This is a genomic window from Jiella flava (assembly GCF_017349315.1).
Classification (GTDB): domain Bacteria; phylum Pseudomonadota; class Alphaproteobacteria; order Rhizobiales; family Rhizobiaceae; genus Jiella; species Jiella flava.
Genome location: NZ_JAFMPP010000003.1, coordinates 286,585 through 333,958 on the forward strand (window position 1 = coordinate 286,585; position 47,374 = coordinate 333,958).

Sequence of the window (47,374 nt, forward strand, 5' to 3'; positions counted from 1 at the left end):
AGGGCCGCGTCGCGGTAAACGGTCAGGTGCTGGAGACGCCGGCGCTCGATGTCGGGCCGAAGGATCGCATCACCGTCGACGGCGAGCCGCTGCCGGCGATCGAGCGCACCCGTCTGTGGCTGTTTCACAAGCCGGCCGGTCTCGTCACCACAAACCGGGATCCGGAAGGCCGGCAGACCGTCTTCCAAAAGCTTCCCACCGACATGCCGCGGGTGCTGACCATCGGCCGCCTCGACATCAACACCGAAGGCCTGCTGCTCCTGACCAACGACGGCGGGCTGGCGCGGGTGCTGGAATTGCCTGCGACGGGCTGGCTGCGCCGCTATCGGGTGCGGGCCCACGGTGCGATCGATCAGGCCAAGCTCGACGAACTGCGCGAGGGCATTGCCATCGACGGCGTCTTCTACGGCGCGATCGAGGCGAGCCTCGACCGGGTGCAGGGCGCCAATGTCTGGCTGACCCTCGGGTTGCGCGAGGGCAAGAACCGCGAGGTCAAGCGCGTGCTCGGCCATCTCGGCCTCGACGTGAACCGGCTGATCCGCCTGTCCTACGGCCCGTTCCAGTTGGCCGACCTGGCTGAGGGCGCGGTGCGCGAGATTCACGGCAAGACGCTGCGCGATCAGCTGGGGCCGCGGCTGATCGAAGAGGCGGGCGCCGATTTCGACGCGCCGATCGTCAATCCGTTCTCCAACAAGCCGGTGAAGGCGGAGAGCGCGCCGAAGGACGCCGGCGCCAGGAAGAGCCGTGCCGAGACCGCGCCGAACAAGAAGCGTCAGCGCGAGGAGCGGCGCGCGGATGCTCTTAACCGGCTCGAGACGCGCAGCGACCGTCAGCCGCGGGAGAGCCGGATCGATCGTCCCGGCAAATCAGGCGAGGCTGCGCCGTCGCGCTGGCGTGGCCGGGCGCGCGACGCGGGCGAGGGCTTGCGCGCCAAGCCAGACGGCGAACGCAAGGGTGGCGGCCGTGATGCCAAGCGCTTCGGCGGCGAAGGTGGCGATCGGCCGCGCTTTGGTGAAAGGGGGGACGACAGAGGGGGCGATAAGAAGGGCGGCGACAGGCGCTTCGGCGAAAACAAGCGTGACTTTGCCGGTGACGAGCGGCCACAGCGCCCGGCCCAAAGCGGCCCGCGCCGGCTTTCGAATGTCTGGATCGCGCCCGGCGGGCGTCCGCTCGGGCCGAAGAAGAGCGAGGAGCTGGCCAAGGCCGATCAGCCGGAAAAGCCGCGCGCGCTCGATCCGACCAAGCGAATGGGCCAGAAGCGCAAGGGCGGGGCTTCCGGTCCCAAGCGGCCGAAGAAAGGCTGATCGATGCGGATCGTCGCCGGCGAGTTTCGCGGCCGCAAGCTGGCGGAGCCGAAGAGCGATCGCATTCGTCCGACCACCGACCGCAATCGCGAGACGCTGTTCAACATTCTCGCCCATCGCCGGGAATTCGATCTCGTCGATGCCCGGATCCTCGATCTGTTTTCCGGCACCGGCGCGCTTGGCTTCGAAGCCTTGTCACGCGGCGCCCGCTTCTGCCTGTTCGTCGAAGAAGATGTCGAGGCGCGGGGGCTCATCCGCTCCAACATGGAAGCCTTCGGGCTGAACGGGCGGGCCAAAATCTTCCGCCGCGACGCGACCAAGCTCGGCGTGCCGGGCACGATGGAGCCCTTCGACATGGTCTTTGCCGACCCGCCCTATGCCAAGGGGCTGGGCGAGCGGGCGCTGGCTTCGGCATGCGAGGGTGGCTGGTTGAAGCCGAATGCCGTCGCGGTTCTCGAAGAAGCCACGGATGCGCCCTTCGCCCTGCCGGACGGCTTCGACCTCATCGAAGAGCGCCCCATGGGTGCGACGATCCTGCGCTTTTGCAGCGTAAAACGCCCATAAACTCGCCATGCTCACGCATCAGGGTGGACGGCGAAGCACCCGCATGCTTGATCCACACGAAAGCGTCACTGGTTCGCGAGCGGCGGGATGCGCATTATCGCGGGTGATTTGCCGGAACGACGAGGATATCTGACCGTCATGATGCAATTGATGCGGGCCCTGGCGGCCACCGCCCTTGCGGGGGCTTTTGCCTTTGCTCCGGTCGTCGGGGCCAATGCCGAAAGCCCATCCGCCAAGGCGAATGGTTCGACCGGCAAGGCGTCGACAGCCGCGCCGTCCGATCCCAGCGCCGAGGCCACCAAGGGGGCGGCATCCGCTGAAGGACGCATCAGCGAGTTCACCTTGTCCAACGGCCTGCAGGTCGTGGTTCTGCCGGATCATCGCGCGCCGGTCGTCACCCAGATGGTCTATTATCATGTGGGTGCGGCCGACGAGCCCTGGGGCACGAGCGGCATTGCCCATTTTCTCGAACATCTGATGTTCAAGGGCACCAAGAATCATCCCGAAGGCGAGTTTTCGCGGGCTGTCGCCGATATCGGTGGCCAGGAAAACGCCTTCACCACCGATGACTACACCGGCTATTATCAGCAGGTGCCGGCCTCGGCGCTGAAGATGGTGATGGGCTTTGAGGCCGACCGCATGGCCAATCTCGTCCTCACCGACGCGGTGGTGAAACCCGAGCGCGACGTCATCCTCGAAGAACGGCGCATGCGTATCGACAACGATCCCGGCGCTCAGTTGCAGGAAGCGGTGCAGGCGGCGCTGTTTCAGAACAGCCCCTACGGGATTCCGGTGATCGGCTGGCGCGGCGAGATGGAAAAGCTCTCGCGCGCCGATGCGATCGCCTTTTACGACAAATATTACACCCCTAACAACGCGACGCTGCTGGTCGCCGGCGATGTCACCGTCGATCAGGTGAAAACGCTCGCCATAGAGACCTACGGCAAGATCAAGCGCCGATCCGATCCGGGGCCGCGCACCCGTCCGATGGAGCCCGAGCCGCTGGCGGCCCGAACGGTGACGCTGACCGATCCGAAGGTGACGCAGCCGTCGATGCAGCGGGTCTGGCTGGTGCCATCTGATACCACGGCGAAGCCTGGCGAGGCCGAGGCCCTCGACGTTCTCGCCGATATTCTCGGGGGTGGCACCACCAGCCGGCTCTATCGTTCGCTGGTCGTCGATAAGGGCATCGCCGCCGGTGCCGGGGCATATTATGACGGCACGGCGCTGCAGGCGACGCGTTTCCTCGTCTATGGCATGCCGCGCGGCAAGGCGACGCTCGCCGAGGTCGAACAGGCGATCGATGCGGAGATCGAGAAGATCAAGGCCGAGGGCATCACCAAAGAGGAACTCGAGCGCGCAAAGAACCGCGTGCGCAAGGACGTCATCTATCTGCGCGACAGCCAGACGGCGATGGCTCAGCGGGTGGCGGCGGCGCTGTCGACCGGCCGCACCTTGAAGGATGTCGAAACCTGGCCCGATCGCATCGAGGCGGTTACTGTCGCCGACGTCGACGCGGTGGCGAAGAAATATCTGCAGCCCGAGCGCTCGGTGACCGGCTATCTGAAGCCCAAGCCGGTGGCCGCAGCCGATGCGGTCAAGACTGAAAGCGCCGGGCAAAAGCCCACCGACACCCGCTCCTGAGCCGTTTGCGACACGTTGAGAGTTTTATGATCGTCCCTGCCATGAAAGCTGGCCTCAAAAGCCTCCTCACCGCCGCCTCCTTCGGCCTTCTTGCCTTCAGCGCCGCTCCGGCGGCCGCGGTCGACATCCAGGAGGTGACGAGCCCGGGAGGGATCAAGGCCTATCTGGTCGAGGATCATTCCAACCCGCTGATCGCCGTCAACTTCGCCTTCAAGGGCGGGGGCTCGACCCAGGATCCGAAGGGCAAGGAGGGACTGGCCAATCTGATGTCCGGGCTGCTCGACGAGGGCGCGGGCGATATCAAGAGCGCCGAATTCCAGTCGAAGCTCGATGACCTCGGCGTGTCGATGAGCTTCGATGCCGGCTATGACAATTTTACCGGCTCGTTCCGCACCATCACTGATTTCGAGGATCAGGCCTTCGGTCTCTTGCATCTGGCGCTGACCAATCCCCGCTTCGACACCGAGCCGGTCAACCGGATCCGCGGCCAGATCGTCACCGGCCTCCTCGCCGATCGCAACGATCCGGGCGAGGTGGCCTCCAAGGCGTTTCGCGAGACGGTGTTTGCCGGCCATCCCTATGCGCGCCCGACCGAAGGCACGCCCGAGACCCTGGCGACGATCACTGCCGACGACCTCAAGACCTTTCGCCGTGACGTGTTCGCCAAGGACGATCTCGTCATCGGCGTCGTCGGCGACATCACCCCGGACAGATTGAAGACGCGGCTCGACCAGATTTTTGGCGATCTGGCGGCCAAGGCCAAGCTGACGCCGGTGCCGCTCGCCAAGCCGGTGATGGGCAAGGACGTGCAGGTCGACCTCGCGGTGCCGCAGACCAACATCCGGGTCGCGATGCCGGGCGTCTTGCGGCCCGATAAGGATTTCTTCGCTGCCTATCTGATGAACCATATTCTCGGCGGCGGCTCCTTCACCTCCTGGCTCTATGATGAAATTCGCGAGAAGCGGGGTTTGGCCTATGGCGCCTCGTCCTATCTGGCCACCTATGACCATGCCGGCATCATCGCGATCGCCACGGCGACCCGGGCCGATGCCGCGCCGCAGACCGTGGATATCATCCGCAAGCAGCTGACCCGGATGGCCAAAGACGGGCCGACGACGGCGGAACTCGCCAAGGCCAAGGCCTATGTGAAGGGCTCCTACGCCGTGCGCAATCTGGACTCCTCGCTGGCCGTCGCCTCCACCCTGGTCGGCATCCAGCTCGACGATCTCGGCAAGGACTATATCGACAAGCGCCAGGCGCTGATCGACGCGGTCAGCCTCGACGACGTCAAGGCGGTGGCGAAGAGGCTCCTCAGTGTCCAGCCGACGGTGGTCACGGTCGGCCCGGCGGCTTCGTAACGGCGGCGTGGCGATGCGGCTCGGAATCGCGCTTGGCGGTGGCGGCGCACGGGGGCTCGCCCACATCCACGTCCTTGAGGCGCTGGATGAGCTCGGCATCCGGCCGGTGCGGATCATCGGTTCGTCGATCGGTGCAATCATCGGCGCCGGCTACGCAGCGGGCATGCCGGCGCGGGACATCCGCGCCTATATGCTCGATTGCTTCACCAGCCCGCGCATCGTCATCGGTCGGCTGTGGCAGACGCGGCCGGTGTCGTTGCAGGAGTTTTTGAACGACGGCGGGTTTCGCGTCGGTCAGCTCAATGCCCGGCGGGTGATCATGGCCTTCATGCCGCCGGATGTGCCGCTGACCTTCGAGGAGCTGCAGATTCCGCTCGGCGTGATGGCGACGGATTTCTTCGCCCGCTCCGAATGCGAGATCGAGACCGGCGATCTGCGCAGCGCCATCGCGGCTTCGGCGGCGATCCCGGCGGTGTTTCGGCCGGTGCGGCGGGACGGGCGGGTGCTGGTCGATGGCGGCATCTATAATCCGCTCCCCTTCGACCGGCTGAAGAGCGTCGCCGACTTCACCATCGCCGTCGACGTCAATGGCGGGCCGGAGGGCGACGGCAGCCGGTTGCCGACGCCGGTTCAGGCGATGATCGGGGCCTCGCAGCTCACCATGCAGTCGATCATCGACACGAAGCTGAAGATGGCCCCGCCGGATCTTCTGTTCCGTCCGCCGGTGTCGCTCTACGGGGTGCTCGACTTTTTGCGCTCGAGCGAGATCCTCAGCGCCACCGAGGGCCTGAAAGACGAGGCCAAACGGGCGATCACCCACCATCTCGAAGCCCATCACAAGACGGGTCACGAGGTCTTGGAGCGGCTTGCAACGGCGGCAGCCGCGTCGGACTGACCTGTCCGATCCTGGAGGCGCTCAGCTGGCCAGTGGGTCTTCGCGAGGCCCTGCGGCGCGCACGGCCAGAGCAAGTCCGACGAGAAAGAACACGATCAAGCTTGCCATGCCGATGCGCGAGGCGGCAACGGGGTCGAAGCGTTGCGCGGCAAAAGCTGTCGCCGCGCTGACGGCCGCCGGCGCCAGAAACGAGGTGGCCCGGCCAATGAAGGCATAAAAGCCGAAATAGCGGCCGGCCTCGGCGGCGCTGACGGATTTCGCCATCCACGAGCGCGAGGAGGCCTGGATCGGGCCGAAGGCCACGCCGATCAACAGGCCGAAGACGATGTAGCTCTTTTCCGCCCCGCTCTCGAACAGGCCGGTGCCATCGGCCGGCGGCGCGAAGGTCAACAGGCCGAACAAGGTGGAGTCGGGGCTGGTCGAGACGATGCCGATCGTCGCTAGACACAGGCAGCCGATTGCCATGATCACCACGGCCTTGGAGCCGAGACGGGCGTCGAGCATGCCGGCGAGGAAGCAGCCGGGAATGGCGACGACGTTGAGGATGATCCCGAACAGCCCGCTTTCGGTGATCGACCAGCCGAACATGCCCGCCGCGAAGGCGCCGCCGAGGACCAGCAGGGCGTTGACCCCGTCCTGATAGATCATCCGTGCGATCAGAAAGTGAAACAGCGCCCGGCGCTGGCGGATCTCGCGAAAGGTTGCCGCCAGATCGCCGAGCCCTTGCCGCATCGCGGCGACGACAGATTCGCCGCGCGGCCGGTCGGGGGTGACGACGAACATCGGCAGGATGAACACGACGTACCACAGGGCGGCGAGCGGCGCGGTCGCTCGCGAGCCTTCGCCGAGCGCCGGATCGAGACCGAAGGCTGGCGTCAGGCCGAGCAGCGTAAGGCCGGTCTCTTTCGATCCGGCCAGACAGGCGAGGGCGGCGATCAGAAAGACGATGCCGCCGGCATAGCCAAGGCCCCAGGCAACGTTGGAGACCCGGCCGATCTCGTCGTTCTTCAACAGCCGCGGCATCATCGCGTCGTTGAAGACGATGGAAAACTCCGCCGCGACGGTGGCGAGAACAATGAGCAGCGCCGCCAAAAGAAGCGACGAGCGCGGAGCGGCGAACCACAACAGACACAAGGCGCTGATTTTGACCACCGCGAAGGCGGCGATCCAGGGCTTGCGCGGCCCCGCCCGGTCGGCGACGGTGCCGAGAAAGGGCGAGCCGAGGGCGACGAAAATACCGGCGAGCGTCGCGGCCAGGGCCCACCATTTTTGCCCCGTCGCCGGATCGGGCGCGAGCTGCGAGACGAAATAGGGGCCGAAGACGAAGGTGATCACCACCGTGAAAAACGGCTGGGCGGCAAAATCGAAGGCCATCCACCCCCAGACGCCCGGACGCCTCAGCGCCGGGCGCGGGTCCGCCGTCAGACGATCCGATGTCACGTTTGGGCGATCCCCTTCGTCCGGCGCAGCGATCGGGTCTGCTGCATTGATTGCTGGGTCAGAGGTAAAGGCGTCGCCGCTGATCGGTCAAGCGATGTCCAGCTTCGTCACACGGCTGACGTTGACGTTTCGCTCGGCACGCCAAGCATCGTATGATGCCTGCATCCGAAGCCACACCTCGGCGCCGTCGCCGAAGACGGCGCCACGTTTCGCCGCGACTTGAGGTGTGACGGGTTTGGCTTCGTTGAGAAGATCGTAAAGATGCTGCCGTGAAATCCGGACTCAATCGATCGAAAAGTCGTGCCCATATTCTGTTTCAAGATATGAGTCACTTGGACATCTGTCAGCATTTTGTTGACAGATGTCCAAGCGATCTCGGCCCTCAAAGCTTTCGGCGCTGCGAGCGCTAAGCGCCGGTCAGACCTGCCCGGCGAGATCCGATAAAAGGCCGGCGGCGACTGTGAGCCGCGAGACCGACGTCTCGCCGCTGCCGGCGAGCGAGACGAGCTGATTGCGGACCCGGTCAAGGGTGCCGTGGCGGGCCTCGGCCCAGGCGTCGACCGCTTCGCCGCTCGTCAGCACCGCCGCCGTCAGCTGGCGCCGCGCCTTGGCGATCTGGCTTTCGGCGCGCTGCAGGGCCAGCGTCTCGAAATAATCGTTGGCATCGTAGCGGAACAGGGCGCCTTCCAGCCGGCCGATCTCGAAGAGGTGGGTGACGTCGAAATAGGCCGCGACCGTTTCCTCCAGCGACTGGCCGGTTTCGCGCGAGACGGCTGCGATGTCCGGGATGAGCGCGAACAATGGCAGCCGGGCGATGTCCTTTGCGAGTTCATCCGGCACGCCTTGCCGTGCCCAGTCGGCGGCCCGTTGCTCGGCGTCGTCGCGCGCGGCCGCGGAGGCAAGGTCCGTCAGCTTGCCGCCGAGTTGGCCGAGGGCGTCGCGGCTTTCGATGACGACACTGGTCAGTCCCGACTGGAAGCTCTCATTGAGGACGTACCAGAGCGTCAGCCGATGCAGGAACCGGCCGAGCTCGCGGTAGAGACCGTTCTGGACCGTGCCCGCGAGCGTCGTGTCGAGGGCGTCGATCCGCTCGTAGAGGGCGCGGATGTCGAAGCCGTCCTTGGCCGCGACGAAAGCCTGGACGACGGCGGAGGGCGATGCGCCGGTGGATTCCTCCATGGTGGTGACGAAGGTCGGTCCGGTGCGGTTGACCATCTCGTTGGCCAGCACCGTCGCGATGATCTCGCGGGCCAGGCGATGGCCCTTGATGTCGCGGGAAAAATCCCGCCGCATCGGCATTGGGAAGTAATCGTGCAGCCGGTCTTCGAGATAGGGATCGTCCGGCAGATCGCCGGCGACGAGGTCGTCGAACAGCGTGATCTTGGCGTAAGCGAGAATGACTCCGATTTCCGGCCGCGTCAGACCCTGGCCGGTGCTGCGCAGATCGGCGATGGCACCGTCGGAAGGCAGCGTCTCGACGCTTCGGTCGAGATGGCCGGCGCCTTCGAGGACGCTCATGAAGCGCGACTGAAGCGCCAGTGCCGCCACGCCCTCGCGCTGTTCGAGCGAGATCGCCAGGGTCTGTTCGTAATTGTTGGCCAGCACGAGCTCGGCCACTTCACGGGTCATCGCGGCCAAAAGGGCGTTGCGAACCTTGCGATTCAGGCGCCCGTCGCTCATCGCCGCCTTCAGCGCGATCTTGATGTTGACCTCGACGTCGGAGGTGTTGACGCCGGCGGAGTTGTCGATCGCATCGGAATTGATCCGCCCGCCTTTCCGGGCAAATTCGATCCGGCCCCGTTGGGTGACGCCGAGATTGGCGCCTTCGCCGATCACCTTGGCTCTGACCTCGGCGGCCGTCACGCGCACCGCGTCGTTCGCGCGGTCGCCGACATCGACATTGGTCTCGCTGGTGGCGCGCACATAGGTGCCGATGCCGCCGAACCAGAGCAGATCGACCGGCGCCTTGAGGATCGCGGCGATGATCTCCGACGGCGTGCCCTCGTTGCGATCGTAGCCGATCGCCGCCATCGCTTCGTCGGACAGATGAATCAGCTTCTCCTTGCGGGAGAACACGCCGCCCCCATGAGAAATCTTGGCCGTGTCGTAGTCCTGCCAGGACGAGCGGGGGAGCTCGAAGAGGCGCTTGCGCTCTTCGAAGGAGGCCGCGGCATCGGGATCGGGATCGATGAAGATGTCGCGGTGATCGAAGGCGGCGACCAGGCGCGTCTTTTGCGACAACAGCATGCCGTTGCCGAAAACGTCGCCCGACATATCGCCGCAGCCGACTGCGGTGAACGGTTCGGACTGGATGTCCCAGGCACCGCTTTCCTCCCGCTCGACCTCGCGGAAATGGCGCTTGACCGCCTCCCAGGCACCGCGGGCGGTGATGCCCATGGCCTTGTGATCGTAGCCGGCCGAGCCGCCTGATGCGAAGGCGTCGTCGAGCCAGAAGTCTTCCGATCGGGCAATCGCGTTGGCGGTATCGGAGAAGGTCGCGGTGCCCTTGTCGGCGGCGACGACGAAATAGGGATCGTCACCGTCATGGCGGCGAACTTTATCGGGCGGCAACACGGCCTCGCCGACGATGTTGTCGGTCACCGAAAGGAGCGAGGCGACGAAGACGACATAGGCGGCGCGCCCCGCCTTGAACCAGGCGTCGCGCTGGGCCGCGTCCGGCAGGCGCTTGGGATAAAAGCCGCCCTTGGCGCCGACCGGCACGATCACCGCGTTCTTCACCTGTTGCGCCTTGACCAGGCCGAGCACCTCGGTGCGGTAGTCCTGGGCCCGATCCGACCAGCGCAGACCGCCACGCGCCACCTGGCCGAAGCGCAGATGGACGCCCTCGACCCGGGCGTCGAAGACGAAGATCTCGCGATAGGGGACGGGGGCCGGCAGCCCTTCGACCGAAGCGGAGTCGAGTTTAAAGGCCAGCGCCGGCGCGACCTTGCCGGGTTCGGAAGCGGCGTCGGCCGACATCCCGTCGACGGCGAAGTAATTGGTCCGCAGCGTCGCCAAAATCACGTTCAGGAAGCGCCGCAAGATGCGGTCGTCGTCGATTGAATCCACCGCGTCGAGCGCCGTGGTGATTGCGTCGTGGATCGCTGCCGCACCGCGCGCCATAGCTCGCTTGGCCTGACGGTTTTCCGGTTCGCTCTCGCGGTTTGCCGCCTCGCCCGTGGCGTGTCCTCCCTCGGCGGGATCGAGCGAGGTTTCGAACAGGCGCCACAGGGCGGTGGTGATCGCCGGCTGCCGGACGAGAGCGTCCGACAGATAGTCCGGCGAATAGCCAAGCCCCGCCTGGCGCAGATAGCGCGCATAGGCGCGCAGCACGTTCGCCTTGCGGAAGTTGAGGCCGGCCTCGAGGACCAGGGCGTTGAACCCGTCATTTTCGATCCGGCCATGCCAGACCGCGCCGAAAGCCGCTTGCAGCGCTTCGCCGCCATCGTCGAGGCCGATCGCACCGCCACGCCGGCGCACCAGATCCATATCGTGCAGATGGACGCTCTCGCCGCTCGGCAGCGCGATCCGGAAGGTGCGCTCGGAGACGACGCCGAAGCCCATGTTCTCCAGGATCGGCACCCGGGTCGACAGCGCGACGGCTTTGCCGAGGTGATAGATCTTCAGCCGCACGATCTCGTCGGTGTCGCCGTCGCGGCGATAAAAGTCGGTGACGAGCGGCTCGTCGTCGGAGAGCTTCTGGACCACCGCGACGTCGTGCACCGCTTCGGCCGGCGAAATGCTGTCGCGGTAGCTGCCCGGCAGGCCGCTGGCAAAACGCTGATGATGGGCCGGCGCGCCGGCATGGCCGAGGGCGGCGATGAACTCGTCTTCCCAGTTCTTCGCCATTTCGGCGATGCGCGCTTCCAATCGCTCGACGTCGACCTCGGGCGTCGGATCGCCGGCTCGGCCGATGATGATGTGAACACGGGCGAGCAGGCCTTCCGGGAAGGCCGGATAATAGGCCGAGACGTGGCCGTCATAAGCGTCGGCGAGCAGATGGCCGATCCGTTCGCGCAGGCGCGAATCGTAGCGATCGCGCGGCACATAGACGATGATCGAGGCGAAGCGGTCGAACTTGTCGACCCGTGGCAGCACCCGCACGCGCGGCCGCTCGCCAAGTTCGACGACGATCGCCGCATAGCGCTCGAGCCGCTCCACATCGATCTGGAAGACCTCGTCGCGGGGATAGGATTCCAGCGCATTGAGCAGCGCCTTGCCGGAATGGGATTGCGGGTGAAAGCCGGAATGGGCGATCACCGTCTGCGCCTTCAGCCGCACATAGGGGATGGTCAGGATCGAGCGGGTATAGGCGGTGGAGGTGAAAAGGCCGATGATCCGCAATTCGCCGGTCAGTTGGCCTTCGGTGTCGTAGAGCTTGACGCCGATGTAATCCATATAGGCCCGGCGATGGACCCGTGAGCGGGCATTCGCCTTGGTGACGATCAAGGGGCTCGCGGCTTTCAGAAAGGCTCGGATCTCCGGTGTCGTGATCATTGGGCGGCCGGGGCGGCCGAGAATGCGCACATCGGGATCGGAAAGAATGCCGAGAGCGTCGCTCTGGCGCCGCTGCAAGACCTCGCCGCCGCTCTCGCCATTATAGTCGTATTCGCAGGTGCCGAGGAAGATGAAGTTGTCGTCGCGCAGCCATTCCAAAAGCCGCGCGGCCTCGCTGACCCGGTTCTTCTGTTCGTCATCGGTGAGGGTTTGCCCCCGTCGGTCGAGATCGTCGACCGCTTGGCTCACCCTTTCGCGCATCGCCTGAAAATCGCGGTTGGCGTGCCCGACCTGGGCGAGGATCGTTTCCAGCGCTTTGGAGAGATCGGACCCCGGCTCAGCGCCGGTCATCGGATCGACCGCGAATTGGATGAGGCTGGTGCGCGTGGTGCCGGCCGGCGTCTCCTCGCCCGGGCGCGAGGCGGAGAAGTCGACGATCGTCCCGCTCTCGTCGCGTGTCACGTCGAGGATCGGGTGGGAGATGTAGTGGATTTCGTTCGCGCGGTCGGCGATCTCGGCGGTCAGCGAACCGAACAGAAAGGCCATGTCGTCGCTGACGATGGTGACGAGATCCTGCAATTCGCCGCGATGGCGAAACTCGTCCGGACGGTCGATCCAGACCAGCGCTTTGCCGCGCCGGTGTGTCGCCAGCGCTTCGGCGCCGGTCCTCGCCGCCGCGGCGAGCGCCACTGTTTCGAAGGTCGCAAGATCCTCTCCGGGGGGGCGGGCGAAAAGCAGGGGGGCGAGTTTCGCGCCGGCGCTGCATTCGCCAAGCGCCGCGGTGACGGCTTCTACGACTTTGGCTTTTTGCCCATTCACGTCTTCGATCATCGCGGTCCCTCCTCGCACGCCCCAGCTTATGGCATCAATCATAGTGGAGAGGGCCGGAACTGCGAGGCGTTCGGCTGGTCACGGGAGGTTGCAAATGACTCGCGATCGCGACGAATCGGTGACGGCACTTGATCTCGGCCTTGTCGACCCACGGTGGGAACGCACCACGGCTGATTTCGACACGGGCGTGGCTTGGCGAGGGGCGGGCGGATTGAAGCGCCGCTGAGGCGCGGCATTCGTCGGGGGAACGCTCATGGCGTAAGGGCGGGCGGCAGCGATCATTGGCCGACGTCCACCCTCGGCGGCTCCTTTGCGCCCGGGGTTGCGGTGAAGGACTGCATCGGCTTGGCGTTCGGATAAAAAACGTCAGCGTACCAGCGGCCGGGGATGCGCTCCAACTCGGTATTGTAATCGCGGACTGCATCAATGTAGTCGCTCCTGGCCACGGAGATGCGATTTTCGCTGCCTTCCAGCTCGCTTTCAAGGCTGAGAAAATGATGGCTCGACTTTAACACCGGATAGGCCTCGACGGTGGCGAGCAGCCGCGACAGCGAGCCTGAAAGCTGATCTTGCGCCGCCTGAAACTTTTGAACCGCGACCTGATCGGTCAACTGGTCGGCGCTGATTTTGAGCTGCGTCGCCTTCGCCCGTGCCTCGACCACCGCCGTGAGGACGTCCGTTTCCTGGCTGGCGTAGCCTTTGACGGTCTCTACGAGGTCGGGAATCAGATCATTGCGGCGCTGATATTGATTTTCAATTTGGGTCCAGGCCGCTTTGGCGTCCTTTTCCTTCATCGGAATGGCATTGGAGCCGGCGATGACGAGAATGGCGCTGGCAAGGAGCACGAGAATGGCACTTGCAATCAGTCCGAACGGCAACGAGCGGCGATGGTGAGACTCAGACATGGACATTTCTTTCGGCGGCTCAATTTCGATTGGCATGTCGACCTATGCTTCGATTGTTCGAAGGCCAGATGACGGGTGCAGCTGTTGCCCTTCGCGTTCATTTCGGACAGAACGAATCGCATGAGCAGTCAACCGCCCGAAGACGAACGGCAGCGTGAGGCGAGGGCTATCCTCGAACGTATCCGGCGTGAAACGGAGCCGCAGATCGGTGCGCACACCGAGGCGATCGTGACGCGGACCCGCGACCACTTCATGGGCCGAGACGCCGACGCGGAGGATCGATTCGAGGTGATCGGCACCCGCATCGGCCGAATCGCCAGCGTGCTTGCCTTCGTCATTCTCGCCGTGCTTCTTGCCAGCCAACTCCTCTCGGGCTGAACCAGCATGATCGACCAGACCTCGCGGACCGGCGACCGACCAGCGGTGATTGCGATTTCCAGCCATGTCGTGCGGGGCTCCGTGGGCAATCGCGCGGCGGCCTTTGCACTTGAGTCCCTCGGCTTTCCGGTATGGTCGGTGCCGACCGTGACATTGCCTTGGCATCCCGGGCATGGCGCGGCGACGCGCATCGTGCCGCCGCCGGAATGCTTCGACGCGATGATGGCGGATTTGGCCGGGGCGCGCTGGCTCGGCGAGGTCGGCGCGGTGCTGACCGGCTATTTCGGCGCCGCCGGTCAGGTCGAGGCGGCGGCGCGGCTGATCGAGGCGGTTCGGGCGGAGAATCCCAGCGCTCTCATCTTATGCGATCCGGCAACCGGCGACAGCGGCCGCCTCTATCAACCGGCGGCGATTCTCGATGCCATCCGCGATCGGCTGATACCACTCGCCGACATCGCGACGCCCAATCGCTTCGAGCTGGAATTTTTGAGCGGTCTCGAGCTGTCGAGCAACGACGACCTGATCGAAGCGGCGATCGCGCTCGGGCCGCATATGGTGGTGGTGACCTCGGCCTTTCCGATGCTGAAGGGCGGCACCGGCAACCTGCTTGTCGACGATCGCCAGACGATTCTCGCCGAGCATCGGTTGATTGAAGACGCTCCGAAGGGCGTCGGCGATCTGACCGCCGCGGTGTTCCTGGCGCGGCTGTTGTCCGGCGTGTCGCAGGAAAAGGCGCTGCAGTCGACGACGGCGACGGTGTTCGAGCTGTTGGCCCGCACCACCAAACGCGGTGCCGACGAACTGACGCTCGAAACCGATCTCGACAGCCTGAAGCATCCGATGGCGATGGTGCAAATGCGCCGGCTCGGGCGGTCCTTGCCCAAACGCCCGGCCTGAGCGCCCTACAGCATCGTCCCGAAAAGCGGAATCGATTTTCGGCAAAGCACGATGCGTCGATTCAAAGGGTTCTAACTCATGGAAGCGACGCGTCAGCGTTCGGCCGAGGATGAGTCCTGCTTTGCGGACGGCGCCGGATCGGTTTTGCGATCGCGGATGAACAAGGGCAGGATGGCCAGGAGGAGCAGCAGGCGGAAGATGTGGTGGGTGGCGACATAGGCCGGGTCGTAGCCGAGCGACAGGGCCATCGCGCTCATTCCCTCGACGCCGCCTGGCGCGAACGACACCCAGACCTGGCCGAAGGGAAGGTCGAGGCCGCGGGCGACGGCATAGCTGACGAGGCCCGACAGCACGACCGCGACGGTGGTGACGGCGAGGCCGGCAACGAACAGCGCCCGCATCTGCGCGCCGGTGATGGCGGAAAAACGCGCGCCGATCACCGCGCCGGCAAGCGAAAATCCGATGAAGGTCAGGGCCGTCGAAGGGCGCCCTTCCAGCCATCCGACGCCATGTCCGAGACCGCTGAGGATGACGCCGGCAAGCAGGAAGGCCGCCGGGATCCGCAGCTTGTCCATCAGCAGGCCGGCGATCGTGGCGATTGCGATCAGGACGAGGCTTTGCGGCAGATCGAGGGTGTGTCGAGCAATGCCGGCAAGCCCACCATTGGGGCTGCCTTCAACCAGCGCGACCAGCGGCGGCAAGGCGATGGTGATGATCAGCAGCCTGAGGCTCTGGATCACCATGACGAAGGGCGTATCGATGGTCCTTCCCGGCCGATCGGCCGCGAGCGACAGGCTGTAGGACAGCGCGCCCGGCGAGGTCGCGAGCACCGCCGTCCCTCTGGTCGTGCCGAAGAATCGCCGCAGCACCGAGGACGAGACGAGCATCACCGCGAGCATCGTCGCCGTCAGAGCCAGAAGGCTGGCCGGAAAGCGCAGCACGTCCGAGAGGAAATGCGTGGTGACGCCGGCGCCGAGCGTCACTCCGATCGTGGTGAAGCCGAGATTGCGCAGCAGAGGCGGCACTTTCGGGCCGAGCCCCAGCGCGGCGAGCGCCGTGACCGCGACGGTCGAGCCGACGAGCGGCCCTGCCGGCACGCCGATCGCCTGAAACGCCGCCGCGCCGATCAGAGCACTGGAAAGGGCCAGAAGAACCGGCCGTAGGCCTTGGTTCATGCAGGCGCCTTCGGCGATTCCGTTTACGCCTGGCGCCGCCGCCGGCGGCCGACGATGATCGGCACGACGACGACGAGGAGGGCCAAGATGTACAGAGCGATGCTGTTGGTCGAATTGACGAGGATCGTCCAGTCGCCGGCCGAAATCGACAGAGCGCGGCGCAGATTGTCCTCGAACAGCCCGCCGAGCACGAAGCCGAGGATCACCGGCGCGAGCGAGAACTGCAGCTTGCGCAGGAACCAGCCGAAGACGCCGAGCGCCGTGATCATGTAGAGATCGTGCGGGTTGGAGACCACCGAATAGACGCCGATGAAGGCGAGGACGGCGATCAGCGGCGTCAGGAACTGCTGCGGGATCGTCAGCATCCGCGCAAAAAGGCCCACCAACGGCAGGTTGATGACCAGCAGCGCGACATTGCCGATATACATCGAGGCGATCAGGCCCCAGGCGATTTCCGGACGCTGCGAGAACATCAGCGGGCCGGGCGTGACGTTGAAGAGCAGCAGGGCGCCGAGCAGGATCGCCGTGGTGCCCGAGCCCGGGATGCCAAGTGTCAGCATCGGCACCATGGCGCCGCCGGCCGAGGCGTTGTTCGCCGCCTCCGGCGCCGCCAGCCCGCGCATGTCGCCATGGCCGAACTTGGAGGAATCGCGGGCCGCGCGCTTTTCGGTGCCATAGGCGACGGCCGAGGCGACCGAGGCGCCGGTGCCCGGCAAAATGCCGATGAAGAAGCCAATGATCGAGCCGCGCAGGATCGTCCATTTGACGAAGGCGAGATCCTTCCAGGTGACGAAGGTCTTGTCGATCTTCAGCGTCTTCAACGTGCCGGCGGCCTGCTGTTCGACGAGATGGATCAACTCGGCCATGCCAAACAGGCCGATGACGACGACCAGGAAGTCGATGCCGGCGAGGATGTCAGGAATTCCGAAGGTGAAGCGGGCGACGCCGGTGTTGGCGTCGATGCCGACCGAGGCGAGCATCAGCCCGATCACCGCGCCGAGCAGCGTCTTCACCGGGTTCGCGCCGACCAGCGATGCCAGCGAGGCGAAGGCGAAGACCATCAGCGCGACATAGTCGGACGGTGAGAAGGAGATCGCGTAGGAGGCGAGCGCCGGGCCGAAGAAGCTCATCAAAATGACGGAGAAGGTCCCGCCGATGAAGGAGGCGACGGCCGACAGCGACAGCGCTTTGCCGGCTTCGCCGTTCTTAGCCATCGGGTTGCCGTCGAGGGTGGTCATCACCGCGCCGGCGTCGCCGGGAACGTTGAGCAGGATCGACGAAATCCGGCCGCCATATTCGGCGCCGTAATAGATCCCGGCGAGGAGAATGATCGCCGATTCCGGTTTGAAGCCGAGGCCATAGGCGATCGGCAGCAGGATCGCGACGCCATTGATCGGGCCGATGCCCGGCAGCGCGCCGATCAGCGTGCCGGCAAAGCAGCCGGCGAGGACGAGAAACAGGTTGAACGGGTCGAGGGCAACGGCAAAGCCCGAGGCCAATCCGGAAAAGACGGCATCCATGATCTACGTCACCTCAAAAACGTGAGAACGCCCGCAGGCAGGTTGAGGTCGAGCAGTTCGGTGCAGACGAAATAGCCGACGACCCCGATGCCGAGACTGAAGGCCAGCGCCGGCAGGAGCTTTGCGCCGAGCATCATCGATAGCGCCATGCAGAAGGCGACGGTGGCGATGATGAAGCCCAGCGGCTGGAACAGATAGCCGTAGCCGAGCAGCATCGCGACGAGGGCGGCAAGGCGCCCCCAGGTTCGCAGCGGCAGGCCGAAGGACGCAACGTCAGGCTTGGCGAGGACGTAGAGAACGCACGGGATCCCCACGACGCCGAGCAGGCGCGGCCAGCTTTCAGGGCCCAGCGGATCATATTGGAAAGGGGCGTGGATCACCGTGAAGGCGATGACGGTATAGCCGATCACCACCAGGAGAAGCACGCCGGCAAAAAGCCGGTCGGCCATGGACTGCTCCAATCTTCGCCAAGAACAAGCGGCCGCGCCCTTCGCGGCCCGAGGATGCACCGCGCATGCGAACCAACGCAGGCAGCGCGCGCCCTCAATCTCAGTGTTTGCCATGCCGTCGGTCGAATCTCGGCGAGAAGCGCGTCGATCGATCGCCGGGTTTTTACAGCTCGAAGGCCCGCCATTCGAGCGGAATGCGATGAACCGGAATCGCCATTTTGCTCCCAGCCTTTGTTTTGCCGCATGATGGTGCCGAAACGTCATGCAACGTTTCGGCACCATGCTCTAGCGAGCCTTCAGGGCTGCGGTGCATCCCGTGAGGCAATGCTCCGCAGCCCGATTGTCAGTCCGGAAGGACTATTGGATCAGGCCGGCGTCCTTGGCGATGCCGGTCATCCGCTCGACGCGCTTCTTCATGTCGGCGTCCATCTCCTTGCCGGAGAGGTCCATCGGCAGGAGCCCCTTGTCCTTGACGAGCTTGGCCCAGGCGTCCGTGGCGTAGGCCGCTTTGAAGGCCTCGACCCACTTGTTGTAGGCTTCGTCCGAGACGTTCTTGCCCATGTAGTAGCCGCGCACGATCGGCCATTCGGCATCGTAACCGAGTTCCTTGGCGGTCGGCACCTCGGCGAAGGGCGCCGGCAGGCGCTTGTCGCTCAACACCGCCAAAATGCGCATTTCGCCGGTGCCCAGATGCGAGACCATTTCGCCGATATCGCCGAAATAGACCTTGATCGAGCCGCCGAGCAGCCCGGCGATCGCGTCGCCGCCGCCATCGAAGGCGACATAGCGCATCTTGCGAGGGTCGACATTCTTCGACTTCAACAGGATCGCGGCCTTCATCCAGTCCTGCGAGCCGACCGAGCCGCCGGCGCCAACGACCACAGAGCCGGGATCCTTCTCGACCACGGCCATCAGGTCGTCGAGAGTCTTGTAGGGGCTGTCGGCCTTAACGATGACGGCGCCGTAATCGGTGCCGGCCGTCGCCAGGAAGCGAACGTCCTTGGCGCCCCACTGGCCGTATTTGCCGATCGCCATATTGAGCAGCGAGCCGGAGGAAAATGCGACGATCGCGTTCGGATCGTCGGTGCGGGTCGTGTTGAACAGGTTGATCGCGACGGCGCCGATGCCGCCGGGCATGAAGGTCACTTCCATCGGCGTCTTGAGCTGCTTCTCCAGACCCTGCTGCGCGATGCGGCAGGTCAGATCGAAGCCGCCGCCGGGTTTGGCCGGCGCGACGCATTCGGGTCGGCTGATGTCCTGGGCGAGTGCCGGAACGGCAATGACGCTGGCCAGAAGCAGAACGGATGCGATGTTGAGCAATTTCATAGTGGGTCCTCCCATCGGGCTTGTACCGGTGAGAGAGGCCGGCCGACCTGTCGGACGGTGAGTCCTTGACACTGCTGCCGATACCGTTTCCGGTGCAACTCCTCCAGAAGCCATTGCACTGGTTCCTCTCTCCCAAGCTTGGGCTTTAGAGGGTTTTGCTGACCGCCGCTTGACGCGAAACTGACGGGACGCTGACACTGCCGATGTGGCGCTTTGTATTGCAACGCGGCACATTTGGTCGCTTCTCAAACCCTCGGCGGACCGCTAAGCCTGATCAATCATGCGAATTTTGCTTGTCGAAGACAGCGGTGACCTCTCCGAAGCCATTCTCGAACGGTTTCGCGGTGAGGGCCATGCGATCGACCTCGAGACCGATGGGGCCGAGGCGGAGGCGTTGTTACGGCACGCGAGCTTCGACGTCGTCATCCTCGACATCAACCTGCCTTCGATGAACGGCTATGAGGTGCTGCGGGCGATGCGGGCGCGGGGCGACCGCACGCCGGTGCTGGTGCTGACGGCGCGCTCTGAAATCGACGACCGGATCGTTGGTCTCGATGTCGGGGCTGACGACTACATGATCAAGCCGTTCGATTTTCGTGAGCTTTCGGCACGCTGCCGGGCGCTGGTTCGCAGGCGTACGGGCGAGGCCAGCAACGTCTTCGTCCACGGCGCTTTCGAGTTCGATCGCGGGGCGCGGCGAGCCTTGCTCGGCGGCGTCGATCTGGAACTGCGCCAGCGCGAGCTGCAAGTGTTGGAGCTGTTTCTCGGCCAGCTCGGCCGTGTCCTCACCAAGGACGAGGTCGTCGATCGGATCTACACGTTCGACGAGGCGCCAAGCCTCAACGCCATCGAGCAGACGATGACGCGGTTGCGCAAGAAGCTCGAGGGTTCGCCTGTGCAGATCCGGACGATTCGCGGGCTCGGCTATATCGCCAGCATCAACGATGCGTCATGACGGCGACGGATCACGCGCCGCAAATTCGGCCATACTCCCTGCGCCGGCGGCTGATGATCGCCTCGATGGCGGTGTTTGCGAGCCTGATCGCAATTTTGTCGGTGGGCCTGTGGACCTATGCCGGCAGCGCCGCAGACCAGACCTATGACCTGTTGTTGCGCGGCGCGGCGATCGCGATCCTCGAACGCGTCACGGTGACGCCCGAAGGAATCGATATCGACCTGCCGCCATCGGCCCTCGAAATCCTAACGCTCGATCAGGACGACCGGGTTTTTTACCGGATCGTCGACGAGCACGGCACGACGCTGACCGGGACGCCGGATCTGCCAACGGACGGCCTTTTCACCCGGCCGCTGCCGCGACAGGAGCCGGTGTTCTTCGACAGCGTCTACAGCGGCGAGAGGGTTCGCTTCGTTGTCAATGGTCGCACACTCCTGAGCGCCGACAAGCCACAATGGATCGGTGTGCAGATCGGCCAGACCCGCATCGCCCGCAACGCCATGCAATGGGATCTGATCCTCAAAGGTCTGATTCCACTGGGCGCTCTGGCGCTCACGGGCGTGCTCTTGGCGCGCGCCGGCATCGGCTTGGCCATGCGCCCGCTCTCCGGCATCGAGCGCGACATTCGCAGCCGCCAGCCCAATGATCTGCAGCCGCTCAGCACCGCGCCGCCGCGCGAAATCGAGAGTCTGATCACCGCCATCAACGGTTTCATGCGGCGGCTCGACATTTCGCGCGGTCAGGCCGAATCCTTCATTGCCGACGTCGCCCATCAGATGCGCACGTCGCTGGCGACGCTCTATGGCCATCTCGAACGCGCGGACAACAGTGGCAAGGATGGCGCGCTTGCGGTCGTCAAAGCGCGCGATCAGGCCCAGCGCACCGTCCGGTTGACCAACCAGCTCCTCAGCCACGCGATGGTGATCCATCGCGCCGACAAGCAGATGTTCCAGCCGGTCGATCTGGCGGCGTTGGTCTGCCGGCTTTTGGAGGAGATTATCCGCGACGACAAAGCCGGCGCCATCGAATTTGCCGTGGAGCTGCCGCAGGAGGGCGGCGTGCCGACGGTCGACGGCGATCCGATCGCGCTGCGCGAGGCGCTGCGCAATCTGGTCGATAATGCTGTGCGCCACGGCCCTTTGGACAATCAGATCACCTTGCGGGTCGAAGCCACCGATCTGAGGAGCCACCCTGCTTATGCGATCAGCGTCGAGGATGCCGGGCCGGGCATTTGCGACGCCGACAAGCCGCGGGTGACCGAGCGGTTCTATTCGAGCGGTCCGGGCGGCGGTTCGGGGGTGGGGCTGGCGATCGTCGCGGCGGTCGCCGAGAGCCACAAGGGCGCGTTTCGCCTATCCGATCGGATGCCTTGCGGCTTGTGCGTCACGATCACGTTGCCACGACGCCAGGCTGAGATTGTAGGAGGCGGGGCGTGATGCGCGCAGGCTGGATCCTCACGGCGCTCGGCGTCCTCGTGGCGACAGCGTTCGTCCTGCTGCATGAGGGGTGGCCGCGTTCGACAGGGACGCGGCCCGTCAAGCTCGAACTGTGGAGTGCCACCGACACCTCCGCCATGGCGGCCATCGTGGCCGGCTTCGAAGCCTCGCATCCCGGCGTTACGGTCCACTACACCGAGTTCAATACCTCCGAGTTGCAGAAGGCGGTTTTCGCCGCAAAGACCAAGCCTGATCTCATCATTTCTCCGGCCATGGATCTGCAGGTGCAACTCGTCAATCGGGGCTTGGCGAGCCCGGTGGCGGACGTTCCGCAAACGCCGGACTGGTCGCGCTGGCGCGGGGAACTCTTCGGCTTCACCAAGGAACCGGTGGCGCTGGTTTATAATCGCGCGGCCTTCGCCCACCGCCGGCTGCCCGAGACGCGCTCGGACCTCGCCGGCATGATCCGCGACGATCCGGCGTTTTTCGACGGACGGGTCGGCACTTATGACGTTGCCCTGTCCGGCGTCGGCTACATGTTCGCGACCCAGGACGCGCAACGTGGTTTCCAAGCGTCCCGCCTGGTCGAATCCCTCGGCCGGGCCAAGGTAAAGACCTATTGCTGCACGCTCGACATGGTGCGCGACGTTGCCGACAGCAGGCTGGTGCTCGCCTACAACGTCATCGGCTCCTATGCCCTCAAAAAGGTCGAGGCCGATCCGCGTCTCGGCATCTTGCTGCTCAGCGATTACGCGCTGGTCTTTACGCGGTCGGTTTTGGTGACGAAAGCGTCCGCCGCCAAGACCGCGGCCGGGTCGTTCGTGCGCTTTCTCCTGTCGCCGGCAGGACAGAGGCTGATCGACGAGCGCTCCGCCCTGTTGCCGCTGGTGCGAAACGCACACGCCACACCGTGGGCCTTCGAATCGCGCTTCGACGCCAATACCGCACTCCTTCCCATCCGCCTGCGGCCGAGTCTGTTAACCTGGCTCGACGCCCGAAAGCAGGAAAAATTCCTGCGCGATTGGCAAGCCTCGATCTCCGGACGCGCACAATGACCGCCACGAAAGTCGCCCGGTTCAGAGCACGCTCAAAAGCGGAAACGGTGCAAAATCTGTTCAAACCATAATGTCATGATGATCTGCAGGCTTGAGGCGGCCCTTCGCGAAGTCGGCCCAGCCACCACAATTTGGTCCGCTTCCGTTGAGAAGTCGGTTATCCAATGGCGACGTCGTTTGTGCCTCGTTGAGACGGCGCGTCCTGCTGAAATCTCGACGGACTGAAAATTCTTCGCGCAATCCCCCCAAAAATGCCGAGAGGCCAAAGAGGAAGCTCTAGGAAACGCGAGCACGCTGTAGCAAAAAGAGGCGGACGAAAGCGCCGTTCGACGTGTTTCGCCGCTCGGACGAAGGGCAATGCCGGGAGAGATCATGCCGGACACAAAGTTAGCCGTAAAGCGGAGCAGAATGAGCACCACGACCGACACGCGCCCCGACATTCACCGAATCTGCGTTCTCATTCTTGGCATGCACCGCTCCGGCACCTCGGCGTTGTCAGGTGTGCTGCACCATTTAGGATGTGATCTCGCGGCCCATCGTCTCGACGCCAATTCGTCGAATGGGGCCGGCTTTTTCGATTCTTCCGTCATCCGGCAATTCAATGAGGAAATCCTCGCGTCGGCGGGGTCATCATGGGACGAATTCCAAGCCTTCAGTCCGGAATGGCGGGCGTCGGCCCACGGACAGGATTTCCTCGATCGCGCGGTGGACCTCTTGGGCCGCGAATTTGGCCAGTCCAGGCTGTTCGTGATCAAGGACCCCCGCATCTGCCGCTTCGCGCCCTTCTGGATTGACGCCCTTGGTCGTATCGGCTGCGAGATCAGGCCGATCTTGATGATCCGCAGTCCTTTGGATGTCGGACATTCCATGCGGCAGCGCCATCAGTTCTCGGAAGCGCTCTCGCAGATGATCTGGCTGCGTCATGGTCTCGACGCTGAGGCGGCCACGCGCGGTTTCGCTCCCAAGCGCCTGACGACGAATTTCGATCAGCTCATGCAGGGATGGGAGATCGTTGCCGAACGGGCGCGCCGGCAGCTGGATATCATTTGGCCGCGTTCGATCGAAGCGGTCGAATTCGATGTCGCGCATTTCCTCTCCACCGACCATCGGCATCACCCTGCCGGAGATGCACAGGTTCTTGGCAATCCGCTTTTGACCGAGTGGGTGCGTGAATTTTATCATGTTCTCAGCCGTTGGGCCGAGGCTGGTGAAGACCCGGACGACTATCCGGTTCTCGATCGCATCAAAGCCGAATTCGATATTGCGTCTCGGGCATTCTCGCGTTTGTCGCGTGCAGAGCGGGATCAGACCGTCACAATCCGCGCGAAAGTCGAAAGCCTGACGAAGGAGCGCGACAGTCTCACGGCCGCGGCAGAGGACAAGACGCGGGCCGCGGAAGACGGGCGCCGTGCTGTCACGGAAAAATTGCTGAAGGAACGCGCCGAGTTTGAAACGCTGCGGGTGGATTTTGCCGAGCAGGTCCAGGCCAAGACCCACGACAATCAGCTCGCCGCTCATCGCATCGTCGCGCTGGAAGCGCAGGTCAAGGAGACCTTAAAGCGAGAGAGTGCCTTGGCCCGGCAGCTGCAGGAGCAGGAGGCTCGCAGCGAGCGGCAATTTGCGGTTCTCGAAGCGCGTCTTCAAGACAACGACAAGCTCCTGGCGCAGCAGAAGCTCGAGGCATCGTCCGAGCGCGAAGGCCTTCAAAGGCTTCTCATCGAGAACGCGGCTCGCTCGGAACGAGACCGGATGACGCTTGAGCGCGCCTTGGATCAAGCGACCCGGAAGGCGGATGCGCAAAGGATCGAGATCGCAAAATTGACCAGTCAGGCGAAGAAGCCTGCGGTGATTCAGCCTGATGTGAAACCGGACATTCTTCAGAAAAAAGCGGACGAGCTCGCTGATCTTAAGAGGCGTCTTGCAAAAGCCGAGCAATTGAAGCGCCAGCGTGATGTCGAGGCGGACGCCTTGGCCAAAAAGCTTGAATTGCGGACGGATGAAATCCGTACTTTGAAAAGCCTTGCCAAGAAAGTGCATCGGGAGCGTGATGAGGCAGTTCATCAGCTATTTCTGATCAAGAATGGTTTGACCTGGAAGATGATCGCGCCAACCCGCCGATTCGTGCTTGGATGTCGAAAGATATTGCGCGGGCGGTAAGGCGTTCCTGTTTAGAGCGCCCTGCGTCCGATCGGACGCAGAAAAAAGGTCGCTCTCACCCTTTGAATCGACGCATCGTGCTTTGCCGAAAATCGATTCCGATTTTCTCGCCGATGCTGTGGGCGCGTGGAGCGTTCGAAATGACGCAAGCGCTCTTCACCAGATTGCGGCGCCCAATGTGGAGCGCCCCATCTTGGCGGAGATGGAGGAGTGTGATCGCGCCTCGAGCGCGCGCCCTCGCTTTTGGACGGATTAATTGCCCGCAGACGGCAGTGCCGGCATCGGGATGCGGGGTGTGGCGCTGTTTATCGAGCTTTCCGCGCTTACGCGGCCGTTGAGGCTTTCCTCGGGACTGGGGACGATCGTGGCGGTGCGACGGGCTTTGGCCGTCTGGATCGGTTTGGGCTGCGGTGGGGCGCCAGTCGGCGGTGTGACCGGCTGCGGTGAGGCTGGTGTCGTCGCGACGCCGAGGCGGGCGTTGGCGATTGCCAGCGCGTCGGCACCGGAGGCGAAGCGGCCGCCTGCGGCATCGTCGGGCGAGCCGTCGCGTCGATCGGCGAAGGGCAGATCAAGGCTGCGCAGAACCGCGACGAGCCGGGCCGTCGGCTGCTCGTCGCAGAGGCGAATCCGCAAGCTCAAAGGCCGGATTCTCGGATCGAACGCGCGCGGCGTTTCCGCAAGGGTGCGGGTGTCGAGCCATTGCCAGGCATAGACGCAATTGGTGTTGCCCGAGCGCGCCACCGCATAGCCGAAGGGGCCATAGGCGTTGCGTGTCTCGGCATCGACGATCTGAAACGCGCGGCCATCGGCAAAGCCACCGATTTCGGCTTGAATGGTTTCCAGAGACGGGGGTCGCAAGAGGGCGGTGTCGGCGCCCTCGGGTCCGGCGACCGACACGTCGATGACGTTTTCGCCGCGATGGTCGCCCGACCCCGACAGGACGATGCGCTGGGTGACCGCCTGCGGCCGGCGTCGTTCGGTGACGGCGATCACGCGGCCGGCGGCGGTCGGCAGCCGTGCCCAGGCGTCTTCGGTCGCGACCGCGCGTTGCGTGGTCTCGAGCCCACCTTGGGCCGGACCAGCATAGCCAAAGATCGCGTTTTTTTGGGGCTCGAGCCCTTCATACCAAGTCGTTTGGCTGCAGGCCGCCAGGAAAGCCGCCAGCAGTACCGACAGTCCGCCTTTCAAACCGGTCGTCCTCATTACCCGTCTCGTCCTCTCGGTTTAGATTCGTCAGGAAGGGTTGCGGGCATTGCGAACGATCGCTAGCGCCCGGCGGGTCTCGCTCGTCGACAGCGATCGATCGGCGTCGGTGAAGACCCGTTCGGCCGCCGAGGGGCGACCCAGATGCCAGAGCGACCAGCCGCGGATCATCGTCAGGCGGCGGCTTTCCGGCGAAAAGCGTGCCCGCCGCGTCAGGATCGCCAGTGCCTCGACATAGCGTTTGTTGTCGAAGGCGGCGATCGCCTGGTCGGCGAGGAGCGCGACGCCGATCTCGTTGCGCCGTGCGCCGGTCATCAGCGGCGCGTTCGCCGCCGCGCCGGCGGCCTGCAGGTCGCCGGCCGCCAACAGCGCCAGGGAGCGGCCATATTCGGCATCGCGCCGAACGGAAATCGGTCCGGCGCTCGCCTGGTTGAAGGCCGTCAGCGCTTCGTTCGGTCGTTCGAGCTTCAACAGGCACCAGCCGAGAATCAGCGACTGATCGGTGCTGAGTGGCCGGCGGTTTTGCGCAAGATCGACGCATCGGCGATACTGTGCGCTCTGAAACGCGACGATGATCGGATCGCTGACCGGCTTGGCGTTGGCCGGCCGCTGCCGGTTGGGCGCAAGGTCGATCAGGCCGAGGTCGGCATAGGTCGGGCGCCATTTTTCGACGCGTTGGCGGGCTAAGCTGCGATCGCCGCGCCGCATCGCCGCCAGCACCAAGCCGCGGGCCGCGCCTTGGCTCGGCTTGGCCGTCATCGACATGTCGAACCAGCGCTCGGCAACATCGCTTTCGCCAAAGTCATACGCGTACCAGCCGAGCGTTTCTGCGCCGAGCGCCGAATGCAGCTTGCCGGCGACGGCGGCGTAGGCCGCGATCTCTGCATCGGGAAGGCGCGGACGGGGGGTGCCTTGGAACCGGTCGGCGCCGAGATCCAGAAACAACGCGCCAAGGGCCGGTGAGCGATCCCGGATCGGCTCGACCCGCGCGAAAGCCTCCTTGCGGCGATCGAGCGCGATCAGCGACAGAACAGTGCCTTCATCGATCTTCGTCACGAGCGCTGGCGCATCGCTCTGGCCTGACACCGCCTGTGCGGCGCGCTCGAAGCTCGCCAAGGCGTCGGCGTGATTGCCCTTTGCCCGCTGCAGCCAGCCGATGAGGGCAAGGTCGCCGGCATCGGCTTTCGCCTGGGCGCGAGCTGTAAAGCGGGCGAGGCGCTCGGCATCAACCGGCGCTGCGTTCTGATCGGCGAGCTGCCCGACGATCTGCTGGCGGGTGAGAGCGATCTCGGCGTCGTTCGTGGCGTTACCATCGAGGCCGGATTGGGCGACCAGCGGCTCAGCCTTCGACCCGAGCTGGGCGATCGCCTTTTGCAAGGTGGCGCGGCGATCGGCGGGAGCCGTGCAATCGCGAAGAAGGGTGCGATAGCTGGCGATCGCGCCGTCGGTGTCTTGGGTCTTGCGCCGCGCGGCGGCAATCTGCCAAGCGACTTCCAGGTCGGTGCAGCCGCCGAGATCGGGATGGGCGGCGGCGATTGACAGGACCTTCGCAGAGTTGCCGGAGGTCGCGGCCTTTATCAGATCGCGGCGGGCGAGCTTGTGGGCCAGCTTGCCGGCGAGATCGTCGGAAATTGTGAAGCCGGGATCGATCTGCTTGCGACGTGCGATCTCGGCCTGCAAGGCGTCGAGCTTGTCGGCGGCGAAGAATTTCCACAGATCGGCTTCCGGATTTTGCGCCACCGCGCCCATGTCCGGGGTTGGCACAAAGTCCGGATACAGCGTCTTCAGCCGGTTCATCTCGGCCTGATAGCGCTCGATCTGGTTGGTGGCGGCGTAGTAGCGCAGGGCGCTCTCGTCGACCTGCCGGCCGAGTTTGGCGGCGGCCGCACCAACGGCGGTGAGGGCGAGCGGCACAGCGAGGGCGGCGGTGAGGGCGAGGGACCGGGCGAAGGGTGTGATGACCGTCAGACGAGACATTCGGGATACCATTTTCGAACCGCGATCAGGGTGAGCAGGCGAAGGGTCGCTGGATAATAGGGCTCGTCCACAAAGTGCTTCAGCGCGGCGGGATAGGGCGTGCCGAAGGCGGCACAGGCGACGATGGCAGGGACGGCGCCGTAACCGGCCGATCCGAAACTTGGCGGCGCCGGCTTGCTGGTGAGGCTGATCGGCGCCGGTGTACCGGCCGGCGGCAGATCCGCCCAGAGCGCGGCGAAGGGCGCCAAGAGGACGCGCTGTCCGCGCCAGTCGGGCGCCGAAGCGGCGATGTAGAAGGGCACCCGCAGGGCGTTCCAGCCGAAGACCGGATCGAAGCCCTCGGCCAGACGCGGCTTGGGGACCGCGAGCGAGGCCCAATCCGGCGGCAGATCATGGGGGCCGAAGCGGAGCGTCTCGACAAGATCGAGCCCGCAATCGGCCAGCCGGCGCCAATCGTGGTCCGGCGCGACCTTGGCCAGCGCCTCGAAGGCGGGAAACACCCAATAGGACAGATTGATCACCGGGCCGTCCTTGCGGGCTGCGGCGGAAAACCCGTCGACGCCGGGCAGGATCAGCATGCGCCCGCCCGCCTCAATGACGGCGTGCTTCATGATGGCGTCGGCCAGGCGGACGGCCGCAGCGCGATAATCGCCCGCCGGCCATCGTGTCGCGGCCTCCGCCAGAGCCCAGGCGACGAGGATGTCGCCATCGGTCGCATTGTTGCGATCGGTGACATGCGGTGTCGTCTTCGGATCCCAGCGCCAGGACAGGAGCCCATCCTCTTTGCGGGCAAGTTCGCTGCGGGTCCAGCGCCACAGCTGATCGAAGCTTACGCGATCGTCGTGGAAGGCGGCGAGCAACATGCCGTAGCCCTGGCCCTCGCTGTGGCTGATGCCGCCGTTCAACGCATCGCGGACGCGGCCGGACCGCGTGACGAAGCTTGTTCGCCATTGCTGCCAGTGCGCCATCGTGTCGAGCGCCTTGGCATGGCTCGCAGCGCGTGCAGGGCCGCCGAGGTCCGACGGGCCCAGCGCTCCGGCCGCCAGGGCCATGATGAAGGCCCGCCGGTTCACCAAACGCTCTCCTCATCGTGCATCGCGCTGCTTTTCTCGTACCGGATCCACAGGGCGGTGAAGGTGCCGAAGGCCAGCGCAAGACCGAGAATGATCAGGGCGTGGACGGCCGGATGCATCGACAGCCAAGCGGCGGCGACGCGGCGCAGATTGCCGAGATCGGCCGGCCGGGTGGTGCGAAAATAGCTGGTTTTGGCCGCCACGCTTTCGATGCCGTCGGTCTTCAAGATTCCCGCGCGCCCATCGAGATTGGACCAGATGGCGGGGGTCGTCAGCCGCGCGGTTTCGGCCTCGAGGGAGGCGGCCGATCCGGCGGAGATCAGCGTCGTCGGCTCATCGTCGTCGCGCGGAACCGCCTGGGCGACGAGCAGGCTGGTGTCGCGATCGACTTTGATCGGGGTGTCGCGTCCGTTGAGTCCGATCCGTGATAGCGCTTGGGTGGCGTCGTTCAGCCAGGCGCTGAAGGCGCTCTTGCGGGCCTCGGAGGTGAATTTCTGTTGCCAGATGTCGAGTGAATTCACCGATTCCGCTGTCGCATCGGCGGCAATGGCGCCAATCGAATGGGTGACGAACGGATCGATATTGTCGGCGCTGTCCCGCGTTCCCTCGGCCGAAGCGATGCGCTGCAGGGCGTCAAGAACCGACGGGTCGACATTGGCGGCCCTGCTCAGCTCTGCTGGGACATGGCCGGCGAGGGCGAAGGCGATCGTCGCGGCGCCCTTGACCGGTTCGGCTAACGACGTGACCACCGGGCGCAGCGGCCGGCCGGCATCCCGCGCCAAGCGCAGGAAGAAGGTACCGGCCGCCGAGATCACCGCATCTTCCGGTGAGCCGAGCGCCAGGTGCACCGTACCGTTCGGGCCCGAAGACAGGCCGCCGGGCCCGAAGGTCGTGGCCAGATTGGGAAGCTGAGCCATCCGGGCGAGTTTGGGGATCGTCACCGTCGAGCTGTCGAGGAACAACAGCCGCGGCTTGCCGGAAATCTGGATCGATGGGTCGCAGGTCCGATCCGCCGCGTCGGTCACGGTCGCCTCGAGCTCCAGGTGGTTCGCTCCGGCATGGAAGGCCGTCAGCGGAATGGCGATCGGGCTGTTGCGCAGCGTGTCACCGGACTGTCGGCCGAGCGGCAGGCGCGCGACGGTGCGATCATTGACCCGCACGCGCAGCTCGCTGTCGGGGGACAGGGCTGCTCGGTAGCCAAGATCGAGGTTCAGCTTGACGGAATCGTAATCGGCAATCAGCGTGTCCGGCGGCAGGTTGAAGTGCACGCCTTCCCGGAACAGGCGCCCGGTGAAATCGCTGGAGGCCGCGCCGAGATCGTGAAAGCTTACGGTGCGGTTGTCGAGCATATGGGTGACGACCGCCTCCGGCATTGGCTGGCGGGCCAGATCGGCATCGGCGATACGGAGCGTCTCGATCAGCCGACTCATCGCCGCGCGATCGTTGGGGTCGACCGCCAAGGCCGGTGCGGCCCCGGCAATGGTCGCGAGATCGCCGTCGTTGGCTGCGGTGGCGCCCGGCCAGCCGAGTCGCGCGCGCTCGGCGGCGTTGCCGACATAGAGCGCTATTCCCGCGGTGGTGCGCTGAGGGGCCGCCTCCGTCGCCGCGGCGGGCGGATCGAAGGTTAAACGGGCATGCGAGGCGCCGCTCGCGCGGGCCAGTCGGGCCGACAGATCGTAGATCGCGGCCAGCGTCGCGGGATCGCGGCGCTCGCTATGCACCCGGATGATGAAGCTGCCGGAGGCATCGAGCGGCACGAGCGGCAGGGTTGCCAGCGTCGCCGGTGCTGCGGCGGCGAACTGGACGCCGGACACCGAATTGTCGATCCGCGTCCAGAGTTCGTAGGTGCTGAGCGGGCTGCAATCCACCCGGTGGCGGTGATGGGCTTTGAGCGTGAGAAGATTCCAGCCGGGATGCAAGACTGAGCGGCGAAGGGCGATGCGGCGGGGCCTTGGCTGCAGGCCGCCGGTGCTGAAACGGTCGACCAGCTTTCCATTGACCAACACCGCCATGTCGGAGGCTTCCGGCATCACCGAGACGTCGCTCTCCAGACCGAGCCAGAGCAGACCGCCTTGCTGGGCGTCTTCGCGAGACAGGAAGATCGGAAAATCGGCGTGGCTCTCCTCGCCGCGCAGGGTGAACCCGGTGATCGACGCGGGTAAGGGCCGGCGCGGCGCCGCAGACAAGGGCGCCGCAGACAACGGCGCCGCCGCCACGCGGTCCGTCGGCGTCGGTTGCGTTGCAGCGGATGCAGCCATGGCCGCAGCGTTCGGCGCCGCTGCGCTCGGGACGGGGTCGCTTTGAGCCGATCCCGGGTCGTCGCTCGGTATGGCCACGATGAGCGGCGCGGTTTGCCGATCCTCCTTGGCCAGCGCCGGGCTGGTGCCATAGGCCGAGCCGGTTCCGGCCGGACCCGCCAGCAGCCAGGGCGTCGAGGTGTCGGCGACGGCGGTTTGCGGCGCGGCGTGAGGCGCAACGGCGGACACGAACAGGGCCGCGCTTGCCAGCGCCGCCATTTGCGAACGGCGAGTCCAGTCAATTCTCATCGGGATCGTTCTCGGGTCAGGCGGCGGAGATCGCATCGCGTGGCGGCGAGTCGATCGAGGATGGCGCGTTGCCGGCGGTACCGGCGTCATTGGCCGCGGTGATGGGGGTCGCCGGTTCCGGACGCCGGGCGGCATGGCCGAGCGCCCGCACGCTGCTTTCAATGCTCCACCGGATGACGTTGAGGCTTCCGCCGACGACGCCGACCGATTTGCGGCGGCTTTCGCGGAAGCTTGAGAGGGCCGATGCGTCGGCATACATCAGGTCGGCGACGGTGCGCATCTGGGAGGGCGCAAGGGCCATGAATTCAAGCCCGAGGCAGATGCCTCTCGCATCGGGAATGCGGCGACGCACGACGACCGCCAGACCCGCTTGGCGCGAGCCGTCCAGCGTCAGGGTGCCGATGCTCGCCGCCTTGGGCAGTTTGGCTGTTTCGAGGCCGAGCGGGCGGATCCTGACGCCACTCGACGAGACGTCTTCGACGACGACGTCGATCGCGGTTTCACCGATGTTTAGCGCACCCTTGCGCGAGATCGACAGCCGCTGATTGCGCCGCCGCTCGGCGCGCTCGGTGACGACGCCGAGGGCCAGGCCGGCGACCACGAGGTTGAGAACGTTCCAGCCGCCGAGCGCCAGCAATAGGTCGCGGGAGGTCGGTTCGAGATACCAGCGCGCGGCGCACCATAGGGTGGCGACGAGCAGCACGCAGAAGAACATGAGATAGGGTCGGGCGAGGGTGGAGAGCCGATCCTGTTCGATCAGGGCGCCCTTGGCGGTGACCGCGAAGATCGGCGAGCGCGGATTGCGGATCACCGCGGCGATGGCGCGGATGAGATAGATCGACTGGACGTATTCGTAGAGTTCGGAAATCCACGGCCAACGGACGTCGCCATAGAGATAATTCTGCAGCATGACGTTGGCGAGCATGTAGGTGCACGTATAGGCCAGGAATTCCTGCAGGCTGGCCTGATAGATTCTGAGATCGAAAAAGATGAACAGCAGCGGCGCGACCATGAAGGTCAAGCGCATGAACGGGAACAGCCAGAACAGTCCGGAGGACAGGTAGCAAATCCGCTGCGCCATGGTGAGGCCGCGCACGAAGAGCGGATTCTTCAACAGCATGATCTGCAGCATGCCCTGGCACCAGCGCGAGCGCTGACCGATGAAGGAGCCGAAGGTTTCCGGCTGCAGTCCGGCGATCAGCGGCTGGTCGACATAGCGGCTTCGCCAGCCACGCCCGTGTAGGGTGAGCGCGGTCTCGCAATCCTCGGTGATCGACGTGCCGGAAAAGCCGCCAACGGTCTCCAGCGCCGTGCGGCGCAGAACCGCCGCCGAGCCGCAGAAATAGGCCGCGCCCCAGGAATCCAAGCCGCGCTGGACGACGCCGTAGAACATCTCGTTCTCCGACGGCATACGCTTGAACAGGCCGAGATTCTTCTCGATCGGATCCGGATTGAGGAAGAAATGCGGGGTCTGGACGAGGAAGAGTTTGGCGTCCTCGGCGAAATGGTGAACCGTTTTGCGCAGGAAGTCGCGGACCGGGGCGTGATCGGCGTCGAAGACGGCGATGAGGTCGCCGCTGGTGCGCGGCAGCGCGGCGTTGAGGTTGCCGGCCTTGGCCGAGACGTTTTTCTCGCGGGCAAGATAGACTGCGCCGAGTTCGTCGCACAGTTTCGTCAGCATCCGCTGGCGCAGGTTCGCCTCGTGGGCGACGACGGGATCGGCCGACAATCGCTTTTCATCGGTGCCGCCATCGTCGAGGAGATAGACGGTCAGCTTGTCGGCCGGATAGTCCATCGAGATGGCGGCCGCCAGGGTCACCGTCAGAAGCTCGGCCGATTCATTGTAGGTCGGCACGAAGACGTCGACCGTCGGCAGGGCGGCATCTGACGCGGGGCCCGCCATCGTTGCCCGCGCCGGGCGGCTTTTCGGCTTCAGCACCACGAACAGGCTGAGCAGCAGGATCACCATGGCGAACATCTCGACGGCGTAAAGCGCGACGCCGGGAATGAAATTTGCAAGATCCGAACTGTCGGGCAGAGTCGAGACGGTCCGCCAATAGGCGTATCGGCCGATGGCCGCGAGAGCGAGTGCCATCAACAGCAACCGGCGCTCGTTCGATCGCGGCCCGGACATCCAAAGCACCAGCATTCCCGCGACCAACGTCGCCGCGATCAGCACCTGGCTGTTGGTTCCCACCGGCTGCGCGACGGCGATGCCGAGCCCCAGGAGGCTGAGCAGCCAGGCGACTGGCACCATGGAGGAGATTATCTTACGCATGAAACGCATCACGGTCACTGGGGCAGATCGCCGGTTTGTCAATTTCTAGGATTAATTTTGACTCACCATTCGTGAATAAAACTCCAACGACGTTGCGGAAATATAATGTAAAATCCTTCCGTCAGCTGATTGTAATCATCGTTATCAATGACATTCCCTCCAGAGTGTAAAATCGAGAGTTGTTTTCACGTCATAGTGTCGATGGTGATTTCGAGCGCCTTGCGTCCGATCGGACGCAGAAAGGTCGCTCTCACCCCTTGAATCGACGCACCGTGCTTTGCCGAAAATCGTTTGCGATTTCCGGGCCAATGCTCGAGCGAAAAGTCGGGCGCCGCAGCCTGTCCGACGGTGCGCACGCGATGGTGCGGGTCTTTCCTTGCGCGCGGATTGCGATCAGCGCGCGGATTGCGATCAACCGGACCCGCCATTCCGCTCCCGGCCGTTGTTTTGCCGCATGATGGGATGCCGAAACGTCATGCAACGTTTCGGCATCATGCTCGAAGGTCGCGGGGCCGTGATGCCGCTTCGGTATCTGGAAAGGCGTGTCAGGCGGCCCGCAAGGCGGCGTTGGACGCTTCTATGATCGCGGCGACGATTTCCTTTTCGCTGGCGCGCGATTTGATGATCACGTCGATGAGAATCGTGGCATCGCTGTCGACCTCTTTGGTCGTCAAAGCCACGACGGGCCGTGCCGTCGCTGACTGCGAGATTTCGGCGAGAACGTCGTCGATGGAACCATCGGGCAGCAGGCCGTCGCTGACGTAAAAGTCGTAAGCTTCGCGCGCCACCGCTGCTCGGAACTCCTTGATCGTTGCAACGTGATCGAGAACCAGCCGTCCGTGAAGCATCGTCTGGACGATTTCGGCAAAGTCCGAATCCGCTTCGATATGCAGCCCTTTCGGCAGCTCCGCGCCGCTGGCGATCTGCCGCTCGGCCGGCGCGACAATGGTCTTTTCGTCGCGTGTTGCTGCGAGGGGCAGTGTGACGGTGAAGACGGCGCCGCCGGTCGCGGCGTTATAGAAGCCGATCTCGCCATCCATCCGCTCGACGATCATTTTGGAGATGTGAAGGCCGAGGCCGGTGCCGCCTTTGGCGCGGGTGGAGGAGGAATCGGCCTGGGAGAAACGCGAAAAGATCTTGTCCTTGAAGGTGTCCGGAATGCCGGGCCCCTGGTCGGCGACGCTGACATGGGTGCTCTCGCCGTTTTGGGTGATGGTGACGGTAATCACACCGCCTTTCGGCGAGAATTTCGCGGCGTTGGACAACAGGTTCACCAGCACCTGATGCAGCCGGTCGGCATCCACGTAGATCGGGGTGGCCGCGTCGGGTTTGATCGTCTCGACGGTGATTTGACCCTTGTCGAAGATCGCCTGGGTGGCCTCGATCGCGCTCTCGACTGCGAGGCCAAGGTCATAGTTTTCGAAATCGAAGGCCATGCCGCGAGACGCGATCTTCTCCATATCGAGAATGTCGTTGATGAGCGAGATCAGCCGTTCGCAGTTGTTGTGGGCGATGCGCAAGAGGTTGACGACCGTTTCCGGCAGCTTGTTGGCCTGGGTGCCGACCACCAGGCCGAGCGAACCGCGGATCGAGGTCAGGGGCGTTCGCAGTTCGTGACTGACCATCGACACGAATTCGGTTTTCAGCCGCTCCACTTCCTTGCGATGGGTGATGTCCTGGAACTGGAGGATGATGTAGTTGCCGACGTGGTCCTTGACGTCGTCCCGCACCAGGCTGGCGCCGACCAGACACCAGATGATCCGATCGTCGGAGGTGATCAGCCGATGTTCGGACATCACCCGCGATCCCGGACTGTTCCTCAGACGGTCGAACAGCGCCTGAATCTCGCCGCTGTCGTCTGGGTGGAAAATGTCCTCGATCGGGCTGGCCTTGATCTCCTCTTCCCTCAAGCCCATGAGCTCGCAAAGCGAGCCGTTGAGCTGCATCCAGTCGCCCTTCAGGTTCAGCAGGGCCATGCCCACCGGGGCGTTCTCGATGGCGGATTCGAAGCGTTTGCGGCTGGCTTGCAAAGCGGCTTCGGCGTCGCGCAGCTGGGTCACATCCATCTGAACGCCAATCAGCCGGGTCGCCTTGCCGCTGGCGTCGCGCTCGATCACGGTGGCATCGGACCGCAGCCAGATCCACTGATCGTCGGCCCGTTGAAGCCGATATTCCGCGATTGACCGATCGCGGCGACCATCAAGGCATTCGATGTCGGCGGCCTGAACATACGGCAGGTCGTCGGGATGAACGCGGGTGAGCCACTCCGTCTGCGGCTCGATCCGGGCATCGGGTGAAAAGCCCAGCATCGTCTTCCAGGTTTCGGAGACGAAGGATCGCCCCGTCACCAGATTAATGTCGAAGACGCCGAGATTGGCGCCCTGCAGGGCGTGGCTCCAGCGTTTCTCGCTGGTCTCGAGGGCGGATGAGATCCGCCACTCTTCGGTTACGTCGCGCAGGATCAGCGTCCAGCGCAGATCGCCGGCTTCCGCCCGCCATTGGCTGCGCTGCATGTCGAGCAGAATGACCGCCCCATCCTTCGTCGTCGCGCTGACGATGGCCGGGCAGGAGTCAGAGGTTTCGCCGCTTGTGGGGAAATGATCGTCGAAGCCGCGGCTTTGAGCGCTGTCGCCTTCCAAATCGAAGTTCAAGAAGGCGCTGACGGGCCAGCCGACCATGTCTTCGCTGCTGAAGCCGAGCATACCACGGGTTGCCCCGTTGGCCGCGACGATGGTCAAGCTGTCATCAAGAACGATAAAGCCAATCGCGGCATTGTCGACGATGGCGCGATTTTCGCTGGCGCGGGCCGCAAGTTCGCGGGTCTTCAGGTGCACCAGCTTTTGAACGTCGTCCTCACGTCGCGCTAGAGAATACAGCAGCACCGCCAACAGGATTGTCCCGATGGCGCCGCCGAGGAGGACCAGTTTGGGTTCACTGGTGCCCAAGGATTCTTCGAAGGGCGGCAAGCTTTCCCAGACCAGCGTCCAATGCCGATGCATGACGTCGATGCGCCGGGTCATGGTGAAGTGGGGGGCGTGATCGCTTCTCAAGTCGGGATTGCTGTCGAAGATCGCCGTCTCGGGATTTTCCGTGGCACCGTCATAGACTCGCAGGCGGAGCTTCGTGCCCTGGGAGCTGGTCAGCCCATCGAGAAAATGCAGGCCGACGAAGGGCGCATAGACCCATCCGCGGAAGGCGGCCCGGCGCTCTTCGACCGTTTCGAGCGACTTGCTGCGATCGTAGAACGGGCGGAGCAGCAGGAAGCCCGGGCTTTGGGTATGGTCCTGCACCAGGAGAATGCGGCCGGTAATCGTGGCCTGGCCGCTGTCGCGGGAGGCGACGGCGGCATCGAGGCGGTTCGCCTCGAAGGCGATATCGAGCCCCACGGCTTGAGCGTTGAGTTTCAGCGGCTCAATATATTCTATGATGAAGAGTTCGTCGCCCGTGGTTTCCGGGTGAACCCGAATGCCCGCGACGCCATTGACTTCGGCATTGGCAAGAAAGAACGGCAAATTGCTGCGCTTGACCGCGCGAATGACGCCGATCCCACTGATTCCTCTTAGATTTTTATCGATTTCGATTGTTTCGACGAAGCGGCGCCACTGGTCGAGCGTCACAGTGCTGGTGGTTTGGAGCAGGCCGACACCGGCATTGAGGCTCTGTTTGTAGGACTCGATGCGGTGCTTCAGCGCCTGGATATTGTCCTCTGCCAGGACGTGAAACGATTCGGCGTTGCGCTGGTAGGTGATCACGCTGGTGATCTTCCAGGCGTAGAAGGTCGCGATGATCGGCAGGGCGAGAACGATATAAGCCGCCAAGGTGAAGCGCGTGATCGGCGTCTGTTTCCAGAGTGGATCCCAAGGCCGCCAAGGGTTGAGCAGGGCGACTGGAACGACTGCGAGGATGCCGACCATGTCGCCGGTATACCAAATGGCCCAATTCTCGATGAGGCTGTCATGGGGCATGATGCCTGCCAAGACGAGCGCCGCAACGCCGATCGTCGCTGACAGCAAACATGGCAGTACCGCGCCGACGACGATCATGCCGACGATGTCGTGTAAGCCGCGCAGGGCGATCGGGATGCGGTAGGCTTTTTTGATAAGAGTGAACGCGGCGACCGATTGCAGGGTTGAGCCGACGGCGATGCAGATCGCGCTGACGAAGGTGGGCATCTCGAAGATCGTCCCAGTCGCCGCTGCGCCGGCGCTGAAATTGACCATAAACGAGCCGATGAAGATCGCTGGCCACTGGGCGGGCCCGGAGAACAGAAGACCTGCGACGGCGATGCCCGAGGCGGGCCAGACGATCGTGGCGTAACCTGGGGGAACGGCCAGCGCGAGTCCCAGCCAGCCGAAAATCACATAGAGCGCCGCCAGAGAAGCGACGACTTTGAGAGAGGTGTCTCGAACGGACATTTCCGGCTCGGCTTCATTCGGCGAAGTTGTGCGGCGTGGTGACGCCCGGCGCATCGAAGCAGAAAATTCTTACCCAATTGCTCTTTCAAGAAATCCACTTAGATCAATAATTTTCCGGGAATCGGCCGTGTATTTAAGCAAAAAATGGTTAATTGTACTCGATGAGACTGTGCGAACAAAAAAATAATAAGTCTGAATTATATTTCATAAGAAAGTTATAAATCACAATACATTTCGTATTAAGAATTTTGACTAATAGTCATTTTTAAGAGCGATTCCTCTGGGTACGGCATGATGGATCTGATTTGGCATCCTTTAATTGCGAATTTGGCGTTGATTTCGGTTGCAATCGTCGCCTGGGACATGGCTGAGGACTATCTCGAGCGGCATTCCAAGATAACGCGATCCTTGATCTTTGGCCTCGTGATGGGGGGATTGGCGATGATGTCGATGACCATCGTGCCGTCGGTCGTGCCGGGTATTCGCGTCGATCTTCGTAGCTCACTGATTTCGACAGCCGGTTTGTTCGGGGGGGTGCCGGCCGGGATCCTTGCCGGCACGATGGGGGGGCTCTTTCGGGTCTATCTGGGCGGGGCCGGGGCCTTTGCAGGGACCATCGCCATCGCTATCGCGACATTGTCCGGTGCATTGATGCGTTACTGGATCGGACGGCGTGAGCGCCGAATTGGCGACTTCCTAATCTTCGCGCTGATGGTTGTGGTCGGCAATACCGTCAGCTTCTTGGCGCTCCCATCGCCGCTCATCGCTCCGCTGCTAATCGAGGCTGCACCGCCGCTTGCAGTCACCGTGTTCATGGCATGTGTGGCGACGGGATGGCTTCTCGATCGTTCGGAAAAGCGTCGCAAGGCGACACTGGACAACAGGATTTTCCGCAAGATGGTCGAGCAACTGCCCGATTCTTTGAGCTTCAAGGACATTGACGGCCGTTTTGTCGCGGCCAACGCGGCGGCGGGAAAGCTGATCGGTGCGGCCTCGGAAGCCGACATCATCGGCCGCACCTATGCCGACTTCTTTCCCAAGGAAGTCGCGGACGGCTATTGGGAAATCGACCTTTCGGTGCTGAAGGCGGGCGAGCCCGTGCGATTGCTCCAGTCGGTTGCCGCCTCCGACGGCGGCAAGCAATGGCTGTTGACGGTGAAGGCGGCCGTGCGCGGGACACGCGGCGAAGTTCTCGGCATCATCACCTACATTCGCGACGTGACCGATGAAACTCGCATGGCGGAGACGAAGAGCGAGTTCATCTCGCTGGTGAGCCACGAATTGCGCACGCCGCTGACCTCAATCCGGGGCGCGCTCAGTCTTCTGGCCAATGGGATGGCCGGAAACTTCCCTGTTAAAATCCAAAATCTCATCAAGATTGCCCATAGCAACAGCGAGCGGCTGATCTTTCTCGTCAACGATATTCTCGACATGGAAAAGATCGAATCGGGCAAGATGGAATTTCACATCGCGCCGGTGACGCTACGGCCGGCGATCGACGAGGTCATCGAGGCCAACGCGTCCATTATGCCGAACAAGCAGATCAAGGTCGTGGTCGAAGACGACGCGCCGAATGCGGCGGCGATGATCGACGTCCAGCGCTTTCAGCAAATCTGCGTAAACCTCTTGTCGAACGCGGTGAAATTTTCACCCGACAAATCCACCGTGACGATCCGGATTTCCACGCATACCGGGGGTGTGCGGGTTGCGATCATCGACGAAGGGTTCGGCATTCCGCCGCAGTTCCGCAACCGCATCTTCCAAAAGTTTGAGCGCTCGAACAATGCCGACAATCGCTCGGTTGGCGGAACTGGTTTGGGGCTCAACATCGCCAAGTCGATCACCGAAAAAATGGGCGGGCAAATCGGCTTCAACTGTCACGAAGATCGCCCCGGCACGACTTTCTTCGTCGATCTGGTGCCGGCGGACAGTGCGAGGATGGCCAAAGCGGATGGTTCGCAGGAAAGCCACAAGCCGCGTATCCTGCATGTCGAAGACGACGACAGCGCCCGGGAAGGGGTGGCCGAAATCCTGAAAGTCAACTTCGACCTAACCTCCGTCTGCAGCTTGGAGGCGGCCCGTCGGCTTCTCTCCCGGACGGTCTACGACCTGGTCATGCTCGATGTCTTTCTGCCCGACGGGTCGGGCTTGGATCTGATCGAGCATGTGCCCTACCGCACGCCGATCATGACATTCTCGGACTGCCCGCTCGACGAAGAGACCTTCAACCGTCCAATCACCATCGGTCGCAAATCATCGATCCCCCTGCCGCATCTGAAAGAGTTTATTCACAAAGCGCTGGCGAATCAGGGGCCCGGCGACGAGTCATTCAAGGATATGCGGATGCAGGAGATGATGCGCTCTCGGCGTCTTGTCTAATATGTCGGTTTCAAGACCGCTCTTCACGATTGACATCGCGCTTTTGCACAGCTCGATGCTCCTAAGTAAAATATGAGAGCGCCATTTGCAGTCGGATCGATGCCATGGCGCTCTGGATCGCGATCGATCGTCGACTTGCGCGTGTGAGTGTCGCGGCAAGGCTGTCTACGACGCCAGAATGAGGAGAAAGGCGACGATGAAGGTGCTTTACGTGGACGATGAGGAGGACATTCGCGAGATCGCCAAAATGTCGCTTGAGCTCAATCCGGATTTCAGCGTCGAGATCTGTTCTTCGGGAAATGATGCCCTGCAATTTGCGCCCCAATGGCGACCTGACCTGATTTTGCTCGATGTCATGATGCCCGGCATCGACGGGCCGGAAACCTTGGTGCGGTTGAGCAAGATCCCGGAAACGGCCAAGACACCGATCATTTTCATCACCGCGCGCACCCAGCGCCAGGAGGTCGAGCAGTTCATGTCGATCGGCGCCATCGGGGTGATCGGCAAACCCTTCGAGCCGATGTCGCTTGCCGGCCAGGTCGAAGCGCTGCTGAAAAATGCCACGGCACGGGACTGACGGACCGGTCCGAAGATTGGCGGCGCGATTTCGCCAAGCGCGATGGTTGAGAATCATGGCGCGTGCTTCGATGGCACGCGTCGTCGAAGGCCGCTGTCTCAGTCGCTGAGACTGCCGCGAGCGGAAGGGACGCAAACCTTCGGCCGGTCGCGATGATTCGGCCAAAGCTCAGCCGATGGCGCTGTGTCTGCGTTTCAATGTCGCGGGGCTGGCCTTGAAGGCGTCACTGGTAAAGCTGATGCCAAGGTCGCTGCCGCCTTTCCAGACGATCTCGCCCCGGCGCGCGCATCGTTCGGCGACATCATAGACGATGATGCTTTTGGGAATGGCTTGAAGATCACCGCATCGCAGACGGGCGCCGCCGGCAGACACGTCGACCATCTGGCTGTCGGCGAGAAACCGCTGATCGATCGTTGCCAGCACCACCGGTCGCAGCCGGGTTCGCATGCGCGGCCAGCGCCGCTTTTCCAAGGCTTTCGGTTTGCGAGGGTGGTCGGCTTTGGGCTTCCGGTCGAGGGCGAGTAAGGCGGCCATTTCGGCCGGAGAAATCTCAAATTCAGCGCTGCTGAAATTGACGCCGAAATCGTTTTCGCCGACCCAAACCACCTTGGCGATTCGATAGCAGCAAGCGGAGACATCAATCACCGTGACGAGCTTGGGCAACTCGCCCGACGATTGCCGGCGGATGCGGGCGCCGGATTTCGAAATGTCGACGAAGGCGCCGCCATCTAGATAGTCGCGTGATGACGTCGCGAGGATGGCCTGTCGGAAGCGAACTTTGCGCCGGGGAGATCTTCGTTTGTCTTGCATCATTATATCTGCCAAGAGTCCCGAAAGATTATGAATCAACAAGATGATACGCGCAGTCAATTGTAAAAAAATGAATAATATTTATATTTTATGTGCGAATGACTTTAATATAAATATATTTTTCGAAATCGCTTATCACGATGAGTTAACTATTTTAGTGTTGCATATTGCAACCATTAACGAGGTTCGCCGTGAGTCGTCGAAGCGTTTACGGAGCAATACGCCTCGGGCGGTCGGTGGCGAGGGCGGAGCAGTTCGTCCGGATGACCCCGGCGCATCAATCTCTCTATGTGACTTGAACGGAATTGACGACATGACGGCCCAGCCCTCAAAAACCGACCTCATCGACGCCAAGCTGCGGACGCTCACGGAAAAGTTTCGGACCAGCACCCTGGGCGATATCGAGCGTCTCCATGAGATCGTCCGGGATACCGACAGCGAGGTTGGGCCGCGACGCGACGGGATGCGGCGGATCGCCCATTCGCTCGCCGGTCGCGCAGGCACCTTTGGCTTTCCGAAGATCACCGCAGCGGCGGCCGAACTCGAAGACGCGATCGTTGCGGGGCAGGAGGACCTCGAAGGACTGCTGCAGCGGCTGACCGCGGCGGTCGAAAGCGAATTGACGACCGAAACCGTCACCACAGGCGGATAGTCGCCCCGTCCAGCGATGCGAAGAGGTCATCCGATGTTCCGTGGTGCGAACGACAAGGGATCTGCTGGGCCAAAGGCCGGCATCGAGATTTCGATGGGCGATGGTGGAGCTTTGGGTGAAAGCGCCGCGTCGGCTCAGTCGGTCGTTGTTTTTGAGGATGCGGATCATCTCCTGCCGCTGATGCGCAGTGTCTGCGATCTCGGCCTTGGCGCGGTCGACGGCGGCACCGATTTCGACCCGGAGACGGTTCTGGCGGTGCTCATTTCCTGGCGGGCCGATCCTGAGCTGCAAAAGGCCACGCTGGCGGCGCAGCATTGGCCGGTGATCTTCATTGCCGAGGACGGCGGCTTCGAAAGCCGCCTGAAGGCGACGCGCGCCGGCGTGACGGCGGTGTTGATCGATCCGATCGACATCACCGAGCTTGGCTCTTGGCTGAACGGCTTCGACGAGACCCGCAAGCCGGCGCCCTCGATCGTCATCGTCGATGACGACGTCATCTTGTCCGAGCTTTATGCCGCGGTGCTGGAAGCCGCCGGCATGTATGCACATATCGTCAACGATCCACGCCAGGCGTTGGATGCGATCAACATGATCCGGCCCGATCTCGTCCTGCTCGACATCGAGATGCCGAATGTCAACGGGCTGGAGCTGGCCTCCGTCCTGCGGCAGTCCCGGCGCAATCTCTCGACACCGATCGTGTTCTTGTCGGCCGAGCGGGACGAAGACAAACAGCAGGCCGCCCGCAACATCGGCGGCGACGACTTCATCAGCAAGCCGGTCGATCTCGATCGGTTGGCGGCTGTCGTGCGCATGCGCGCTGATCGGGCGATCGCGCTGAAGCAAATCATCGAGTCTGACAGTCTGACGGGGCTGTTGAACCATGCGCGCTTCAAAGAGCGTCTCGCGTTGGAGATGGAGCGCTCGGCGCGCACCGGTTCGCCCCTCAGCGTCTGCATCCTCGACATCGACAAATTCAAGAGCGTCAACGATCGCTACGGTCATCAGGTCGGCGACAAGGTGATCCAGACGTTGTCGCAGGCGTTGACCGGCGGTTTGCGGCGCACCGACGTTGTGGCGCGCTATGGCGGCGAGGAATTCGCGATCATCCTCCTCGATACCGATGTCGCCGGCGCCGCGGTGGTGATGAACCGCATTCGCGAGCGCTTCGGCGAAATCATCCTGAACGGCGCCGGTGAGGCGTTTTCCACGACGTTCAGCGCCGGCATCGCCCAAAGCACCGACCGCGCCAAGGCCAACGACGTCCTCGCTATGGCCGACGCCCGCCTCTATCAGGCCAAGGCCACAGGCCGAAACCGGATCGTCGTCGGATAAACCGTGAGCGGTTTGGTGACGGGGTCGCCGGACGGGGCCCGGACGGCTCTGCCCGTGCAACGGCAGACGGTCTGCGGGGCCCGCCCTTCAGGTCGCTCGTCCATTTCGTCCGCTGGGTGATCATCCGTCACGATCCATGGCCGTAGCGGCGTCGGGTCGCTCGCCGTCGCCTTCGAGCGGGTGCTGACGCGAAATCAGATCGGGCTGGCGATGCCCGGCTACGCCTTCGTCGCAAGCGGCGATTTTCTTCAAAAAATGCGGCGGGGAGGACATGTCCCGGCTGAAGCGCCGCAGCCGGGTCTGCGATGGTGCGGACCATGAAACGCACCACTTCCTTTCCTTGCTCCACGACGTGTTCGAGCGCGCAGCGCAGCCGACCTGCCTTGTTGCCGATGGCGCAGGGGGCGGCAGAGGAACCGGCCGAGCGCGTTGCCTCGACGGCGACCCTCACCTGTACATTGACCGGCGCTCTTTCCAGGCGCTTGGCGCGGCGGAGTTGAGCCATGGTCGCAGCTCTTCGCATCACCGTCGACGACGGTGCGGTTTTTTCCGCGATCCGAGCCCTTGCGCCGGCGGACCGGTCGGCTGCGATGACGGCCGTCGACGCCCATCTCGGCGCTGAGACTCGCCGTCGGCTCAAGGCCGCCGCTGGCCCCGGCCGGATCCCGCGCCAAAAGCCGCTGACCGCCGATCTTCGCGCCACGGCCCTGTCTGAGGCGTGCACGGCCCGTCGGCCGAGCGCCGGGCGCAGGCTCCGGCTCGATCCGGTGAAAGGGGTTCAGCCGGCGCTCGATCCGCGCTTTGATCCGGCCGCCCTCGCGCTTGACGATCCGCGCGTGTTTGGCGCCGCGCGCCGCGCGCTTGCCGGCGCGGCGGAATCGGGCGCCGGCGGTTGGTGGGACGATGGCGCCAAAGAGGACGCCGCGGCCGGCGGATCGCGCCAGCACACGACTTCGTTTCGCGAGGCGGCCCGGGGCGGCGAGGGCGGGACAAGCGCCCCGCGTTGCGGCCCCAGAGCCGAACCGTTCCGCTTGGCCGGCCCGGCTCGCGACGGCACCGCCGCTGGCCTCCAACAAGACGCTGGGCGGCAGAGCGTGTTTCACCGTTTCGACGCGCCGAGCGGTACGGTGCGGGCGCGCTTTGCTCATCCGGACAAGCCTCGATTCGCCAGCGGCGACAGCCGCCACCCAAAAACCCTGACGCGGCCGGGGCGGCCCTATCTGCGCCTCTCCGCCGCCGAGCGGTCGGCACTTCTCACCATTCTTTCCGACCAAGCCACGAAGGGAGCGGCCGGATGATCACCGCCGAGATTTTGGACCGGCTGAGGGCGCGATGCGGCGACGTCTTTGCCACCATTGCCACCACCCACGACCTCGCCAATGTCGCCGACAATCCCGGCACCTCGCCCGCCGCCTATGTGGTGCCGCTGCGCGAGGCAAGCGCTGCCAACGACCGCATGACCGACGTGTTGCAGCGCTGTGAGAGCGATATCGGGGTGATCATCGTCCTCGACGAGTCCGCCTCCTCCTCTTCATCCTCGACCTCCGCCAGCCCCGATCTCGACGCGCTGAAGGCGGCGGTGCGTGATGCGCTGATCGGCTGGCAGCCGGCCAGCGCCGAGGTCGCGATCACCCATGTCTCCGGTGAGCTGACCCAGGGTCGCGACGGCACGGTGTGGTGGGAGGAGGTCTTCGCCACCGCCTATCTGCTCGGCCCGGCCACCTGATTTCGCCGCACCGTCACTCGCCTTCGTCCGGCCGCGGCGTCAACGCCGCGCCGACTCCCAAGCCCCGTTGCGGGCGACAGCACCAACAGACGGCGCGATGCGCTCCAGCCGACCCCATGAGACTAATGAGGAGCCTTTTAGGCCATGAAACGCCATTATCGTAAACTCGCTGTCCTGTCGAAGATCGAGTCGACCTACGGCCAGGACGCCAGCCCAACCGGCAAGGCCAACGCCATGCTGATGAGCGACGTCCAGTTCACGCCGATGCAGGGCGAAGAGGTCAGCCGTGACCTGCTTCTGCCCTATCTCGGCCACCAGGGCGTCGAACTCGCCGGCGTCTATGCCAAGCTGACCGGCTCGATCGAAATCGCCGGCGTCGGCACCGCCGGAAAAGCGCCGGCCTATGGCCCGCTGCCGCGCGCCTGCGGTCTTGCCGAGACGCTGACCGCCGACACCTCGGCGGCCTATGCCCCGGTCTCGTCGAACTTCGAGGCCGCCACGACCTACTTCAACGCCGACGGCGTAAACCACGTGCTGCTCGGCGTGCGCGGCAGCTTCAAGGCCGATCTTGCGCCGAAGAAAATCCCGAAATTTCACTTCGACCTGATGGGCCTTTACGGCACCGTCTCCGATACCGCGCTGCCGACTGTTGACCAGTCGGCTTTTATCCGGCCACTGATCGTCGACACGGCCAACACCACGGTCTCGCTGCACGGCTGGTCGGCGATCGCCGAGAGCCTGGAGATCGATCTCGGCAACAAGGTCGAGGCGCGCTTCCTGATCGGCGAAGAATCGATGCAGATCACCGAGCGCAATGCGGTCGGAACGGCCGTCGTCGAGGCGCAGCCGCTGTCGGTGATCAACTGGTTCGACATCGCTGAAAAGCGGACTCGAGGCGCGCTCTCGGTGGTCCATGGCACCACTGCCGGCAACATCGTCGAATTTGCCGCCAAGCAGGTGGAGATCGGCCGGCCGACCCAGGGTAAGACCCAAGACATCTTGAACTACTCGCTGCCGCTGATGCTGTGCGCCAACGCCGGCAACGACGATCTGACGATCACCGTCCGCTGATCGTCACCCCGATGATCGGCGGCCTGACCTGCCGCCGATCGGGTGCGCGCCGAACCCTTTTCGCCCGCGCCCTCAGGCCTTGACGCTCGATCCCTTCGATCGGAACCCGCGTTCAAGGCCGCCGTCTCGCCCCTGCCGCCCTCTCCCTGTTGGGCGGGGCGAGACGGCCCTTTCCAAAACGGCTTCGAAGGATCGCCAAGATGTTCGTTCTCACCGACAGCTATCGCTATTTCTGGCCGGTCACGGTCCTTATTCCCAATCCGGACCGGCCGGGTCAGACGATCGAGCAGTCGTTCGACATTGAATTCGAGGCGATCCCGCTCGAAGAGGCCGAGGTGTGATTTTTCATGGAATAGGGCCCCTGTTTGAGGGGTAATTTTCGTCCAAACGGGACCCCTTAACGTGGGGTCATCAAGATGCCTCCGGTTTGATCGGAGGCATTTGTGTTTTGGATGTTGATTGTGGAGACGATTGCAAAGATACGCCGGCTGTCGCGGGTCCAGGGAAAGTCGATCAAGGCGATCTGCCGGGAGTTGAATATCTCCCGCA

General features: G+C 63.9%; 33 protein-coding genes (1 of these 33 cut by a window edge). 19 read left to right on the forward strand and 14 right to left on the reverse strand.

All coding sequences use genetic code 11. From position 1 onward, the window contains the following. The 5 genes from J1C48_RS06000 to J1C48_RS06020 form a co-directional block, all read left to right on the forward strand. A protein-coding gene (locus tag J1C48_RS06000; protein WP_207256868.1) for a pseudouridine synthase crosses the window boundary here: on the forward strand, positions 1-1,304 show its 3' portion. 637 nt of this gene lie to the left of the window's left edge; the window shows 1,304 of its 1,941 coding nt (coding positions 638-1,941); the start codon falls outside the window, past its left edge; it ends in the stop codon at positions 1,302-1,304. Between the two features lie 3 nt (positions 1,305-1,307). Beyond that, a complete protein-coding gene (rsmD, locus tag J1C48_RS06005) occupies positions 1,308-1,868 on the forward strand; it encodes a 16S rRNA (guanine(966)-N(2))-methyltransferase RsmD (protein ID WP_207256869.1) in 561 nt (186 codons plus the stop codon). A 138-nt stretch (positions 1,869-2,006) separates the two neighbouring features. Further along, complete coding sequence (locus tag J1C48_RS06010) at positions 2,007-3,512, forward strand: M16 family metallopeptidase (protein ID WP_231081595.1); 1,506 nt, start codon at positions 2,007-2,009, stop codon at positions 3,510-3,512. A 41-nt stretch (positions 3,513-3,553) separates the two neighbouring features. Beyond that, positions 3,554-4,870: a M16 family metallopeptidase gene (locus tag J1C48_RS06015; protein ID WP_207256870.1), complete on the forward strand. Its 1,317-nt coding sequence runs from the start codon at positions 3,554-3,556 to the stop codon at positions 4,868-4,870. A gap of 13 nt (positions 4,871-4,883) precedes the next feature. Continuing rightward, complete coding sequence (locus J1C48_RS06020) at positions 4,884-5,765, forward strand: patatin-like phospholipase family protein (RefSeq protein ID WP_207256871.1); 882 nt, start codon at positions 4,884-4,886, stop codon at positions 5,763-5,765. 21 nt (positions 5,766-5,786) lie between these two features. Here the strand turns inward: J1C48_RS06020 and J1C48_RS06025 are convergent, their stop codons facing one another. The 3 genes from J1C48_RS06025 to J1C48_RS06035 all read right to left on the reverse strand — a co-directional run bounded on the left by J1C48_RS06025 (position 5,787) and on the right by J1C48_RS06035 (position 13,444). Next, the gene (locus J1C48_RS06025) at positions 5,787-7,205 is read right to left on the reverse strand and encodes an MFS transporter (RefSeq protein ID WP_343217684.1); all 1,419 of its coding nucleotides are present in this window, start codon (positions 7,203-7,205) and stop codon (positions 5,787-5,789) included. 417 nt (positions 7,206-7,622) lie between these two features. Continuing rightward, entirely contained in the window at positions 7,623-12,533 is a 4,911-nt protein-coding gene (locus J1C48_RS06030; protein WP_207256872.1) for an NAD-glutamate dehydrogenase, read from the reverse strand. 278 nt (positions 12,534-12,811) lie between these two features. Continuing rightward, complete coding sequence (locus J1C48_RS06035; RefSeq protein ID WP_207256873.1) at positions 12,812-13,444, reverse strand: LemA family protein; 633 nt, start codon at positions 13,442-13,444, stop codon at positions 12,812-12,814. Positions 13,445-13,558: 114 nt separating this feature from the next. On the opposite strand from J1C48_RS06035, the gene J1C48_RS06040 reads away from it, so the two are divergent. Together J1C48_RS06040 and pdxY are read left to right on the forward strand one after the other, a co-directional pair. Continuing rightward, positions 13,559-13,816 carry a hypothetical protein gene (locus J1C48_RS06040; RefSeq protein ID WP_207256874.1) on the forward strand — a complete coding sequence of 86 codons (258 nt, stop codon included), beginning with the start codon at positions 13,559-13,561 and terminating at the stop codon, positions 13,814-13,816. Positions 13,817-13,822: 6 nt separating this feature from the next. After that, on the forward strand, positions 13,823-14,713 hold the full coding sequence (gene pdxY, locus J1C48_RS06045) for a pyridoxal kinase PdxY (RefSeq protein ID WP_207256875.1): 891 nt from the start codon (positions 13,823-13,825) through the stop codon (positions 14,711-14,713). Between the two features lie 92 nt (positions 14,714-14,805). Here pdxY and J1C48_RS06050 read toward each other — a convergent pair whose 3' ends face one another. The 4 genes from J1C48_RS06050 to J1C48_RS06065 all read right to left on the reverse strand — a co-directional run bounded on the left by J1C48_RS06050 (position 14,806) and on the right by J1C48_RS06065 (position 19,183). Next, positions 14,806-15,888, reverse strand: coding sequence for an AbrB family transcriptional regulator (locus J1C48_RS06050; RefSeq protein WP_207256876.1), 1,083 nt, complete (start codon positions 15,886-15,888; stop codon positions 14,806-14,808). A gap of 23 nt (positions 15,889-15,911) precedes the next feature. Then, entirely contained in the window at positions 15,912-17,408 is a 1,497-nt protein-coding gene (locus J1C48_RS06055) for a tripartite tricarboxylate transporter permease (protein ID WP_207256877.1), read from the reverse strand. 8 nt (positions 17,409-17,416) lie between these two features. Next, complete coding sequence (locus J1C48_RS06060) at positions 17,417-17,857, reverse strand: tripartite tricarboxylate transporter TctB family protein (protein ID WP_207256878.1); 441 nt, start codon at positions 17,855-17,857, stop codon at positions 17,417-17,419. A 357-nt stretch (positions 17,858-18,214) separates the two neighbouring features. Continuing rightward, complete coding sequence (locus J1C48_RS06065) at positions 18,215-19,183, reverse strand: Bug family tripartite tricarboxylate transporter substrate binding protein (protein WP_207256879.1); 969 nt, start codon at positions 19,181-19,183, stop codon at positions 18,215-18,217. A gap of 280 nt (positions 19,184-19,463) precedes the next feature. Between J1C48_RS06065 and J1C48_RS06070 the strand changes: the two genes are divergently transcribed. The 4 genes from J1C48_RS06070 to J1C48_RS06085 all read left to right on the forward strand — a co-directional run bounded on the left by J1C48_RS06070 (position 19,464) and on the right by J1C48_RS06085 (position 24,786). Further along, the gene (locus J1C48_RS06070) at positions 19,464-20,138 is read left to right on the forward strand and encodes a response regulator transcription factor (protein ID WP_207256880.1); all 675 of its coding nucleotides are present in this window, start codon (positions 19,464-19,466) and stop codon (positions 20,136-20,138) included. Further along, a complete protein-coding gene (locus J1C48_RS06075) occupies positions 20,135-21,574 on the forward strand; it encodes a sensor histidine kinase (protein WP_207256881.1) in 1,440 nt (479 codons plus the stop codon). The genes J1C48_RS06070 and J1C48_RS06075 overlap by 4 nt, the downstream gene beginning before the upstream one ends. Further along, positions 21,574-22,629 carry an ABC transporter substrate-binding protein gene (locus tag J1C48_RS06080; protein WP_207256882.1) on the forward strand — a complete coding sequence of 352 codons (1,056 nt, stop codon included), beginning with the start codon at positions 21,574-21,576 and terminating at the stop codon, positions 22,627-22,629. Before J1C48_RS06075 ends, J1C48_RS06080 begins: the two co-directional genes overlap by 1 nt. A 408-nt stretch (positions 22,630-23,037) precedes the next feature. Next, on the forward strand, positions 23,038-24,786 hold the full coding sequence (locus J1C48_RS06085; protein ID WP_207256883.1) for a sulfotransferase family protein: 1,749 nt from the start codon (positions 23,038-23,040) through the stop codon (positions 24,784-24,786). A gap of 252 nt (positions 24,787-25,038) precedes the next feature. Here J1C48_RS06085 and bcsN read toward each other — a convergent pair whose 3' ends face one another. The 6 genes from bcsN to J1C48_RS06115 form a co-directional block, all read right to left on the reverse strand. Then, positions 25,039-25,989, reverse strand: a complete 951-nt coding sequence (bcsN, locus tag J1C48_RS06090) for a cellulose biosynthesis protein BcsN (RefSeq protein ID WP_207256884.1) — start codon at positions 25,987-25,989, stop codon at positions 25,039-25,041. Positions 25,990-26,019: 30 nt separating this feature from the next. Further along, positions 26,020-27,966 (reverse strand): hypothetical protein, encoded by a 1,947-nt coding sequence (locus J1C48_RS06095; RefSeq protein WP_207256885.1) that lies wholly within the window; start codon positions 27,964-27,966, stop codon positions 26,020-26,022. Then, complete coding sequence (locus J1C48_RS06100; protein ID WP_207256886.1) at positions 27,954-29,039, reverse strand: glycosyl hydrolase family 8; 1,086 nt, start codon at positions 29,037-29,039, stop codon at positions 27,954-27,956. The genes J1C48_RS06095 and J1C48_RS06100 overlap by 13 nt, the downstream gene beginning before the upstream one ends. Continuing rightward, positions 29,036-31,585 (reverse strand): cellulose biosynthesis cyclic di-GMP-binding regulatory protein BcsB, encoded by a 2,550-nt coding sequence (locus J1C48_RS06105; RefSeq protein WP_207256887.1) that lies wholly within the window; start codon positions 31,583-31,585, stop codon positions 29,036-29,038. The genes J1C48_RS06100 and J1C48_RS06105 overlap by 4 nt, the downstream gene beginning before the upstream one ends. A gap of 16 nt (positions 31,586-31,601) precedes the next feature. Further along, positions 31,602-33,842, reverse strand: coding sequence for a UDP-forming cellulose synthase catalytic subunit (gene bcsA / locus J1C48_RS06110; RefSeq protein WP_207256888.1), 2,241 nt, complete (start codon positions 33,840-33,842; stop codon positions 31,602-31,604). 566 nt (positions 33,843-34,408) lie between these two features. Next, a complete protein-coding gene (locus tag J1C48_RS06115) occupies positions 34,409-38,278 on the reverse strand; it encodes a CHASE domain-containing protein (protein ID WP_207256889.1) in 3,870 nt (1,289 codons plus the stop codon). Positions 38,279-38,611: 333 nt separating this feature from the next. On the opposite strand from J1C48_RS06115, the gene J1C48_RS06120 reads away from it, so the two are divergent. Together J1C48_RS06120 and J1C48_RS06125 are read left to right on the forward strand one after the other, a co-directional pair. Further along, positions 38,612-40,657, forward strand: a complete 2,046-nt coding sequence (locus J1C48_RS06120; RefSeq protein WP_207256890.1) for an ATP-binding protein — start codon at positions 38,612-38,614, stop codon at positions 40,655-40,657. A gap of 196 nt (positions 40,658-40,853) precedes the next feature. Then, complete coding sequence (locus tag J1C48_RS06125) at positions 40,854-41,234, forward strand: response regulator (RefSeq protein ID WP_207256891.1); 381 nt, start codon at positions 40,854-40,856, stop codon at positions 41,232-41,234. Between the two features lie 168 nt (positions 41,235-41,402). Here the strand turns inward: J1C48_RS06125 and J1C48_RS06130 are convergent, their stop codons facing one another. Beyond that, positions 41,403-42,104 carry a PilZ domain-containing protein gene (locus J1C48_RS06130; protein WP_207256892.1) on the reverse strand — a complete coding sequence of 234 codons (702 nt, stop codon included), beginning with the start codon at positions 42,102-42,104 and terminating at the stop codon, positions 41,403-41,405. On the opposite strand from J1C48_RS06130, the gene J1C48_RS18885 reads away from it, so the two are divergent. The 6 genes from J1C48_RS18885 to J1C48_RS06160 all read left to right on the forward strand — a co-directional run bounded on the left by J1C48_RS18885 (position 42,088) and on the right by J1C48_RS06160 (position 47,166). Beyond that, positions 42,088-42,696 (forward strand): Hpt domain-containing protein, encoded by a 609-nt coding sequence (locus J1C48_RS18885; RefSeq protein ID WP_231081592.1) that lies wholly within the window; start codon positions 42,088-42,090, stop codon positions 42,694-42,696. The two genes, J1C48_RS06130 and J1C48_RS18885, sit on opposite strands and share 17 nt — an antisense overlap. Before the next feature lie 33 nt (positions 42,697-42,729). Next, complete coding sequence (locus J1C48_RS06140) at positions 42,730-44,028, forward strand: GGDEF domain-containing protein (protein WP_207256893.1); 1,299 nt, start codon at positions 42,730-42,732, stop codon at positions 44,026-44,028. 503 nt (positions 44,029-44,531) lie between these two features. Beyond that, positions 44,532-45,326: a hypothetical protein gene (locus J1C48_RS06145; protein WP_207256894.1), complete on the forward strand. Its 795-nt coding sequence runs from the start codon at positions 44,532-44,534 to the stop codon at positions 45,324-45,326. Continuing rightward, entirely contained in the window at positions 45,323-45,754 is a 432-nt protein-coding gene (locus J1C48_RS06150; protein ID WP_207256895.1) for a phage tail terminator protein, read from the forward strand. Before J1C48_RS06145 ends, J1C48_RS06150 begins: the two co-directional genes overlap by 4 nt. Before the next feature lie 144 nt (positions 45,755-45,898). Then, positions 45,899-46,825 (forward strand): phage tail tube protein, encoded by a 927-nt coding sequence (locus tag J1C48_RS06155; RefSeq protein ID WP_207256896.1) that lies wholly within the window; start codon positions 45,899-45,901, stop codon positions 46,823-46,825. Between the two features lie 200 nt (positions 46,826-47,025). After that, complete coding sequence (locus J1C48_RS06160) at positions 47,026-47,166, forward strand: hypothetical protein (protein WP_207256897.1); 141 nt, start codon at positions 47,026-47,028, stop codon at positions 47,164-47,166. Positions 47,167-47,374 lie beyond the last annotated feature (208 nt).

What these genes read in the sequence shown, in the direction of transcription:
- rsmD (WP_207256869.1), top strand. Translation starts at nt 1,308, where the DNA reads ATGCGGATCGTCGCCGGCGAGTTTCGCGGCCGCAAGCTGGCGGAGCCG.
- J1C48_RS06010 (WP_231081595.1), top strand. Translation starts at nt 2,007, where the DNA reads ATGATGCAATTGATGCGGGCCCTGGCGGCCACCGCCCTTGCGGGGGCT.
- J1C48_RS06015 (WP_207256870.1), top strand. Translation starts at nt 3,554, where the DNA reads ATGAAAGCTGGCCTCAAAAGCCTCCTCACCGCCGCCTCCTTCGGCCTT.
- J1C48_RS06020 (WP_207256871.1), top strand. Translation starts at nt 4,884, where the DNA reads ATGCGGCTCGGAATCGCGCTTGGCGGTGGCGGCGCACGGGGGCTCGCC.
- J1C48_RS06030 (WP_207256872.1), bottom strand. Translation starts at nt 12,533, where the DNA reads ATGATCGAAGACGTGAATGGGCAAAAAGCCAAAGTCGTAGAAGCCGTC.
- J1C48_RS06035 (WP_207256873.1), bottom strand. Translation starts at nt 13,444, where the DNA reads ATGTCCATGTCTGAGTCTCACCATCGCCGCTCGTTGCCGTTCGGACTG.
- J1C48_RS06040 (WP_207256874.1), top strand. Translation starts at nt 13,559, where the DNA reads ATGAGCAGTCAACCGCCCGAAGACGAACGGCAGCGTGAGGCGAGGGCT.
- pdxY (WP_207256875.1), top strand. Translation starts at nt 13,823, where the DNA reads ATGATCGACCAGACCTCGCGGACCGGCGACCGACCAGCGGTGATTGCG.
- J1C48_RS06050 (WP_207256876.1), bottom strand. Translation starts at nt 15,888, where the DNA reads ATGAACCAAGGCCTACGGCCGGTTCTTCTGGCCCTTTCCAGTGCTCTG.
- J1C48_RS06055 (WP_207256877.1), bottom strand. Translation starts at nt 17,408, where the DNA reads ATGGATGCCGTCTTTTCCGGATTGGCCTCGGGCTTTGCCGTTGCCCTC.
- J1C48_RS06060 (WP_207256878.1), bottom strand. Translation starts at nt 17,857, where the DNA reads ATGGCCGACCGGCTTTTTGCCGGCGTGCTTCTCCTGGTGGTGATCGGC.
- J1C48_RS06065 (WP_207256879.1), bottom strand. Translation starts at nt 19,183, where the DNA reads ATGAAATTGCTCAACATCGCATCCGTTCTGCTTCTGGCCAGCGTCATT.
- J1C48_RS06070 (WP_207256880.1), top strand. Translation starts at nt 19,464, where the DNA reads ATGCGAATTTTGCTTGTCGAAGACAGCGGTGACCTCTCCGAAGCCATT.
- J1C48_RS06075 (WP_207256881.1), top strand. Translation starts at nt 20,135, where the DNA reads ATGACGGCGACGGATCACGCGCCGCAAATTCGGCCATACTCCCTGCGC.
- J1C48_RS06080 (WP_207256882.1), top strand. Translation starts at nt 21,574, where the DNA reads ATGCGCGCAGGCTGGATCCTCACGGCGCTCGGCGTCCTCGTGGCGACA.
- J1C48_RS06085 (WP_207256883.1), top strand. Translation starts at nt 23,038, where the DNA reads ATGAGCACCACGACCGACACGCGCCCCGACATTCACCGAATCTGCGTT.
- bcsN (WP_207256884.1), bottom strand. Translation starts at nt 25,989, where the DNA reads ATGAGGACGACCGGTTTGAAAGGCGGACTGTCGGTACTGCTGGCGGCT.
- J1C48_RS06095 (WP_207256885.1), bottom strand. Translation starts at nt 27,966, where the DNA reads ATGTCTCGTCTGACGGTCATCACACCCTTCGCCCGGTCCCTCGCCCTC.
- J1C48_RS06105 (WP_207256887.1), bottom strand. Translation starts at nt 31,585, where the DNA reads ATGAGAATTGACTGGACTCGCCGTTCGCAAATGGCGGCGCTGGCAAGC.
- bcsA (WP_207256888.1), bottom strand. Translation starts at nt 33,842, where the DNA reads ATGGTGCCAGTCGCCTGGCTGCTCAGCCTCCTGGGGCTCGGCATCGCC.
- J1C48_RS06115 (WP_207256889.1), bottom strand. Translation starts at nt 38,278, where the DNA reads ATGTCCGTTCGAGACACCTCTCTCAAAGTCGTCGCTTCTCTGGCGGCG.
- J1C48_RS06125 (WP_207256891.1), top strand. Translation starts at nt 40,854, where the DNA reads ATGAAGGTGCTTTACGTGGACGATGAGGAGGACATTCGCGAGATCGCC.
- J1C48_RS18885 (WP_231081592.1), top strand. Translation starts at nt 42,088, where the DNA reads ATGATACGCGCAGTCAATTGTAAAAAAATGAATAATATTTATATTTTA.
- J1C48_RS06140 (WP_207256893.1), top strand. Translation starts at nt 42,730, where the DNA reads ATGTTCCGTGGTGCGAACGACAAGGGATCTGCTGGGCCAAAGGCCGGC.
- J1C48_RS06145 (WP_207256894.1), top strand. Translation starts at nt 44,532, where the DNA reads ATGGTCGCAGCTCTTCGCATCACCGTCGACGACGGTGCGGTTTTTTCC.
- J1C48_RS06150 (WP_207256895.1), top strand. Translation starts at nt 45,323, where the DNA reads ATGATCACCGCCGAGATTTTGGACCGGCTGAGGGCGCGATGCGGCGAC.
- J1C48_RS06155 (WP_207256896.1), top strand. Translation starts at nt 45,899, where the DNA reads ATGAAACGCCATTATCGTAAACTCGCTGTCCTGTCGAAGATCGAGTCG.
- J1C48_RS06160 (WP_207256897.1), top strand. Translation starts at nt 47,026, where the DNA reads ATGTTCGTTCTCACCGACAGCTATCGCTATTTCTGGCCGGTCACGGTC.